Here is a 54,420-nt window from a genome sequence, read left to right on the forward strand (position 1 = left end):
GCTTCGCATTGAAATATGGATATCTCAAAAAAGAGATACCCACATTTCAACACGACATGAACATCAACAACAATGATTGGAAATCCCTAGTTTTGAATACTACGAAGACAGGGTAGCTTTCATAGCCAAGCGGTAAAAATCAAAGGATACTTTCCATTTATAACAACATTTCACAACGATCTTACACAAACCAGCCGCAATGTCTTGAACTGTACGCTTAGAACATCGTAGCTCCAAAATGCTGTCTTACCATACGTTCTGCCCGTTACCCGTAGAAATTGGTGGCGAAGATCCGGTATTTAAAAAGGCCCACCACCACGGCCCCGCCCAGGCTATTTCCCAAGAGGGCCAGGCCTAAAAAGCGAAGGTAGTCCAAAAACGAAATGCTATCTGAATACAACAGGGCGCCAAAGGCCTCAATATTGCCCACAATACTGTGGTGAAACCCACCAAAACCAATGACCCCGGTAATGATCACCACCACGGTGAGCCGGGTAAGGGAATTGCTGGTACTGTTCAATAACCAAGTCAACAATCCCATGAGCCAACCGGCGGCAATGGCGCTGAGCAAAATGACCCAGGCGGCGTAATCCACAATATGGGTGCCCACCTTGGCCATGGTCTCCGTGGTAAAGAGGCCCAAGGCAGGCGCTAGGGCGGCAATGAAAAAACTGAAAAGAATACCTCCCAAAAGATTGCCGGAAATGACCACGCCCCACACCCGAAACATTTGCGCCAAACTGCGCTGGCCGTTGAGCACGGGAAGGGCCAGCAAAGAGGTTTGCTCCGTGAAGAGTGCAGATTTACCCAAGACCACCAAAATAAAGCCAATGGGGTACACCAGGGAGAACCATTTGTACACCACGCCTTCGGGGTAGGTGCCCATCAGTAACTCGTACAGGGTACAGATCATAACATAGCTGAATCCTATCTCCAACCCGGCAATGAGGGCGCTGAGAAAGGTAGATTTGCTTTTTAGCTTAAAAATCTCCTCACCCTCATGGATCACCCGGCTCAGGATGTCACTGTGCTTTTTGCCGGCCTCCACCTCAGAGCTCTTTTGTTCCAATTCTATTTGGTGGTCTTTCTGTTCCTTGTTTTTCATTTTATTGTTTTTGAATGGTCGTCATTGTAGCGATCCATTTTATGGGGTGTTTTTTGGTGATATCCTTGTTTTTGGCGGCCGTATCGCCTAGTATAACTCTTGTTCCATACTACTTCACCGTTAGGGCCATTAGGGCTTAGGGTTGGGAAGGGGCTTCTTTTTGGTGCGTCCTTAAGTCCCGTTTTGGATATTCGCCCAGCATAATGCCCTGGCTCCTGGCCTTCCCGAAATAGGTAATGGCCCAGTTCCAGCCCGTTTTAAGTTTGTTGCGGTAATTCAACAACAAAAACAGGTGCACAAACAACCAAGCGGCCCAGGCAAACCATCCTGTAATGGAAGTTTTTGGCCAATGCATATCGGCCACGGCCTTGCTGCGCCCTATGATGGCCATGGTGCCCTTGTCTTTGTAGGTGCGGATCTTTGGGGGCCGATCATCCAAAATGGCCATAATGTTCTTGGCCAAGTGCCTGCCCTGTTGTTGTGCCACGCTGGCCAATTGGGGGTGGCCCTCCGGGAAATCCGGATCGCTGGTCTGCAGACAGGCATCGCCAATGGCATAGATGTTTTTGGTATGGGCCACCTTATAGTGGGCATCTACCTGCAAGCGGTTGCCCTCGGTATAACTGTTTTCCGGCAGTCCTTGGAATTGGTGCGCGATGACCCCTGCCGTCCAAATCAGGGTTTTGGTGGGCAGGCGGTCACCGTCCTCAAAATGCACCACATCGTTGCGGTAGTCGGTCACCATTTTGTTCAATTGCACCCGAATGCCCAGGGCCTTCAATTGTTCCAAGGCATAATTTCGGGAACGTTCCCGAAAAGGGGGCAAAACGCTGTCCCCACCATCCACCAGAAAAATGTTCAGACTCTTATGGTCCAACTCCGGGTAAATGTCCTGCATGATACGATTGCGCATTTCGGCCAAGATGCCGGCAATCTCCACGCCGGAAGGGCCTGCCCCTGAAATGACGATGTTGCGCATCTTTTTGCGCTCGTCCTCGTCTTCCGTGTTCACGTACCGTTCCGCTTCCCTTAAAAGGTAGTTGCGGAGTTGGGTGGCCTCTTCCACGGACTTCATGGGCAGGGCGTACTTTCTTATGTTTTCCATACCAAAGTAATTGCTCTGCGTGCCCGTGGCCATGACCAGATAGTCATAAGTTAGGGTGCCGGTGGAGAGTACCACCGCATTGGCATCGGGGAGCACCCGCTCCAGGGTGCCCATTTTAAACTGAAGGTTTTTCCTGCCCTTGAAAAGGGTACGGAAAGGAATGCAGATGCTGGACACATCCAGCAGTCCTGCGGCCACTTGGTAGAGCAGTGGCGTAAAGAAATTGTAGTTGTTTTTGTCCACCAAGGTCACTTGGATGCCGGTAACGCCTTGCAGTTGTTTGGCCAGGTGTATGCCGGCAAAGCCACCCCCAATGATCACCATTCTCTTTTCCCGCATGTTTTTGCTTAAATGTAAACGGACGGCGGCGTTCTTGCGGTCCCGATGCGTTCGTATGTTGCCGCATTCACTTTTTGGTTCCCGGCAAAGGATGTTGGTCAATGAACAGAAGTTCAATGGAATTTAAGCGTCGGGAATGTCTGAGGTAAGTTCCATAAAGGGAATGTCCAGCAGGGGGAGTATAATGAAGATCAAGATCACCACAAGGAGAAGCACGATCAGCACCAAATATTGCTTTCTAATTTTATTAAATTTCATCTCTTGCTATTTATTTGTCTTTTAAGGTCAGACCTGCCCGTTCCGTTTCAGGCGGGTGTAATTTGCCAATCAATATTTCGGTTGGTATCCAGCATGGTTAAGGCTCATTTCATGCGATAATAATGATGGTTTTTCAATGGTCACAACTAACCTCTGTGGTTTTATGCCCCGGGGTGACCATTCTTTTTAACCATGGACGTTCCCTTTTACCCGCTTTGGGCAAGATAGGGCGGCACAACTGGGATTCTTGGCCCGTTCCAATTTAAAATTGTCCATAAAGTAAAGCAAAAACACCTGTGCTGTCCCTTGTCTGCACACAAGTGCATCAGTGCCATGGCCTTGTGGTTTAGCCGTAGTTTTTACAGCGATACCACACCCTTCTTCCTCCTTTGGATGCTAGCTTTGACAATGAACAAAAAAATAAAAACTATGACTTTCAATAAGTATGGGGAGTATAGAACTTCCAAGAAAAAAGACAACATCAATGAACGCGGTAGGCGCTACAGCCCTAATTGGACCAAAGCGATTGCCTTTCTCTTCATTTGCGCAATGGGATTGTTTTCTGCCCAAGCACAAATGGAAAAAGGAGATTTTCTTTTGGGAGCGGATATTGGCAGTGGCATTATCACCAAGGGCAGTAGCGGACTCTTCGGGTTCGATTTTGGCCTTAACGAAGGTGCCGGTTACAATATTGGCATAAGCCCCAGGGCGGGGTACTTTGTGTCTGATAAGGTGCTAGTGGGCGCCGCAGTGAACTTGGGCTTTACCAAGTCGCCAGAAGTAAACGGGGCTGCCGCAGAAACCACGGTGTATGGGGTTCAGGGACTTTTGAGATACTATCTTCGGGATTCCGATCTGGGCCCGGACGAACTGCCCAGAAGCGGCATGTTCTTCTTTGAGACCAATGCGGGCATTGCCGGTTTTAACGTGAGCGGTGGAAACTCCACCAACGGGCTGGCCTTGGGCATTGGCCCCGGATACGCCCTGTTTGTAAGTGACAACGTGGCCTTGGAGCTCACCGGGAAGTACAACGGATTGGCAGGCGGTGGAAATACCGATTTTCAGCACGCCTTGGGCCTTAACCTAGGGGTACAGATTTATTTGGACAAGTCCCGGGCCAAAAACACCATTACCAATTAAGTTGGTGCTGTCATCCCAACGATGTGGAACAGAACAGCAATGGCCCACCACCGAAAGGTTTGTGGGCCATTTTTAGGTGAAGTATTTGGATAAAAAAGCGGCGTACCCCTTGGATTGGGCCGTATTGAATTCCACGTTCCCCACCATATCGGATATGAGGGGTTCCGGAACATGGGGGAAGGTAGGCCCAAACCACTCCAGGCCAAAGCTGTACCAAGTCTCATCGTTTATAGTGACCACCGCATACTCCAACTGGCAGCCAGAAGATAATTGGGCGGACGAGTGCAGCAGGGTATCGCCATTCTCGGGGCCCAACCATAAGCGCCAGCGCTGTTTCTTTACCTTGGTCCAGCCTTCCGGTTCTTGGTAGGCGATGGTGTCACTGAAACCATTTTTTTCCAAGGGCAGGGACCATTTCACATAATTTTCAAAACAACCCCAAACCCTGTTGGCCAGGCGGCCCTTGGCCCGGTTGCCCTTTAGTTGTTTTACTTCCACCCTTTGGTCCCGAAGCTTTATGCCCAGATTGGCGTGGCCTGTGTTAAGGTAGGTATGGGTTTCCCACGCAGGGGCATTTTGGTGCCTGGAACGGAACCAGTGTGCCAAGTGCTCCCTGTTTTCGGTAAAGAACCATCGTATTTCCCGGGTGCTTTGCATGTTGTTTTTTTCAATGTTGTAATTGTCCTTTCCACGGCTTCCATTGGTATAATTAGGTCAGTTGATTCTTGCCGCTTAAATCCTATGGGTCTGGGAACGCGGCAACACCAAGTTTATTCCGCTTCGTTTTCCAAGCGTTTCAAATGGGCCTTCATTTCCTCGATTTCCCTTTTCTGGGCCTCGATGATCTCGGTGGCCAATTTGCGTACCTCTTCATCTTCCAGTTGGGCTCGGGTACTGGTAAGGATGGCAATGGAATGATGGGGGATCATCGCCTGCATCCAACGCACATCGCCAATGGGCTTTTGCTGCCTTACCAGGTAGGTGGCCAGCACCATCACCAGAACGCTCACGATAACAATGGCCATGTTCTTTTCCCTGTTCTTGTACATCTTGCGCATATAAAAGAACATGACCAGTGCCATGGCCGCCACGCCAAGGCAGGTCATGTACAGTCTCGTCCAGCTAAAATATACGTGCTCCCACACATAGCTGTTAAAATACATGGTGGTGTACATGGCAGCGCCAGAGGTGAGGAGCATCAGCAAAAATGTTGTGTAAGCGTTTTTCATCTTATGGTATTCTTTGTTTCTCGTTGGCAATAGGCCACTATTCGCCATTTCGCTTTTCCATAATAATGTAAATGGCCCAAGGTGGTGGATGCTTTCACACAAATAACGGATGATAATGATTTTAGCCTTATCGCCAAATATGGGATACCATCCATAATTAATGGGTTACCGCTACCGGGATGGTGCCGCTTTTTTTACTTTGGGGCAATACGAAATGTTGAACCCTAAAAATGAAACAAATGAAATTGGAACAAAAGAAAGTCGCGATTCTGGCCACGGACGGATTTGAAAAATCAGAACTGTTCGAACCCTTGGAGGCCCTGAGGAAGGAAGGGGCCACCGTGCACATCATCAGCAACAAAAGCGGTGAGATCAAAAGTTGGGACAAAACGGACTGGGGAGACGCTGTCCAGGTGGACAAAAAGCTTTCCGATGCCCAAATGGCAGATTATAACAGTCTGGTGCTCCCGGGTGGCGTATTGAACCCGGACACCTTGCGCACCGATAAGGATGCGCTGCAGTTTATACGGGAATTCTTTGATGCCGGGAAGCCGGTGGCCGCCATTTGCCATGCGCCGTGGTTGTTGATCAGTGCCGGGGTCATTGAAGGGAGAAAGGTTACCTCTTACAAGAGCATTAAGGACGATGTGGTCAATGCTGGAGCCCAATGGGTAGATCAAGAGGTGGTGGTGGACCAAGGATTGGTGACCAGCCGCAACCCTGACGATCTCCCAGCTTTTTGCAGCAAGGTGATCGAGGAGACCCGCGAGGGCAAGCATGCCGAGCAGCACGCGTAGCCGGGAATAACAGGTTCCGAAAGGACTGAAGACAGCTTGGAGTCGGGAGGGCCTTGGTCACTCCCGATCCTGTTTTTCAATTTTGAAATGTATAAAAACGATTACGCTATGATCGCAAATTATGAAAGTTGCATAACCGCTTGCCAACAGTGCTGGATCGATTGCCAAAACTGCTTGGTACAGATGGCAGGTAAGGACAGCACCAACGATTGCCCGCAATGTTGTCTGCAATGCGTGGAGGCCTGTTTGGCCTGTATAAAGCTGATGATCGCAGACAGCAAGCACGCTCCCGAATATTGTAGGCTCTGCGCCGAAATCTGTGAATGGTGCGCCGAGCAGTGCGAGCAACATGACCACGAGCACTGCCAAACCTGTGCCGCCTCTTGCCGGGCCTGTGCCGAGGAATGCAGGAAACACGCCGCCTAGTGCCCTTTCCTGACGAAAAACTTTGGTCTAGCAAAAAAACCACCGCTGTTTAGAACAAGATGTAAAACCATAAAACAATGACAATGGAAAAAATAGATTACGATAAAAAGAAAGAAGCCCTAAAAAGAATCCGGGAACTCATTATAAGTCCCAGTGTGCTCATGATGGCCACTAAGCTCACCAAAATCCCCTTTTCCGTATGCCCCATGACCTTACAGGAAATGGACGGGCAGGGAGATCTGTGGTTCTTTTCGGGCAAGGATACCGATCATTTCAGGGACATTGAAGAGGACAACAGGGTACAGCTCATCTATACGGACAAGGCGCATGACACCTATCTGTCCATCTTTGGCAATGCCATCCATATCGTGGACCACCAAAAACGGGATGCGCTCTGGAGCGAGCGCCTCAATACATGGTTCAAGGGCAAGGACGATCCCAATCTGGCCTTGTTGAACGTTAATATGGAAAATGCCTATTATTGGGAAAACAAGAGCAATTCCCTGGTATCCTTTTTTGATGGTGAGCTGCCCATTGGGGGCAACATAGACCATAAGGGCAGCAAGGGAAATGTGAACCTACAGCAGCATTGAGCAGCGATAGGAATGTACATTCCTTAGGCCAGCAGAGCGCCCTTTCTCGATACTTACAGCACACCGTTTGGACCCCTTCCAAACGGTGTTATTTTTTCAGGGCACTTTCATATCGTACGATCTTAAGGCCATGGATCGGCCTTTTGTGCTCCTCCAAGAATCCGGCACCCCATTGTTAAGGCGCACTGACCCCATCACATTTGTGGGCATCGGTCGCTTCTGTTGCAAGGCTGTCCAGTTCCTGGGCGGTGAGGTAATATTTTTCCAACCGTTTCCTATAGGCGTCAGACAGGTTGGGTATGCTTTGGATATAATTTTTCGTTTCCTTGAGATAGTGCCCCATACCGTGCAGCACGGCCCAGCGATCGGCTTTTTTCTCTGTGGAGACAATGTGCTTTTTAGAGAAAAGGTAGCTAAGGCCATAGCCCAGCATCGACCAGTTGCCGTGTTGCTCATAGTCCAAAATATGGCCCAGCTCATGGCCCAGCCAACCTACCAAAACCTCTTCGGGAGCTTCGGCCACCGGCCAAGCTCTTCCGCCCATGGCAAAATGGCGGCTCACGAAAATGGTGTATTGCCGCAGTTCTCTCCTTCTGAACAAACTTCCAAAGGTGGGGCGCGCCTGCATGGTGGCCTTTTTAAGTCCGTTTTTTAATTTCAACTGAATACGGGCGTTTGCCAATTCCGGATAGTGTTCCAGGGCGGTCGCAAAAGCTTCAACCAGGGGTTTTGGTAAGGGTTTCTGGGCCAAGGCCACGGTCAGGTGCAGCAATAACGTAAAAAACAGTATTGTCCTAAAGCGTCCAAAAAGTGGTTTCTCGTTTTTTCCTTCATTCCATTTCATGCTTCTTCCTCAACTTTCCCCTATTTTTTGCAAAAGATGTGCCACGTTGTTCCCCTTACCAGTGCGTCCTCCAGGGATTGGGGCGCGGAGCGCTCCCAATCAAACCATATGCTTTCATACCGTGCCTTCCCTTGCGGCACCGGACAGGTGGGTTGGGAAAAGATTATCATCCTTTAAGAAAAACCTCACATTTTGTGGCACGGGCTTTGTTTAGCGTACAAAGCTCAAAACAAGGGGCCCTCAAGGCCTTTTACGTAGCACAACACTGATATGTTCAATATAATCCTTAAAAAATGAAAATGCAAAAAACAACGAGTACCATGTACTTATTTTCGGCCCTGGTGGCCTTGGTGGTCAGTATGGCGGTCATTGGCGGCCAACGACTTTTAAGCTCTGAAAAGGCGGAGACGGCGGTAGTGCACACCGTGCCCGGTGTGGCGGCCCAAAACGTTTTGTACACAAAAGATGCCCAGGGGAACCTTACCCCCTTGGATTTTACCGATACCTCGGAAAAGGTGTTGGATGCCGTGGTGCACATCAAAGCCACACAGGGTGCCCCTGCCGCGGATCGGGCAAACCCCAGGGAACTGCCGGATCCCTTTAGGCAGTTTTTTGGCGATCGCTTCCGGATGCCGGAGGGGAATCCGCCCCAGGGTCCAAGGGTGGGCACCGGTTCGGGGGTCATAATCCACGAGAAAGGCTTTATCGTGACCAACAACCACGTGATAGACAATGCCACGGAACTGGAGGTGACCTTGCACAACAACGAGACCTATGCAGCCACGGTGATCGGCACGGATCCCACCACCGATCTGGCCTTGATCCAAATCAAGGCCGAGGGGCTCAAGACGATGTCCTTGGTAAACTCGGACGATGTGAAGGTGGGCGAGTGGGTCTTGGCCATTGGCAACCCCTTTAGCCTTACCTCTACCGTCACTGCGGGAATCGTGAGCGCCAAGGCCCGCAACATCAACATTAACAAAGAGCAGTTTGCGGTAGAGAGCTTTATCCAGACGGATGCCGCCATAAATCCGGGAAACAGTGGCGGGGCCCTGGTAAACCTTGAGGGGAACCTTGTGGGCATAAACACGGCCATTGCCAGCCGCACCGGTAGTTATACCGGCTATGGCTTTGCGGTGCCCAGCAACATTGTGACCAAGGTGGTGGAGGATCTTTTGAAATATGGAGGGGTACAGCGCGGTATGCTGGGCGTGTCCATCCGCACCATGGACGGCAATCTGGCCAAAGAAAAGTACATGCCTTTTGTAAAAGGGGTCTGGATCGAAGATGTGGCCCAAAACAGTGCCGCGGACAAGGCCGGGATGAAAGCTGGAGATGTTCTGGTGCAGATAGATGGAAAAAACGTTGCCACATCACCCCAGCTGCAGGAAATCGTGGCCCAGCACCGACCCGGGGATGTCCTGGCCACCGTGGTGGACCGAAATGGCAAGAAAATCACCTTGGAGATTGTTTTGGAGAATGCCCAAGGCAGCACCGATATGGTTGAGAAAGAATATGGGGAGGTACTACGTTCCCTTGGTGCCACTTTAAAAACGGTGGATGAGGCTACCGCCAAGAAACTGAACCTTGATGGAGGCGTGGAGGTGACCGATCTTGTAGCCGGCCAACTTAGGCAGCAGACCCAGATGGCCCCGGGCTTTATCATTACCCATGCAGACGGTGAGGAGGTGCACAGTGCCCAAGCCCTTATCAAATTGTTGGAATCCAAGAAGGGCGGATTGCTCTTGGAAGGGGTGTATCCCGATCGGCCCGGGAAAAAATATTATGCCTTGGGCTTGGAATAGAAATGGTTACCTCTTGTTTGTTTGATGTTCAGTATTCCCCGTGGAGCAATCTGCGGGGAATTGGTGTATGGGGTTGGGTGCCAATGGGGAAATCCTTCCAATAAACCGAAGGAACCAATAAAAATCCCACCATCGTTTTGATGGTGGGATTTTTTTAATCAAGGTCTGGACATTGGTGGTGTCCAAGAAATCGTTTAGTCAATCAACATATAATCCTTGTTTGGGGTAACCAAGGCATTTACAATATGAATGACGCCGTTTGATCCTTCAATATTGGGTTCAACGATCTTGGCACCGCCCACATAGACATTGTCAAAAACATCCTTGGATACGGTGATTTCGTCGGGAGAGGGATCCGTAATGACTTGGTCATCCTTAAATTCCCTTTTCATGTACTTGTTGGGCAACGCGTGGTACTTGACAAAAGTGATCAATTCACTTTGATTTTTTGGATCCGTCAGTTCCATGTACCGCTCAATGGACATGTCCTTGAAGGCATCATTGGTGGGGATGAACAGGGTATGGTCATCCGTCATCAACATGGAGGGTGCCAATCCGGACAAGGTTACCATATTTACAAAGGTGGATAGATTTTTGTCCATCGAGGCCAACTCCAGGGTGGTGTACATTTTAGTGTTGTCCACCATGCTAAAGGGGTCATTGCCGTCCCATTGGGCCGTGGCCGTGTTACTGAACAAGAACATTGCAAGTACTGTTGCAAACAGGTTCGTTATCAATTTTTTCATATCGTGATATTTTTAATAAGGTTAAACAATTTCCCTACTCTAGGGAAATACCATCATGAGTGCTTAAACGGGCACTGATGACTACACCTCAAAAATAGCCAGTGTAGCCCACTTGGCTTAACGTAATTACGTGCATCCTGAACGCTATTCATAACTTCTTTTTTTTAGCCCAGCTCAAGGACGGTTCCAGCCCGTCCCGGGCCCAAAGGTGGTATTTTCTCCGTGGGTTCAGGGGCAGCCTTTTGCCCAATTTTTAGAAAGGCGGCTGCATGCTCTTTGGTTTTGGCCGCACCGCCAAGTTTCATTTCGCGGCACTGCCTTCCCTAGCTTTGGCTTCGTAATCGGTATATCCTTTTGGACCCGGGGTGTAAAAAGTGGAGGCATCCCAATCGGTGAGCGGTACGTGGTGCTCAAAGCGTTCCACGAGATCCGGGTTGCTTATGAACAATTTGCCAAAAGCCACTAAGTCCGCATCGCCGCGCTCCAGCACGGCATTGCCTTTTTCTTGGTCAAAATGGGCATTGATCATTAAAGTGCCCTTGTAAATGGGCCGGTACCTTCGGGCAACTTCGGTTTCGGCGTGGGGGTTGTCACTTACGTCGTTAAAGGGTTCGGAAAGGTGCAGGTAGGCCAGATCATAGTCGTTTAGCCGGTGCACCAGATAATCAAAAGTGGGCAGGGAGTCGGCGTCCAGGGTCATCCCAAAAATGCCGTGCAGGGAGGGGTTAAGACGAAGACCTATTTTCTGTTCCGGAATGCTCTTTTTCATCGTATCCAGGATTTGGAACAGGATACGGGTCTTGTTTTCGTGGCTTCCGCCATAGGCATCGGTTCGGTGGTTACTGGTACTGCTAAAAAATTGGTGCAGCAGATACCCGTTGCTGGAATGGATCTCCACGCCATCAAAACCCGCGTCAAGGGCGTTTTCCGCGGCCTGAGCAAAATCGTTAACGGTACGGTCTATATCCTGTTGGGACATGGCCCGCGGGGTCACCGTTTCCTTTTCGCCCTCGGGGGTGAACACGGTGGCATACGGATTGATCGCCGAAGGAGCCAAGGGTGGTTTCCCCTGGTGAAAATCGGGATGCGAAATACGGCCCACGTGCCATAACTGGGCAAAGATGCGCCCGCCGCCGGCGTGAACCTTTTCGGTGACCAAGCGCCAACCGGTCAATTGCTCCATCGTGTGTATTCCAGGAGTGTTCACATAGCCCACGGCCTCCTCGGAAATCTGGGTTCCCTCGCTTATGATGAGGCCGGCGGAGCTACGTTGAGCATAATATTTGGCGTGCAGGTCTTCCGTGGGCCGGTTGGCCTCATTGGTGGCCCTGTTGCGGGTCATGGGCGCCATGACCACCCGGTTGGGCAAGCGCAAATTGTTGGAAGTATAGGGAAGCAATAGGGGTTGTGTCTTTTTCATTTAAGATTAATTTTTTAGTGCTATGTTTTAGTTTGATATTACATTTCAAGGAAGATACATCGCTTGAAGGACATAGCCCAAGCTATGGATTTTCCGATGATGATGGTTTAACATTCGATTTGTAAGAATGCCTTTTTTGGGCCCAAATCAATTTGTCCCTGGCAAGGACCATTATCCAAAGGCCGAGGCCACTGAGCCGCCATCCACACGGTAGTTGCTGCCATTGACAAAACTGGCCCGCTCCGAGCACAGAAAAGCGATCACGGCAGCCACTTCTTCCGGACGCCCTCGGCGCTCCATTTCAATATGGGGCCTCTTGTGCTCTGCAAACCAAGCGGCCGCCTCTTTTTGAGACATGTCCTTCTCTTGGGCCAGCTCCTTCATCATGGCATCGGTCATGGGTGTTTTTATAAAGGCGGGAGATACACAGTTAAAGAGGATTTGTTCTTCCGAATAGGAACGCGAAAGGCATTTGGACAGATTGATGATGGCGGCTTTGCAGGCATTGTACGGGCTTTCGTCCACATAGGGTTGAAAGGCATTTTCGGACGCTACCATGACCATGCGTCCCCAGCCATTGTCCAACATTTGGGGCACAAAGGCCCGGGCAATGCGCACGGCACCCATAAGATCTACCGCAATGGTTTCCTCCCAATCTTGGTCCGTAAGGGAGAGAAAGTCACCAGCCGCCCCACGGGCCCCAGCGCTGTTCACCACAATATGGGCCCCGCCATGATGCTCCAGCACGGTATCTGCCAAGGCTTTTACCGCTTTATTGTCCGTAATGTCGGCGGTGTGCCCGTGTACATTGTTAAAAATCTTGGTATGTTTTTTTAGTTCGTTCATGGCTTTGTTCAAACTATCTTCATCCTTGTCCGTGAGCACCAAATTGGCGCCCTCTTGGGCCAATATCTTTGCGGTGGCCTTACCGATCCCCGAATCTGCCCCGGTGATCACTGCTGTTTTTCCGTTAATTCCTAAATCCATAGTCGTTTTCTTTTTATTAAATGTGTGTTTAACATCTCGTGTTGCACAGTCATATCTGGGTGTATCTTCAATAAGGTGCCCTTAATCTGGGTTAAATTCACGGCACTACATCTGCCACCGCCATATTCCTGACGGGGCCAAGATCTATAATGATGGGGACAAACAGTGCCGTGGTGCAGATAATTATGGCCGTTATTGCTTCACGCCCAGATGCTGCACCAAACCAGGCATTACGACTGTACTTTATGGCAAAACCGGTGACTGTGCCCCCTTTCTCCCGATCATCCTGGCAATGGCCGTTCCTCTAGCCAAACCGTCCTGATTTTATGGGATTGTGCATCCAGGTTGCCAAAGTCCCATTTACAACATGGGTCAACCCCCATCGATTGATCTTGTGTTCGCCTCCATCGTGGAAACGGATCCTCCGATAGCCAATGGGTCCGTTTCCCTTGGCATTGCGATAAAGATTTGCCGTTTACGGGCAAGCGCCCATCAGGGCAATCCTTAATATGGCCCCGGGAATACCTTGAAGTGCACAACATTGCTATGTTGCCACATCTGGGTTCACCTAAAATAAAGACGTTATGATCGTTAGGAACACAAATCAGGGTTGGCACGTGGTGTACCAAGCGGCCCACGGTCTTTTGGCCGGAACCATTGCACACCATCTAAAAAGGGAGATGCGCCCCAAGGCTTGGATGGAGACCTGGGTGGCGGTCACGGAACACGATGACCACCAGCTGGATTTTAACGAGAAGGACTATTTGAGCCAGTTGGGCACCCCCATTGATTTTATGGAAAACCAAGTGCCCAAGGAAAAAGCGGTGGAACGTGCCCGGCGGATCTACCATAGGTCACGGGCCAAATCTGCCTGGACGGCCTTAATGGTGTACCTGCACCTGGACTTTCTGTACGGCGATATGGATCACCAAGGAATGCGAAGTTTTTTGGACTCGTTAAAAGAAACGGTGCATCCGGTGTGTGATTTGTACGGCGCCTCCCCGGAGGAGGCCAAGGCCGCTTACCAATTGGTGCGCTTTTGCGATCGGCTCTCCCTCATCCTGTGCCAGGAACAGGTGCCGGGAAGGGGCCGAGCGCTGGAAATAAACGCTGCCCTCTCCAAGAAGACCAGCATTGTCATGGAACTGGAGAACGGCGATCTCACGGTGGCCCCTTGGTGTTTTGAGCGGGACCGCGTGGAGCTCTCGGTAGAATTTCGGGTGCTTCGGCAAGCAACATTTGAAGGCAACAAGGCCCTGCAAAAAGCTTTGGGGGCCGCAAAAGTGGAACGAAAACACTGGGCCCTTCAAAAAGCGGATTAAGGTTGGGCCATACAAAAAAAACACTGCCGGGGCCAGGGGCGTAGCCCAGTACCTTAGGGAAAAGCACCGAAGAGCGCCCATTGAATATTACAGAGAGTTCAAATATGGCTATTTCCCATACGAAGCCTCGGACAACAAAATGGCGAAGCCGCTTTACGACCACAAAAGCAATTTATGTAGAGAATATGAAATCTAACTAAAACAAGAGCAATATGCCAACAGAAAAAGAAACGATTTATCAAGATTTTTATGATGCGGTGAACATGACCCCTTCCGAATTGGAAGATTGGTTGGACACGGACAAGGCGAAAGAGGTGGGCCAAGATAGTGGCGACGGGGAGTCCATAGGCCATAAGAGTGGCAAGCGCATCATCCAGATCAAGAAGAAGAAAAAGGAACAGCTGGATCAAGAGGACTATGACCACATGAAAAAGGTGGTGGGCTACGTGAATCGGCACCGTGCACAGGGCCCGGAAAAAGACATAAAGACATCCAATTGGCGCTATAGCCTAAAAAATTGGGGGCACGATCCCTGCAAAAAGATGGCCTGTGACTAATGGCCCCATCGCCGAGACATTAAACATAAGGACCCCTTAAATAAAAAAAAATGGAAGAATGGTTCAGTATTTCCACAACCTCATTTGTGGCCATAGGATTAACGGCAATGGGCATTTATGTGGCCGTGGTGATTTTTACCCGTGTGGGCGGCAAACGAAGCTTTTCCAAAATGAGCAGTTTTGATTTTGCGGTAACGGTGGCCATTGGTTCCATGATTGCCAACACGGTACTGAGCAAGTCCACCAGTCTTTGGGAGGGCGCCGCGGGCATTGCGTTCCTGTACCTCATTCAATTGGGAACGGCTTTTCTAAGGCGGTATGCGCTTGTAGAGAAATTGACGGACAACCAACCCCTTCTGCTCATGTCGGGGAAGACAATTCTTTACGAAAACCTTAAAAAGGCCCGGGTCACGGAGAGCGACCTGCGCTCCAAACTCCGGGAGGCCAACGTGCTTCACTTGGGACAGGTACGGGCCGTTGTTTTTGAGAGCACTGGAGACATAGCCGTGTTGCACACCCAAGACCAGGACCAAGAGGTGGCCGCATATCTACTCCAGGGTGTACAGGAAAAATAAATATTTTATTTGCGCTGATGGTCCCAGGTAAACCCGAATGATGCGTTGAAAATGACATTACGGTTTCCATACCCAATGACATTTATCGCCGGGCCCATGTTGGCCGAAGCACCTTGGCGATGGCCACACCTCAACCGGATAAGTCCTGGTTTTATGGGATGGTGCACCCCTATGGCGGATCATCTTGGTATAAAATGTTTCAGGGAAAGTTCTCGCGCCCATGCCGCGGTTCACGGCTCTGGATGTCCAAGGAATGGTTTTCGGCGATTAGCGTTAAACAATGTTTGGTTAGGACAAAGGGAAGAGCCGCAAATTTTCGTCCTTGGCCAAGAACCTTTAAAATTTTCTACGATGATACCTACAAACCGTACCCTGATATTTTTTGGGGCCCTGCTCTTTACGCTGTCCCAAGCGCAAGCGCAAGACCTTCCCGTTTTTTCCAATTCGGATCAATTTAGTGCAGCCCAAGTGGGCCAACAGGAGCGCAAGCTCAGTACCTTTATGATGTTGGTGGCCCTATCCGGGCTGGGCACCTCCACCGAGCTCTCAGCCCCGCACACCCTGTTCATACCCACCAATGACGCTATGGATCAAATGCCACAAGAGCAGTATCTATACCTCATTTATCCCAACAACAGAAAGGCGCTGATCGATTTTGTGAATTTTCATTATCTGCCCACTGTAATGTCCGTTACCGATTTGGGGCGGGAAGAGGAAGTACTTACCAAAAACGGTAAAACCTTGCCGGTAACCCAAAGTGACGCCGGCAACTCCCCGAGGTTTGGTGGCGCAACGATCATTGCCTCGGATATAGAGGCCAATGATGGCATCATTCACGTGGTAGACCGGGTACTTACGCCCAACAACGGATGGTCCTTTACCGACAGATAAGGTAAAGCGATCCATTTCATCCAAATGATGCCTTAAATATTGCGTTGGGGCTATAAGCCCTTTTCATACGAACCGCTGCGCACACATTGGCGCAAGGGCCGTGGCGACGGCCATGCTTCCATGGTCAAAATTTTGGCCAAATGGAACTGTACACGCATTTGGCTAGAGTCCAATACATCAACCGGGTGCAACATTTTCAATGGTGGCTCCCTATATCTTGCTTGGGGGGCTTTGGTAGGGGGGTAAGAAAGGACCATGGCCTACAGCAATCTAGGCTCCGCAAATAGGGCGTAGAGCAGCGCCAAAAAGGTTGCGGCGGCCAGGGCAATGAACACCCAGCGCACAAACGGATTGGCCCTTTTCTCTTTCCTGTACTGGTCATTGCGCATTTTGTTTTTTTGATTTGGTTCCATCGTTTTTCTTTGATCGTGCTCTTCGTTTTCCATACTATCCATTTTGTGGGAATAACCTTCCCGTTCATTGTTTTTGTTTGATGAGCGCATGCCCCAAAAGCCAGCACCAAACCAAGAGGAGCAGGGCCACGCCTCGCTCATAAATTCCTTGACAGGCCTGGGGCACCAGGAACACTCCCGGGCAGGCCAGTAAAAAAAGGGCGCCCAACACCATACTGGGTCGCGCCCATGACCAATGTCTTTGTTGTGCCGCGTGGCCCAAGAGCATGGCGCTGGCCGTGAACAAAAGTCCTATTCCCGCGGCAAAAGCACGGTGCACCGTGGTTCCCGGCTGGCCAATATGGCTGTTAAAAATAGCAAGGGAAGCAATGGCCAGCGCCGTGGTGCCCAGAGAAAAAATGCCCCACCGTAGGTAGGTTCCCTGTTTCATGTTCAGGTACAGGCCCAGCGCTGCCATCAGCATGCCCAAGGCCAGTAGCACCAGTCCCGTGTCTTGGATATAGGCATAGGGTCCCTGCGCCAATTGACTGATGGTTTGCCTAATGGGATCATGTCCCTAATACACCAAAATGCCAACGGCATCGCTCACCAAGGCCAAAATTGCCCCAACGATCAATGCCCATCCACCTGTTGCGATATGGCCCCTGTAATAGTGCACGCCACAAATAAAAGGGAACAAAGCGATAGACCTTAGCCGAAAACATTAATTTTTTGGCGTGAAACTGGGCGGAGCAGTCCTTTTGGTGAAATGGTTTAAAAATGGTTGGGCGGCCAAAATCAATGCCCGATATCACTGAAGATATCGGGCATTGGCCTGCGCTTCCCATAGCGTTCCCTTATTTTTGGGTAAGTGTCGGATAATCGTCAAAAATATCATCCACAAAATCGGCCACCTCTTCTGTGGGCCTGCTTTGGTAGGTATAAAAATCATCCACAGATCCGGTCCACACAATGTTTCGGGTATCCTTGTCCACCAAGCTCACCACCATATCGGCATCGGTATAGCGTTCCAGGGTAAGGTCATAGTCAATGATGTCATTGTAGCTGTCATAGCCGTAGTAATAATTGTCATTGTAATAATTGTTTACCGGCAGGGCAGTGGTATAGGGATAGTAGGCGTAATTATAATCGTAATACAGGTCACGATCCACATTTACATCGGTTTCCCTATCGTAATTGGTATTGATCACCACCAAAAGATCGGGATCTTGGCGGTTCATGGTGTACCCAGCTTCCTGCATGTTCCGGTTCATGGCCGCTATGATGTCTTCGCCCACATTTTCGGACTGATTGGTTTTGTCCAAGGATGATATGCTGCTGTTGGGCAGGTAGGCGTAGGTCTCATAAGCCGATAAATTTTTGTCCGTCTTTACCGTGGAAGATATTTTGGGGCCACAGCTCCAGAGGACGGCCAGGGCCAAAAGGCCCAAAAATTGCGATGTCATATTTTTCAAAATCATAGTTCTTGTTTTTAAGGATTATTAATTGCAGATAAGATAACACGGTGATGCTCTTTTTCTTTGTGATATCCAGTTCATTTTGAACGGAATGCGGTTGATAAAAAAATGGTCATTGCTCCGATCGGGAGCAGTGACCATTCTCAAGGCTTCGGGTTGGTACATCTCAATCGTTCACCATGGCCCGTTGCTGATTGTCTTGGTAGCGCTTGGGGCTGCAGTTGTACTTGTCCTTAAAGATTTTGGAGAAGTAGCTTCGGCTGGTGAGGCCCACACTATACACAATTTCCGTGATGTTCAGGTCTGTGGTCTTTATGAGTTTCTCGGCATATTCCACCCTAATTTTCCTTATGTAGTTCGTGACCGTCATCCCGTGCAAAAACTTAAAGCCTTCCTGTAATTTGGCCGGAGAAAGGCCGGATTTTTTACCCAGCATCTGTATGGAGAAGCGTTGGTCCGGAAAGTTTTTGATGAAATGTGAAAGCTCCCTGATCATGTCCAGTTCATCATGGGTAAGGGTGCCCAGACGACCGGCATTCTCGCGGTCTTCTTGGTGTTGTTCTATTTCCAGCGCCAAGAGAATGTGCAAAATACCCTTGACCAAAAGGTTGCGCACCAGCCCTGTTTGCTGTATGGTCTGTAGGGCATAGAGCTGCTCCGATATCTTTAGGTTGTAGGATCCAATGTAGTGGAAAGTCTCAGTTGGGGCCTTGGGCATAAAGTGGTGCACCAAACGCTCGCGCAGGATATCTGAACTGGAATCCTGCGTGGGGCCGCCCGCTGTGGCCACCGTGATGACCGTGCCGCGCACGGCGTTGTCCTTTCTAAAGCTAAGGACGGAACCATGTCCCGTGGAACTGCTGAAGATACCGGTCTGAAACTGTTGCAAGAGGCGTTTTTTCCCGCCCACGTCAAAACTGTGCTGTAGTTGGCCCTTTGCGCAATACAGGAAGTAAATGGGCTTGGTGGCCCCACCGTACCTAATGATCGCCGTGTCTTGGGAAAAGGTAATGTCATACTCCACAAAGACAAAATTGTTTTTTAGGTTTACGCCCTTGATCTGTCCGCGGGCCCGGTCATTGTCCACGCTCAAACAAAATTCGTCCGGGTCCTGTTCCAGGGTACCGCCCAAGTGTTTTTGGAGTTGGGCAAAGATGTGCCTTATGTTCGGTGATGTAAGATCAATAGTGTTCATCGTTTCAATTTTTTAATGGTGTTCGTTGTCTAATTACGGCGCGGTCCAAACCATAGGGCCAAGAAAAGGGAAATGCGGTTGTCGTTTACTCCATTTGTTCTTGGTTGGTCATGCCCATGATAAAGTTTCGGGGCCGATTTTCTTTCTGGTCTTTTTGCTCTTTCTGGCTCTTGGGTATGGCTCGTTTCTTAAAATCGTCTAGAAAAAGGTCCAATATTTTTTTCACGGTACGCTCTGTTTTACAGTTTGCACAAATTTGAAGAAATTGAAGAGAGCGTGTGTTATACAATTTTTGGAAAAGATGGTACAATTTTAGGATGCCCCTCTTTTTTTGCATTTACCAATGGGGTATTACAAACGTTCCACGCTATTTTTTACACATCGGTGATAGAAAAGAGTAATATGTACATCCTGTGCAAGGGGTACCGTTTGGGCCGGTCTATGGTAACCGAAGGAGATAGATTCGGTATTCTTTGGGCTGTCTTTGCCGTGCCGGCTAGGGGGCATCGTTTTTATAAGTGCTTGTTTTGGGAACTCGGGGAGCAAGGGGCATTAGTGGCATACGCCCAATTGGACCTGTTTAGCGAATAAATTTCTCGTTGTCCGTGGTGGCCTGGGTGGTGGGCTCCTCGTGGGACATTGTTTTTTTCAGTCCCGCAGAATCCACGCCAAAAAAGCGGAGTATTTGGGACCGGTTGGCCAGTTGGGCCGTTTTGCCGTTGTGCACCACAATGGGCCGTTGCAACAGTTCTGGATGTTCGTTAATGAGCTTTAACCAATCTTCCGTGGAAAATTTGCTGGTGTCCCCAAAGTCGGGCACATCGGGATGGGAGGCCGCGAAAAGGGCTCCCAAGGGCACCTGTAGGTCTTCGGCCAAGGAGGTCCAGACCGTGTCTGCCAGCGGACTTTTGTTAATGTTCAGGGCAATCGTTTTTTTCTTGCTGCCCTGGAGATAGCCCAAAATCTGTTGGCCCAAATGGGAATCCGAACTATAGATAAAGGTCATTTGATGTTTGCTGGTTGCCAGAATGCTCATATGTTCTCGTTTTGTGGCGCCTGGTTCAGAACCACTGGTTCCAAACCATACCGCCCAATTGATGAGGGGAGTTTACCCCTTTTTTTGAACTTTTCTTGATGGAATACCTTCGGGGGTTGCCCCAATGGAACAACCTTGCCTGCCACCGGGAAGGAACCCCCTAGCTTATGAAGGTGAACCAAGCGCAAAAGCGTTCTTTGCCGGGCCACGGCCCCTATGAAGCGCCGCCACGAGCCGGGTAATCCTTGTCCTTAACATAATCCACGGCTTCCAATATCTCTTTCCACTGCGGCCTGGCAAAAGGCATGGTCTGTATGCTGCTCGCATAAAGGGTTTGATCGGGACGTATAAGGAACAATCCCGGTTCAGAGAATGTTTTGGGCTCATCTTCGGAGATGCCTTTGGAAAGGAACAGTCCCCATTCCTTGGCGGTTTCCGGTTTTAGCCCATAGCCAATGGGCAGCTCTGGAATGTTCCATTTCTCGCCCGCTTCCTTGGCCTTGGCTTCGCCATCACAGCTAATGGCAATGAGGTTTACCCCTCGTTCACTGAAAGCTTTCAGATGCTTGGCCAAGCCCTCTAAATGTTTTTTGCAGATGGGACAGTGCAGGCCACGGTAAAAGGTGATCAGGGTAAAAGTTTCGCTGCGCTGTGCTTCCAGGCTCCATTGGGTGTCATTGATCAAAGGCACTTCCAGATGGGGCACTTTCTTCTTGGGTACTAACATGTTTTTCAAGTTTTTCGTTGGGTTAATGATGAAGTTTTACGAGTTCACGATAAAAGCATGGATCACCCCTGGCAACCACGCCAGTAGGGTAAGCAAGAGGCTTATGAAAAAGGTACTGCCCAGCCCGTGCTGTAAGAAAACGGCCAAGGGCGGCAAGAGTATGTTCAGAATTATGGTGAGTATAGACATGATCAAAGGTTTTAATGTGTTATGAAAACGGCCGTTGGCCAGCAAAAAAAAAGATGGTTCCGGCTTAAAAGATATACCGGAACCATCCAAACCAACCAACCAACTTAAATTGTTATCTTTTGTAGATTACGGTAGGACTTTCCAGCGAACCCCTCAGTTCATCGGTACTGTTAAGATAGTCATATCGGGTATTGAACACGCGGTCTGGCCTAGAGCCCACTATATAATATCTTACATCCAGGTCCGGTGCATTCAAAGTAATTTGATCTGATACCCGCATGGTCTGGTCGCCTATGCTCTGGTCCGTGGCCTCCAATTGGGCTATGACGTGCAAATGGTTGCCCGCCGCCCAAATTTCCTGAATCTCAAGTTCGTGCTCCATATCGGTCACTTCGGCCTCTACCATTAAGGTCCGTTCTTTCTTTTGATCTCCATTGGGCATGTCCACGTCCACATAGGGTATCTCTACCTCTTCCTCTTCCATGACCACCACTACTTTGGGTATCTCTACCATTTCGGTCCGGGTCCCTACCTCCACGTCGGCCCAGTTTACTTCGTATACGGGCAGTTCGCCAGAGTCTGCGGTAACATCCACATCCACTTCGGGCAGCTCGCCCTTGTCTTCTTTTTTTAAGTTGCAGGAAACCATCAATGCTCCCGCCATTATGAACAGTGCTATTCTTTTCATCAATTTCGATTTAAATTATTGTTCGTTGTATGTTGATAGTCAACATCTTCAATGCAAATGTAAGTGATGGCCCCTTAGTTGCGGTGCTGTAATAAAGGTATGATTAACGTTATGCCGTGAGGGTGCACAAAAAAGGGCTGGTGCCACCATTTTCACAGTTTTTCTTTGGAAGTCCCATATTCATCCTTGTAGATTTTTATGATGATCAGGAACAGGCTCACCAGCAAGGGACCAAAGATGAGGCCTATAAACCCAAAGAGCGGTACGCCCACCAATACCCCGGTAAGGGTGATGAGGGGATGTACATCTTCCAAACGTTTTAGGAAGTACAGTCTAAAGATATTGTCGGTGGCCCCGATGGCCAAGGTGCCGTAGATGAGAATGCCCCAAGCTTGGAACGTATCTCCATTGCCAAGGGCCAGGATAAAGACGGGAATGGTGCCCAAGGCGCTGCCCACAAAGGGCACCATGGATCCTATGGTCACAATGGCCGCCCAAAAGAAGGGATCGGCTATGCCAAAAATAAAAAAACCAATAAGGGCCACCACGCCCTGCGCCAAGGCCACGGACGGAATGCCCAGGGCATTGGCCAGTACCTTGCTGCGTGTTTCCCGCCCCAAGGTTTGCAGGTTTTTATCCTTTAGGGGAACGTATTCAAAGAGGGAGGTCACCATTTCCTTGCGGTTCATCAACATAAAATAGAGCAGAAAATACATAAGGGTTATGCTCAGCATGACATTGAAGGTGCTGCCGGCAAAGCTCTGCAAACTATTGGTGAGCCAAGAGGAAATACTGCTCGTGTCCACATCCGTTATGGTGAGTTCGTAGCCAATGAAGGTTTCCAGTTGGGTTAGCTGTCCTTCCAAAGCCTTTAAGAAGCGTTCGGAGTTGTTTACCACAAAACTTACCTTGGAGCCCATAAGGAAGCCGAGGCCCACCAGCGGCAACAGGATGCCGACAAAAGAGGCGAACATCAATGAACCGGCAGCAAGAGGCTTGGACCAGCCTTTGTTCGTCAACTTGCCCATCGCTTTTTGCAATATCACATATAAGGTTATGGCGCCCAAAACGCCACCGAGGTAGATGACCATTTCCTGTAGAATCAAGCTGCCCATCATAATAATGAGCAAGAGCACAAAGAGCTGTCTGATAATGCTGGGCGGAATTTTTTTCATGATCATTTGGTATTAGGGTTGTCACCATTATGCATGGGCAGTGCTAAGGTGCAATCTTATATTTTAAGGGCACCCACGAGCCTTGTTCATTAACGTTGCGTTTTGCGCACGTAAAAGATTTCGAACCCTGCTTGTTTTGCCAGTCTTATTGGGTGAGTCCGCCCAAGAAAAATAGGATCACGGCTAAGAGGATCAGGAATAGGGTCACGAGACCAATAAGCGCCCAAGGAAACCTTTTTTTTGGCACCTCAGTGGTTTGGTTGTGCACGCCGTCACCGTTTTTTTGCTTTGTTTCCATCGGGGCGCTCTCGCTGGCTTTGAGCGGGCCCTTGTCTGTTTTGTTCTTCATGGCTTGTTTTTTTATGTGTTGCTGTTCGCGTTCTATGGATATTCTTCTCTTGGGGTCACTGCCCTTTTATCTTGGCCTGTTCATTCACGACCGCTTTTTTATTGGGTTCCACGCCATGGCCAAAGGTCTCGGCGTAACTGTAGGTGAACTCTGCCCCAAAAAAGAGGATGAGGCAGGAGTAGGACACCCAAAGGAGCACCAAAACAATGGTCCCGGCCGCTCCGTAGGTAGAGCCCGGTTCGGCCTGGCCAAAATAGAAGCCCAAGGCACTTTTGCCCACTACGAACAGTACCGCAGTGAGCACGGCACCAATACGTACCGAACGCCATTTGATCTTGGCATCTGGCAGGTATTTGAACATGAGGCCAAACAAAACGGAAATGATGCCAATGGACAACAGAAAATCCAGCCCATAGGCCAAATACAGTAAGATGTTGGGCAGGGCGTCCCGTATAAAGTCACTTAAAATGGAAATCGCCGCCGTGACCATAAAACTGATCAGCAAAAGAAAACCAATGGCCAGGATAAAGGCAAAACTTAGAACGCGGTCCACCACAATTTTTTTTATGGGAGCCTTGGGGTCGGGGGCTATGCGCCATACGGTGTTCAGCGATATTTTCAGATGGTAAAAGACGCCCGTGGCGGCAAAGAGCAGTACGCCCAGGCCAATAATGGTGCTCAGGGTGTTTTTGCCACTTCCTTGGGTCTCCGCGATCATGCCCTGAATGGATGCGGCCGCGTCCTGCCCCAGCGCCGTGGAAATCTCTTGGGTGAGTTTTCCCTGAACAATGTCCTGGCCCCAAACCGCCCCCACCAAATTAATGATGATGACCAACAGAGCGGGGAGGGAGAGCACGGCATAATAGGCCACCACGGCACTGGCACGGAAAGGCTCGTGCGCCATCCATGAGGTATAGGTGTCCTTTAACAGTCCCGGCAATTTTTTAAGGGAAAACGTTTGCTGTTGGGCTTTGCTCATACGATGCAATGCTTTCTGGATTTTCCGGATGAAGGTAAGGAGCGCAGCGGTTTGGCAATGACCGTAAAGCGTACATTGTTGATCCAATGCAGGGGCGTACAGCCTTATGGGCCAAGGCCCAAGTGGCAAACGCACGGGAACCAACGGCCCTCCTCTACGGAAGTTTGTGCCGAGGTGGTCTTTTTGATGCTATCGGTACTTCCTTTGACCCAATACGTAAGGAACGGGAAATTGCCCTATGAAGTTGTCCTTTTTGTTGTACCTTGATTTTGGATTTGGGATGATGTTGGCCCGCGGGGCCATACCCTTAAGAATTGAGCCTGATGAGCAAACCAACTTACCTTGTTTTTTTGGCCGATGACGATGCGGACGATCGGCAATTTCTAATAGACGCTTTTCAAGAGTTGCCCGATCGGGTCAAGGTGACCACCTTTGACAATGGCGTGGAGCTCATGGATGCCCTGCTGCACACCAAGCCTTTGCCCCAAATGGTGTTCTTAGATCTTTTTATGCCGTTGATGAACGGTGAGGAATGTCTTCATGACATTCGGAACGAAGCAGCGCTTGCCGCCATTCCCGTGGTCATATATTCCACCATGCTGGACCCTGATAAGGCTGCGGACCTTAAAGAACAAGGGGCCAATAAATACCTACAGAAACCCGCCTCGTTCGAGGCCCTGAAACAAGCACTCACTGTCTGCCTGGACTATATTGAACAAAGAGAACGCCACGGGAACGATCCCGGGGAGTACATCATAAAACAATGACCGCCACCAAGAAGCCACGAGATGCCTGAAAAAGACCAACAAAAACTTCATTTCCTAAAAGGTGGGGGAGAAATGGGAGCCATCATGCGGGCCAAGGACTGGAAGACGTCCCCGCTTGGGCCACCAGCCACCTGGCCCATGAGTCTCCGTTTTGCCGTGAGCACCATGCTACATACCGCCTTTCCCAATTTTATCTTCTGGGGCAAGGAACAGATCTGTCTGTACAATGATGCCTACCGTCCCAGTTTGGGGGAGAATGGCAAACATCCTGATATCTTGGGCATCCGGGGCAAAGATGCCTTCCCCGAAATATGGGACACCATTGGCCCCATGCTCCAGAATGTTAGACAAAATGGAGAGCCCACCTGGAGCGAAAATCAACTGATTCCTTTTTACAGGAACGGGCGGGTAGAGGACATATATTGGACCTTTAGCTACAGCCCCTTGTTTTTGGAGGATGGCACCATTGGCGGGGTGCTCACCACCTGTATGGAAACCACGGCCGCCGTGACCAATCTAAAGCGGGTGGAGGAAAGTGAGGATGCCCTGCAATTTGCCATAGATGCCGCCAATTTGGGCACTTGGGATTACGATCCCCTGAACAATCTGGTGAGATACAATGAGCGCCTAAAGAGTTGGTTTGGTTTGGAGGGAAAATCAGAAATGGGGCTGGAAGATACCACCATTGCCATAGACCCAAAGGACAGGCCCCGTGTGGAAAAAGCCATTGCGCGGGCCATGGATTCCAACACCACTGGGCAATATGACATTGGGTACCGCATTGAAAATAAAATCACGGGGCAGGAACGCTATGTTAGGGCCATGGGCCGGGCCTGGTTCAATGTAGAAGGGGTCTGCTACCGGTTCAATGGTACGCTTCAGGACAATACCGAACAGCAGCGGGCCCACGAGGAACGCCTAAAGCTGATCGCCTTGATAGAGACCAGCCAAGAGCTCATAGGATTCAGTAACATCCAGGGCCAAATAGAATATGCTAACCCCGCATCCCTTAAAATGTTGGGCTGGAAGAACATTCAAGGCAAGACAGTAAAGGATTGTGTTTATCCACCGGATATGGATAAGGCCCAAAAGGCCCTGGACGCAGTGATGAAGAAGGGTGCCCATACCATAGAACTGCGCTTGCACAACCAAAGGACAGGAGCCCCATTTTGGATTTTGTGGAATGCTTTTCTCATCAATGATCCGGAAGAAGGGGCACCCATAGGCTTGGGTACGGTGAGCATTGATATAGACCTGCAAAAGCAAAGGGAAAAAGAACTGGAACTCGCTTTTGCCCAATTGCAAGAGGAGAAAAACAATTTTATGGCCATGATCCAACAGGCCCCGGTGGGCATTGCGCTTTTCATTGGGAAGGAGCACGTGCTGGAGTCCATAAATGACCGGGCCGCCCTATTGCTCAACGGAGATCGGAACTTTTTGTTGGGCAGGCCTTTGCACAAAATCCTGCCCGAGCAGAACACAGGTCTGTTGGGCCTGCTGGATGAGGTCTTTGAAAAGGGCACCACGGCACAACAACAGGAAGTGCCCATTACTTTATTGCGCAACGGTAAAAAAGAAAAGGGCTACTTTAATATCGTGTTCCGCTCTTTTCGGGATGGGCAGGGCACTACCATTGGCACCATGGCCATTGCCAATGAGGTTACCCAGACCGTGCTCCTAAAGCAGATCTTGGGGGAAAATGAGAGAAAATTTAGAAAGATGGTGATGCAATCGCCCATTCCCATGGCCGTGTTCCGCGGCCCCGACCTCATTATTGAAATGGCCAACAAAGTAATGCTGGAAACCTTTTGGCACCGGGAAGAAAGCGAGGTGTCGGGCCGGGGGCTGGCCCAGGTCTTTCCGGAGGTCAAGGACCAGAAATATTGGCGGGCGCTGCAACAAGTCTTGGAAACGGGCAAGCCGTTGTCCGAAAAGGAATCCTTTGCCTATGTGGACCACCAAAGGGGTCGGGAGGAGTTTTATGTGGATTATGACTACGAGGCGCTCCATGACGCCGATGGGCATACCACCGGGGTCATGATCACGGTAAACAATGTAACCCAAAGTGTTAAGGCGCGTAAGAAACTGGAGCAATTTTCCAGTGCCCTGGAGCGCGAGGTGGAAAAACGTACCCATTTGTTGTCAAAGGCAAACGAGCGCTTGGCCATGGCCAACAAAAAACTGAAAGATTCCAATGCAGACCTGGAAAGCTTCGCCTATGTTTCCAGTCATGACTTGCAAGAGCCCTTGCGCAAAATTCAAATGTTCACGTCCCGTATCGCGGAACGGGACGCGGGTACCTTGAGCGAAAAAGGGCAGCGTGATTTTGACAAAATAGTCACGGCGGCCTCTAGAATGCGCGGTCTCATTGATGATCTCCTGGCCTTTTCAAGGGCCAATACCCAAGAATTAAAATTTGAACGCAAGCAACTGAGAACCTTATTGGGCCAAGTTCTGGAAGATATGGACGAGAAAATCGCCCGATCCGGGGCACGTATCCATATTGGGAAATTGGGGTCGCTCCCCGTCATTCCCTACCAATTAAGGCAAGTCTTTCAAAATTTATTGGATAATGCCATCAAGTTTGCGAAAGCGAATGAGGAACCACTGATCCGTATTGAGGCCAGAAAACTGCCCGGAGATGAAAAGGAGCGGTTGGGGCTCTTGCCCCAGCAGTCTTACCTACATCTGCAGTTCCGGGACAACGGCATTGGCTTTGAGCCGCATTATGAGGAAAAAGTGTTCGATGTTTTTCAGCGGCTTCACGGAAAAACGGAATACCAAGGCACGGGTATCGGGCTGGCCATAGTCAAGAAAATCATGCAGAACCACAATGGTGCCATTAGGGCCCAATCCACAAAAGGGGAGGGCACCACCTTCCATCTGTACCTGCCAAAGGATTGAAGAATTTTTTGGGCTCAAAAAAGCCTACTTGCCCCCTCTTTACAAAGAGCGCTTATGGCAGCACCAAGGTTGCGAGTCCCTTTGTTGGGCAGCGAGATTGGCCTTGGCCAAAACAAAAATGGGGCGGGCAACGCAGCGCGCCGAATATGGGTTTTTAAATATGCCCTACGGCGGGGAGGCCGCCGGGAAGTCATCCAAGGTGGCTGCGATGTATTCCGTAAGGGGCACGGCAGACGCCCTGCCCGCTTTGGGTGCCTTTGCCTTTCCCCTCCACAGGGTCTTCTTGGTGCTGCGGTCTATCGCCTCAATGACAATGCCGGCCCTCTTGTTGTCCAGATGCTTGATTTCAAAGCCCATTAAATCATTGAAGCGGGCATGGTCCCAATAGTAGTAGGGATCGTATTGCGCGGTAATGGCATCTGCCCCGTCCGGCTTTTCCGGATGGGCGTACACCGGCTCTTTGTAAACCGCCCCGTCATTGGCGTAGTGGGCGTTGATCACCATAAGAAGATCCGGGGCATCCCTGTCCACTTTGTACCCCAAGGACCGTAGTTTTTTGTTCATGGCCCTAAGAAGGTTTTTGGAGACCATACCGTTCTGCCCGGCGTTGGGGGAGCTTATCTCAAAATTGGTGTTGGGCAGATAGGCATAGGTTCGGTGCCGTTCCCAGCTGGGTGCCAACGTTTCGGTCGTAATGATGGGCTTGGGCCCACACCCCAACAAAAGGCAGCCAAGGGCGCCCATAAAAATGATGAAAGAAGATTTTTGCATGGTCATTTCTCTAAGTTTTATTGTTCTGCCTTTACGGTATCCCTCTTTTTGGAGGGCCTTGCTTCCGCCTCAACCTTGTGCAGCACATTTAAGATGTGCCCCAACCCATGAGCGCGCCCGGGCACTGACAGTAGGACCGAAGACGCCCCATTCCGTCCCCATTATCCTTGATAGGCCAGACGACGTTCTTCCCGCTCGGTGGGATATTCCTCAAAAATCAAATCAATGTAAGACACCAATTCCGGTACCGCGTTGCGATCGTAAAATGAGTCGGTGGCTTTGCCCTCCCAAAGGATTTTCTTGCCACGCCGTTCAATGACCAAGACGCTTAGACTCCCTTTTACTTTTTCGGTGGGCAGTCCTGCATAGTTATGGATAGCGTTCATTTGGGCATACCCTGCATAAGCGTAAGGCGCATAAAACGGGTTTACCGGAAGTGGGGCGCTGTAGGGAAAGGTGGCATAGGCAGGGGGCGGAGTCTCTTCCACCACGCGGATCATGACCAGTAGATCGGGATTGTTGCGATCCAAGATATAGCCGGCCCGTTTCATATTGTCGTGGACGGCCCTAATGATGGGTTCGGAGACCTCTTGGAGCTCTTTTCCCGGCCGGGAGGGCAGGTTGATGCTGTCGCCCGGCAAAAAGGCAAAAGAGGTGTATTCGGAAAGGTCTTTGTCCGTCTTCTTGGTCACGGCCACCTTCTTCTTTCTTAAAAACAGTAAAACGGCCACGATCATTAGGACCAATATGCCAAGCAGTATGTATATCATCATTTTTTGGTTTTAGGGTATGTTTAATTTTGGGGCCATACGTTCATCCCCATCCGTAACCCGGGTGTGGGCCATACGTTGGGCCCTACCATTTTAGTTATCGGGAAGGAATCTTATGATTTTATGTTCCCTAGGCATTGGCGCCCCCAAACTCTCCGAACGCGAAGAAAAGAACAACGGTGATCACGGCCAGAATTAAAATGAGCATGCCAACAATGGTGATCAGAGTGCTCTTTTTTTGTGTTTTTTGCCTGCGGGCAGATTTCAGGTCTTTGTTTCGTGTTTCCATAAGCATACTTTTCTCCCGGGAAGGTAGGGGTTCTTTATGGCCCACCTTGACGGTATTGCCCACAATGGGTGCTTCATAAGGGCCATTTTCTGAAGTTGTTTTTTTAAATGAAAAGAATATGGGCAAAGCCAAAGTGACATCCGTCCCATTCTTGGCGAGAAGCGAACCAGCCGCACATTGGCGCCATCTTAAGCATGCTTTTCTTCGCCGGCCGTTTCGGGACCTGTTATGGAGGGTACTTCTTCCGGCATCAAATCTTTGGTATGGGAGAGGGCGCTGGCGCTGTCCCTAAAATAACAAGTGGCCAGGCCTAGGTCGGAGAGCTTGTTCAACTTGGCCTGTACCTTTGTTTTTTTGTTGGAGGTGGTTTGGCGGATGTAAACGGCCAGCACGTTTTCTGGAAACATCTGGCAGATTTTTAGATAAATGTCCGGGTCTTTCTGGCTATCGTCCCCTAAAAGAACAAAACGCAGTTCGGGATAGAATTCCAAAAGGTGCTTTATTTTGTGGAATTTGTGGTCGTGGCTGCCGCCACCGGTGAACAGGAAGTCGGCCAGTCCCCGTTTTATGTCCTTCAGTTTCAACACGGCCTTGGGCAGCCCGTGCTTGTGCGTAAAATGCGTTATAAAGGGGTAGAGGTTCCATTCACTGCTGCTCACGTAAAAGAAGGCATTGGTCTGTGTGGCGCTCTTTTTGCCCATGGTGGAAAGGAATTGATAATGTGTCACCACATCGCCAAAGACCTTTCGTTTATTGATGTTCCGGGTAAGCAGCAGGTATATCTTCTTGAAAAAGGTATCTGAGTGGGAGACCAAAAAAGTGTCGTCTATATCCGAGATAAAGCCAAATTCACCGGGATAGGGCTTTATGAACTCGCCCTGCGCCCGTTGCACCACCTTATGGTATTGTGCCCGGATTTGGTACGAATGCCATCCAGGTTCGATGGAAACGGTATAGGGGATGATAAACTGGAAAAATCCGTCCTTCATGCTGCGGGTGGTAAACGTTTGGTTGCGAAATCTTAGGGACACCTCCGCATGGGCCAAGGTCTTTACCCGGAACAGTTTGATCATGTTCAAGGCAAACTTTAATTTTTTAGCGTTCAAGGGAAAGTCGCTCGGAGCCTTATCTTTAAAGATATGGCCAGACACAACGATCTGGGCCGTGTTGGCGTACCCCCGGTACAGTGATATTTTGATTTCCATATGGGAAAAAACTATTTTTTGATTGAAAAAAACGGTCCTAAACCTTAAAAAAATGACCCTGAAGAAAAAAATGGTGTTGGCCGTGGTCAATCCGGTTTCCGGCAATGTGGACAAAGCGCCCCTGGTGCAAGAGCTCAGGCGCTCGCTTCCGGCGCAGCATGATTTGGAGCTCTTTGAGACCACGGGGAAAGGGGACGGCGCTTTGTTGCGGAAACGAGTGAACCAACTGTCTCCGGATAGGGTACTGGTCATTGGGGGGGACGGTACCCTTCATTTGGCGGCCACCGTGGTGCGCCACCGCCAGGTGGTCATGGGCCTTGTACCCGCCGGCTCCACCAATGGTTTTGCCCACGAGCTTGGCCTACCCGCCCAGCCCGGAGATGCCCTAAAAGTGGCCCTCGGTGAAAACCTTATGGAGGTCGATGCCCTAATGGTAAATGCCCATCTGGTATTGCATACCGCCGATCTGGGCCTCAATGCCGAGCTGGTACAACGATATGACGATGGCTCTGTACGCGGCCGGTTGGGTTATTTGCTGCAGAGTGTGCCCACCCTTCTGGAAACCCAGGCCCCCTATAAATTTCAAATAGCGGCCCATGGAAGGGTAGTGGAACGGGAGGGCATCATGATCGTATGCACCCATTGCCGGCATTTTGGTACCGGCGTGGAGATCAATCCAAAAGGTGTCATCAACGATGGTTTTTTTGAGCTGTTGCTGTTCAAAAAATTGAATATGGTGCAAATTATCTCCACCCTTTTGGGCAACATCCCCATGGACCATGACTTTGTGGAACGTATTCGCGCCAAGGAGGCCATTGTTGGCGTAAACGAAAAAGTGGCGCTGCAAACCGATGGGGAACCTAGGGAGCCTACCGCCAAAATTAACGTCAAGAGCTTGGAAAGGGCCTTTACCTTTGCCGTAGGTGGGCAAGACGGCCTGGCAGGGAACGGGCAATGATGCCATGGCAAGTGGCTTCACTGGCAGGCATCCAGCCTCTTAGGGGCCAGGTTGCCCATTGGGACCAGATGGGGCTTTGTGCTTCAAGGCCAAAAAAATAGTCGTTTAGCGCACGATGGTGCCCGCGAGCCATTTTTGCATCAATCCGGGATTGTGGGTGATCGGCACCAGGTGATAGGTGGAAAACTTGTTTAGGATGGCCGCTTTTTCCAGCGGTTCGGACACGACGGAAACGGGCCACAGGTAATTGGAATGGATCAAGGAAAGCTGTCCTTTTTCCTTCAGTAAAAAACCCACATGGCCTTTATCGAACCCAATAAAGTAAAGCCCCTCTTCGGCGTAGGCGTCCAGGGCATCCATCGCTTCTTGTGCGGTTTGGGCCGTAATTGTGGTAATGGCGCTGCCGCTGCTGATCATCTGGGCCTCGTCCAAGGGCCCTTTTTGCGCCATGTGATAACGATTTAGGTTGAGCCCCATGTCCCTTAAGGTCGTGGACACAAAGTAGCCACAGGCAATACTGCCTTTCTTGGGTACCGCGGTATGTCCATTGAAGGTCCATTCGGTTCCGTACCAATGCGGAAAAATCCGGTTCACCAAATGCGCCGTGAACCGTTGGCCCACCTGATGGGATTCCAAGGTCCGGTGCCCTGCAACCGTTTTTAGGTGATGGGCCAGTTCCTTGCCCGCCTTCTTTTCGTCATCATAGCTGCCAAGGGAACGTTCGGTGTTTCCATCTTCTTCCACCTTTAATTCTTCTTTCACCCCCAATACTTCAGATGCGGACACGGTGCCCATCACTGAAACGGGAGGGGTGGCCATTGCCCTTTCAGAAGCGATGGGCAACGATTGCTGAAAAAGGCCAAAGATGGCAAAAAGGGGAAACATTAAAATAAACATCATACTACATTCGGTTTTCGCGTTCACTAGGGCAACGTAAAAAGGGCATCGTAATTTTATGGTTTATGTTAAATTCACCAATGCCTCGTTCTTTTTTTTCTTGAGGCGAAACTGTCCGTTCTCCAGACACAAATCAGAATACACCGGTCTTGACTCCTTTTTTTGCCTTACCACGGTCCGGCCGCGTTTGGCCGCCCTCATTGGGGAAAACTACACCTCCAGATTCACGCCCCACCACACGGCGTAGTCCCTCGGGGTCAGTGTGCGGTTGCTCTGATAGCCTTGGTCCGCAATCTTTATACCAATGATCTGGCCTTGGGTGTCCCATACGTAGCCCAAGAAAATAAAGCTGTGCCCAAATGGATCTAAATTGGGGTCATCGCTGCCGCGCACCACTTTTTTATAGTCCTTTTTGTGTCGCCACACCTGCATGGGAGATCCGGGACGCAGTTCCCCTTTCCAAATCTCCCTGCCGGAAACCAGTTTGCCCATGCCGGCCTGGGCCAGGGCGCCCGCACTGCCCTTTCCGCGGTACTTTTTGGGCAAGCTTCGCCAACCTTTGTGGGTGCCGGAGGTGGTGGCGTAGAGATGGTCAAAAACTTGTTCTGGATTGTAATGGGCGGTGGCAATACTATCTGGAAGGGCCTCGTAAATGCTCTTATGGTACACATCCTCATAGGCTTGCAAAATCCTGGACTTACTTGCGGTAAGGCAATGCCCACCGGGATTTTTGTTTTTACTGTTCACGTAATTGTCCACAAGGCGCTGGGCCATGGGGTACTGGGGCCGTAGCTTGGCGGCAGGGCCTGCAAACCGCACCGTGTCCGTGATGGCCGGGCCTGTCGTATCCATCAATACCACCTTCTTCTTTATGGGCTTGGGGATGCTGCTGTGTTCCACGGTTACCGTATTGGCCAAGGTATCCGTGTACAATATCGTTTTGGTATCCAGTTCCTTGGTGCTGCCGCAACTCCCAAAAAGGAAAATAGTGGCGAGAGCGCCCCACAAAAACCCATATGTCCCGTTAAGGGGCAATGCCTGGGAACTAGGGCTGTTCTTGGCGCTAATATTGGGGGAACAAAATCTTGTCCACCCCGTGGACCACCCCATTTTCCGCTTTTTCATTGGCTAAATTTATCTTGCTCCGTTCTCCGCGCTCATCGGTAATATACAATTGATCGCCCAATAGGGTCAAGGCCAAATATCCGCCTTGTAGGGTTCTTAGGCGTAGAACGCCCTCATTCAATCTAATGGTGCTCACCAGCGTGGCGCGGTCATACACTTCGGGCACCAAATGGTAGGAAAGGATTTCCTGCATCTCCGCCGCGCCGGCGGGGGTCTTCAATTGTGCCAAGGCAGCATCATCCAATTGATCGAAAGCATCGTTTCCCGGGGCAAAAATAGTCACGGCATCCACACTGTCCAACCGTTGGGCCATTTCCGTGCTGTACAGCGCCTTCACAAAGGCGTCATAAAACCGGGCATGCTGCATAATGTCCAATACGGAACGCGCATCGTTAAAGGTGAAATCAGGCGGAAGGTCTCGCCGCTCCTCCTCAAGTATGGGCGTATTTTCGGGGATGTCATAAGAGGTGTTCCCGGGTTCCTGAGCCACAAGGTGAAACGTGATCATCAGATGCGCAAGGCAAAGCCAAGTTATCGATTTCTTCATTTTGTTCTTTTTTATTTGTCTAAGTTTAAGTGTTGTGCCTTGGTTTCCTTGACGGAGATGTGTTTTTTATTGATGGGATAAGAGACTGTGCGCCCACAGGACATGTGCTGCCGGGAGCACTTTTTAAGGTACCTTGTTTTTAGTTTGGATAAACACCAGACACCCCATACGTTTAAAATGTGGGAAGCAAGCGCGCTTCAGGTATGGATTTTAAAAGGAACACCGCAGGTATTGGTTCCGTTGGAAAAGGGACGTAAACTTTTATAGAGCAAGGTTTTAAGCTGGTTGTAAGAATTTGGCTTTTGCAGGTAACCATTGGCACCCAGGGTCTTGAACGCTTCCACTTCACGGGGAACAAAGGAGGTGGAATAAATGATCACCGGCAGGTCTTGGACACGTTCGGTGCCCCTTATTTTTTTAAGGCATTCCCGTCCGCACATCAACGGCATGTTAATGTCCAAATAGACCACATTGGGCAATGGGTTTTCCTTGATCATCAGTTGTGCCATTAAATGAATGCCATCGTCAAAATGGTGCACGGCACTGCGCAAGGGAAGTTCTTGCAGGGCATCCACAAAGAATTGGCGATCGTCCGCATCGTCATCGGCCAAATAAATGTGCACTGGTCTTTTTAAGTCGGTTCCTTTCACGTGTTGCTGGTGCTACTTCCCACTTGCCTAAACAAGTGAACCCGTTGAGATAAAAGTCATAAAAATGAACAGTGACGCAAAATAATTTGGTGGTTTGCGGCAACAAAGGTTTGGATACAGTTCATTTTTGGCGTTTTGTGCCCTTTTTCAACATCAGTATGGGAATTGATGTCTGGAATAAATATCCAGAAAAATTTTTGGGCGAGAAATTTTTTGGGCATAGGCTGGGTTTACGTTCGTTGCCCCGAACTTTGGGTCTTGCCCTGCCATGGAAATTTCCCTTCCAATTCCACTTGTAGGGACAAGCTCAAAAAGGTCCTTATGAGCACTATGAGCCCCAATACGGCAACGGATCGCAGGGTAGGGGCGGTAACCACGGTGGCCATAATGTCTGCGGCGATCAAGACCTCCAGCCCCAATAAGATGGATTTCCCCACGCGCTGCCTCAGCGCAGAATATCCCAGATCCTTTGTCTTGCTCCCTTGCACCAAAAAGACGCCCAGGCTGTAAACCGTACCCAGAAAGATGACCAGGACCCCAATGCTTTCCGTTGTTTTGGCCACGTAATCTATGTATTGCGACATCCATTCCATATGAAGTTCTTTATGTTATCCAACAGCCTTTGACCGTATAATGGGACACCGTAGGTGCCAGGCGCCGGGATATTGCGGTATGCAAGGCATTGCGCTTGCTGCCCTTATTGCTGTTCCTGATCTTCCTCTGGATCGACCAAAGGATGGTCGGACACGCCCAAACCCACGATCTTAATGATGTTGGCCACGGTATTGTAGAGCATGAGCACCACCACGATCAAAGCGGCGGAAAGCAAACTGGAAAGGGCCAGGGACAGGTAGTAAATAATACTGTACCACTGGGTGGGAACCCCCTCTGCTTCCACAATGGGCAGGTTAAAAAGGAGGAAGGACATTACGGCCGCAATGAATACGCCCGTATCCAACTTGGCAATCTGCAGCACATGTTTGTAGTGGTCCTTTTTCAATTGGGACTCCGATCCACTGCTTATGCCCAGCAAGGTAAGTAGCAGCGCCAATATGGTGGCGGAGGCCAGGGCAATGGTATTGCAGAGCGTGTTAAGGCCGGAGAGGGAGTTTTTTATGAGCACCTTAGCCTCATGGCCACTGAGCTCGCCCAACATGATGGACCCCACCAAGAGTATGAGCAGGGAAAGGAGGCCACCAATGGTTGCCCTTTTGGTATATGCGCTAAGTTGTAGGTTCATACGCTCGGTGTTGTTCAAGCTTGCCTGCCCTTGGTTAGGCTTCTTGTCCTTAATGTTTTGGATGGTGCACACTGGCCAGCGGCACAAAATGGTTTATGCCAAGATATATGGCCAGCAGCATTTGGCGGTGCCCTAATGAAGAAAAAAAGAACGTAAAATTGGGGATGGAATGTTTTAGCATCAACCCTACATCCAATAAAATACAGGGAACTACGGGACTGTGGGTATCTTGCAGTACAATTTGTGCAATATGGACAAGAGCAATCAAAAAGATCACCCCGGTTCTGTTGATTTGATCAACGCTAAAAAATCAATTATTCGCTATTATCAGCTGGCCCTGTTAAAAATCAATGACGCACGACTTTCCAAGTGGATGAGGGAGCGCAAATGGGAACATGAAGAAGAGGTTTCCCGCCTTGGGCGCCATTTTCCTGAAGAGTGCTTAGCTCCCCGTACCAATCGTTTAAATGGGCGCACCGAAACCCAAGGGACCATTTCCATTCCGCTGTACTTTAAGCTGGACAATGAGCGCGAACTGCTGGATGAGGCCATACGGAGGGAAGGCGTGTTGAGGGACCGGTACAAAGCGGTGCGCAATCAATCCCTCGCTGCCCAGCCCTTGGAGGCCCTATTGCGGTTGCAAATGAACCGTTTGGCGCTTCGCGTTGCGGAGGCGGAAACGTTTTTTCCTCCATTTGTGGCACCATCTTCCCCACCCGAGCAGAACGATAAAACCTTAAATGGTTCACAAACAGCATGACCAATGAAGAACAAAGCCACATACAATAGAGAAGTTCGGACCCTTTTGGCCAAGACCATCCATCTGGCCCAGGTCTATGCGGAGGCCTGTGACATTTTGGACCGGGTTAAGATCTGTGCCCTTTTGAACGAAAGTGCCTCAGAAAACCTGGACATGGCCGCGCAGTTGTCCCAGCTGCTGCACCCAGAACTTCCCCAGGGCCGTTTGGGTACGGCACAGCAGCTGCAATTACAAAAGCGCCCCATCATTTTTTCGGGCGTGGATTATGACCTGACCTGTAAAGAAATGGTGGACAAAATAAGAAAGCTTCAAGATGAACTGGTTGCCAGCTATGAATCGCTGAGGAAAAACACTGCGGACGTACGCCATGAACAATTGTTTACGGACCATTGCCGCGTGTACAAGAAAAGAAAGGACAAGTTGGATTTTTATATGGGGCAGGAAGTCTTCTATGTGGGCCCGATGTCTGCCATGGATTGAAAGAAGAAAAGAATTGGCACCACATTAAAACAATGGGGCGGTAGCTGCACTTGGGACCGTAATATGGAGCACGTTGTCCTCAAAGGTAATCAGGGTCTTGCCCAGATCATAGCGCTTGGGCACTTTAAAAGCTCGTTCAAAAACCTTGTTTCTAGAGATTTGTTCCTCTTTCGTCCGGCTCGTATGGAGTCTTTCTGAAGGTTTCCGCCAAACTTGTACAATGACACGGTTTTCCCTGAAGTTTACGTTAAGATCATTGCGGTCCCATTGGGGTGCCCTGACCTTTATGATAAAGTGGGTCCCAGGTTTGGCCTCGGTGATCACGGGCAGGGCACTGCCTGCAGATACTACATTTCCCTGCTTGGGCCAATGACCATCAATAAAATAATGGTCTGATCGTAGGCTCTCTTTATCTTTAATGGCGTTGGTATTGTAAATAGGTTTCATCTGTTGCTATTTATTTGTTTTTTAAAGTGAGACCTGCCCGTTCCGTTTCAGGCGGGTGTAATTCTCCATTATATATTTCGGTTGATATCCAGCATGGTTATGGCTCATTTCATAGTTTCTTTTTATGTGTTCCATTTTTATGAACCTCTATGTTCCCTGCGCTAAATTTCAAGGAGTTATATTCCTTAACCCCGATCCGTTTGTATGCCCACGTTTGCCTTAGGGCGCTATGGGCACGGTTCTTTTTTCTTGGCGTTTGGCAATCCGCATTAACTGCCTCGCCAGCTTTTTGGGTTTCTCCAAGGGAATGAGGTGACCGCACTTGCCCATGGCCACCATGGCCGGTCTGTTCAGATAAGGCAATACCCGTTCGTATATATGTTTCTCGGGAATTACGGGATCGGCCTTGGCGTAAATTACCGTGGCGGCCACATCCAAATCGCTGATGCGATCGGCAATGTCATGCTGCATGCCTTCATTGAGCCACCATGTCCAGGTGGCGGGGTCTACCAAGAGTTGCGATCGTACCGCCAGGTGCAATTTTTTCTTGCCCAATCTTTTGTGGGTTGCCCTTTGAACGGTTTTTAGGGCTTCCGCCCTGTTGGGGTGCCTTAACATCCGCTGCCTTTCCGCAACTTCCATCGCTTCCGTGGTGGGTGGGGACGGGGCTATGAGCACCAAGTGTCTTGGAGGATTGGAAACCATGAGCTTGGCGGCATACAGAACCAATTTCCCGCCCATGGAATGGCCGCACAAAATATAGTCTTCCAGTTGCAGCGCTTCAATGCGGGCATTGATATATTTGGCAAAGTCGTAAATGGAAGTTCGGGGCATGGCATCGGTTTTGCCAAACCCTGGCAGGTTCAAGAAAACACAACGGTAGCGCTTTTCCAAACTTTTGGCCATCCAGCGCCAGCTTTCGGCGTATCCTCCAAAATAATGTACAAAAACAAAGGTTGTTTTGGGTTGGTGCCCTTGTTCTTTCCTCTTTTTCATGCCACAATGGTATTGGATGTGCTTTCGTTTTCCTTTTTTAAGGCTTCCACTGCCTTGATGTGCTCGTTGATCACTTGGTGCAAGTGCTTGGGCAAGGAAGCATTTGCCAGAATAAAGATTGCTTCTGAGCGCATCATCGCATCGGCCAGCTGCATTTTTTGTGCAATGGCATCCCTTTGGCTGGCATCCAAAAGCTTTTGGGATGTGAACCAAAATACCACGGCCTTGCACCGTTCCGAAGGGTAGTAGGGCAGTTCATCTCCACAATCCATTAAAAAAGTGAGCATTTGCGCCTGAAACCGGTTCAATATCTGCAATCGTTCTTGGGCCATTTGTAGGGTTTTGGCCTCGTGAGTACGTAGCACAAACTCCTCCAAGGTTTGCTTGGCCACCTTAACCTTGTTCAGGTAAATATAGATTTTACGGCATGTCTTATAGTCCAAGGGCATGATATGGGGTTATGGGTCATGTTCTGTTTTTAAGGAACGGTGGCCGTTCTGGGAGCAATGCCTAGGGCTTCCCACCCACGGGACAGGTTCTTATTTCAATTCCCCTGAGCGATACATAGTGATTTAGGGCAATTACGGCCCTATGCAAAAGGGCAACGGGCCAAGGATTTATCGTACCACAGAAAAGTAATTTCAGAATTGGTACAATATCCCTTCCAAGGTATGTTCCGCATCACTGTTCAAGGTAAACAAAATTCCACATACCCGTACAACCCCTACTTTTTAACGTCCCTTTTCCTACCGATAGGGCTCTTTATGAAGATGGCGGCCCTTTTTTCACTTTTACGGTAGGAATACACGCTCCGTGGACAGCATATCCATTCCTTGTTCTTTTTAAAGGCAAAACTTAATGCTTTAGCGCTGCACCATACGGTTGTCTGGCCTTATACTTAGGGGTGTTTAACCTTTTGGGAGGCACTGTAGGCCCAAAGTTGCGGAGCTCCCAACAACATACCCGAGAATGATGAAAAAAGATGAATTGATGGGAAAGGAACTGGCCAATCTGTATGCGATGGCAAAACAAGTGAACCAATTCTTTGCAGATCGTACCATCTCCTTCCTGTCGGACTACAGCCATGGCCTATTGAGCCAATACCGGGCCGTGAGCAGAAACAATGAAAACCAAGTCTTGGAGAGCCTTAGGCGGTTGGAAATAAACCCCGGCAACACGGTGGACTCCGTGGTGCGGGAAATATTGGAGAATCTGAACGATATTCTTTCCAAAAAGGATTTGGAAGACGATGTCCGGGAAATGGCATTTGTCATGTCCCTAAACCGTTTGGTGCACTACCACATGGCCAGTATGGCCAATCTGGAGTACGGCACCGAAGCGTTGTAACAGGAATGCGATGTTTTGGGGCAGCAACGGCCCTAATCATCGGCATCGGTATTAATGATCAAGAACTTAAAACAAGAACAATATGAAACCCACCATTATTTTGGGAGCAGCGTCTGCCCTAATGCGAAGTAAAAGAGCAAAACTCTTGTTTTTGGGGTTGCAGTTTGGTTATCTCACCTACAGATTGGTGAAGGAAAAGCGCCAAAAAGATATGGCGACCGAACATTCCCATTGAGCTTGGATTGTCCATTGAACATTTGGGAACGGCGGTGAATTCCGTTAAACACCATCGCTGGGACAAGTTTTTCCCGATCACCTTGGCGGTGGCGGTCAGTGTTTTTGGTTCATTGCGCTTTGCGCCCTAAAAAGGAACGTGCGAAATCATCATCCGGTAAAAACGGCCGCCCTGTGTATTGCGCAAAGAATTTATTGGATACGGAAACCGTTAGCGGCGCATTGTGACTACCTTTTCCCAAAGTGTTCAAATACGTTGAGCACATTCATTTAAAACCTGATTATTATGTTAAAGTGGACGATGATATTTGTAGTGCTGGCCATTGTTGCGGCCATATTCGGTTTTGGGGGCATTGCCGCCGGAGCTGCGGGAATTGCCAAAATCCTGTTTTTTATTTTCTTGGCACTGATCGTTATTTCCTTGATTACCGGAAGGACAAACAAGGTGTAGGTGCAAAATTGTAGTGCTTAAAAATGGCCCTGATCAAATGGTTGGGGCCATTCTACGGTCAAGGTAAAATTAAGGTGCTCCAAATGGAATATATCAAACCCCAGGCAGGTTAAGAAAAGATAGAATTTACAGGCCGTCTTTATTTTTGTATGCCGTTTGCACGGGTTCCATTCTTGAGGAGTTTCTCGTATTTATGGAAGAAATTTGAAACTGTAATCTCATTGGAATGACACAGCGACCTCACATAAGAAACACTAAAAAATGTGGGCAAAAATCTACCGAGGGGCATATCCATATACCAAGGAAAAAGGAACGCGGTGCAGACTCGAATAAGGCTGAAGAGGCAGACGCGCTGCGGCGTGGTGCCGATCTTTATGTTCCGCTGCGGCCCAAGAAAAGCTTTTTGTCTGCCTACGACCCTTTGGAAAGTATGCCGTGAGCACCCCTTACGGCCCATTTAATATGGTTCTGCCATTGTATTTGTGGGTGAACCCCTTGATTTATAATTTGACTTAGGACCAGAAGACGTAAGACCTAGGATTTTATACTTGTAGTTCTTTGAATGATAGGGGCTTACTTTGTGGGTGCTTGTGATCGGACCTATTTTTTGGTCTTACGTTATAGAGTACTAAGTCTGGCCAAAACCATTTTCGTTTCCACAACATTCGTGGTAGAACCATGAATATGGGTGGGGGCACGGGAAATTGACCGATGGTGGACAAATTTTTCACAAGGGTTACCTTCCGGAACATCCCTCCTGTTTCAATACCGATTTTAAGGACCTATCTGCTTGTCCAGATACCCAAACAGAAGATTCACCAACACTACGGAGGCGGTCAAAAGCACCAGTTCCCAATACATCTTAAATGCGGCAAGAGCACCCAGTGCAGCGCTGCACCAAACGGTGGCAGCGGTGGTGAGCCCCTTGACGCTGTTCTCCTTTTGCAAGATGACCCCGGCCCCCAAGAAACCAATTCCGGTGACCACTTGCCCCAAAACCCGGGTAATGTCCACATCGTCCATTCCCTTGAACTTTAGGGAAATCAAAATAAAGACCGCTGCACCCAGGGCCACTAGGGCATTTGTTTTTAGACCGGCACTTTTGCCCTTGAGTTCCCGTTCCAGGCCTATCAAGAGACCGCCAATCATCGCTGCCAACAGGGGTATGGCAAAATCTATCAGTAGTTGCGCGTTCATTGGTCAATGTAACAGATTCTTGTCTTGTTCCAAAAATGGTTACGATTCTTTTTTGTGTTCCTGTTTTCTTACGGCCTTGCCCCGCGTAGGGCATCCAGGGCCATCCACTGATGCCCAATCCCAGGGACGGACAAAAATGCCCCAATGGATTCCTCTTTTGGCCGATGGACTTAAGACATTTATTTTGGCACCAGAAATGGAATCTTTGCTGGCCCAAGGGCCGGGATGCACCTGATCAATACGCCCCCGCATACATTTTGGTATAATCCTTTCTTTTATAGAGGGCGCTGTTATTCGCTTCGCGCTCTTCATCGCTAAAGCGCAATTGGCTGTCCTTGTGGTAAGACTCCAGCACTTGGGTCTCGTAATGCCGATCGATCATGCTTCCCGGTGCCACGCGTTTCGTTCCAGAGAAAATGTGGTGATCTAGCATTGGGGTGTTCACAATTTCCTCTTCCAGATTCAAGCTGACCATTCCCACCGGTACAATGAGATGGTTTTCACCCTCTTTGTTGAGAAAGCCGTGCGCCCCTTCATTTGCCGGGCTCTGATAGGTTTTATGATTGGTCCGTAGGATGGATTCATCCACTTCCACATCCAAGTACACCACCCTTTGGTCCTGTTTACTTACCAAGAGATTGGCCACGGTACCTATGTACACGCCATCCTTGTCTTTTAGGGGCCAGCCCCGCACATCTTTATCGCTGTCCGATACCTCGTAGTCCGATACCTCATTGAGATAATACAGGTTCCGGTCGTTATTGTTCGTCTTGCTCATAGGATTATATTTAAGGTTCTGGATTCATTTTTGTCAAAGCGTCCGCCGCCTCCCTGAAGTACGTGTTCACCTTTTCCTTTTGGTCCAGGGTGAGCACGGCGGGATCAATGTCTTGGGCCGCCCTGCGCACATCATCTATATCCTGGGAAAGGTCGGGAAACTTTTGGCGCTGTATTCCGGCCATCACCTGAGTGATGGAGAGATAGGCTTTTTTTATCTTATCGGCATGATCACCGTCCAAGGGATCCTTGGTGATCTCCCGTGCCCGTTGCACGGCCATTTCCAGTTCGCTGTCCACATCCACCCCTGTCACTATGGCCCGTTCAATGGTGGCGTTGATCAATCTCAACAGGGCCTCACTGGTATATTCATGGTCCAGTCCCATTTTTTCCGTGTTTCCTATAAAGGCGGTAAAGGCCTGTAATTGGGCATCTGGGTCTGCCAAAACATTGGTTCTGAAATCGTTGGCGGCTGCCCCGTTGGGAGTGTTGTCCCCGTTTTCCACTGTTGGGGCGCCGAGCTCTGTCTCCACCACCGAACCTTCTTTTGGTTCAGGGGCCCCGTCCGTATCGGCCATAAAAAACCAGGCCAATAGGCCCACGGCCACCAAGGCCCCCACGATCCAGCCCCAGGGCGTTTTCTTTTTTTTGATTCTGATCTCTGCCATAAGGTTTACATTTTGCGTTAGTACATCTTTTGGTCACGTGCGCATTGCTTGGTTCAAGATGTGCGCGCTTCCTTTGGAAAGGTAGGGGCACTTGGGAAAAGTTCTTGGCGGTATCGTGAAAAAACTGGATGCTAAACCTCGGACCTCAACAAGAAAGGCTCCATAGGACCTGAATGGCAAGATGTTACCGGACAAACAAGGGATGTGGCGGCAGACCAATGGCGGTGTTGCACTTGGGCAACCGTTGGAGAATATCATTACCGACACTATGGGATGTGGGTTAAAACAAAAAATATTGCGGCCACTGCTACGTAAGTGTTACCGCTCCGAGCGCAGCGCGCCCATCTGGAAAGGGTATTCGGGAAACGGCGGCTGCATTGAATTTCCACTGCATAAATACCAGTATTCATTGCACGTATGTTGAATTTAGCTGAACATTTCCACAGCCGGGCGGTTGCGTCCATAAGGGGTCAAGAAAGCCGGCTACGGTTGGGACAAACTTTACAGTTTCAGCAAAAAACTGTGTCTGTCCAGTTGGGAGGTGGCATACTGATAGCAGGTTTTCATGGCCCGGTCAATGACACTTCTCAAGGTTTGGAAATTATTGGGTTTTTGTATGTAGATGTTGGCCCCCGCCAACAGGGTATCTTCCATATCCTTTTCAGCGGAGGAGGTGGAATAGATGGCCACGAAAATATCGTTGTATTTGCTATGTTGTTTCAAATAGCGCAAGCACTCCAAGCCATTTTTAATGGGCATGTTAAGGTCCAGAAAAACAATTTCCGGAAGCTGCTCAGGATTGTTTTCCAAGTGGTCTATGAATTCCTGGCCGTTATGGCACATCTGGAGCTCGGATTTTACCTCCAAGGTCTCAAATGCCTCACTGAAGAGAAACCTGTCATCTTCATCGTCATCAACCAGCATCACCCTAAAAAAATGTTTTTTCATAATCCCCCGTTTATTTAAACATTTCCTGGCCCTGTACCATTACCAACTTATGTTTCCTACTATGCTTATTTCACTCAGTACCTCAGCGATTTTGAATTTATAAAAAGGCCCAAATCTTTCAACCTTTGCCTATTTGGAGGAAAAGTAATACAATCATTGCGAATTGACAACATCAAAATTAACATAAAAAGGGACAAACTTTTGTAGAATAAGGCATTCTGGCCCCTTTTTGAAGATTTTAAGCGGATGGCATCTGGTTTTGCGCTAAAAAACCACGATGGAACGCTGCTTTTTGACCACTGGAAGGGGAGCGTACAAAAAATGCTGTTTCTTGCTCATCCCTGGTTTTTTCTCTTGAAGGCCAAGGGGCTCTCCCCAAATCTTTGTTTGAACATCTTGTTAAAGTAACTGCCGTTGGCAAACCCAAGGGTTTGGGCCACTTCGGAGATGTTCAAGTGGCGCTGCAACAACAATTCCCTGCTTTTTTCCAATCTTAGATCATTTATATATTTAACAACCGTGGTAGCGAACATGGAACGGAACAGAAATTGAAGCTTTTTTGGGGAAAGTCCCACCCGTTTGGACAGCTGCTGTACGCTATGTTTTTGGCCAAGATGGCCATGGATATGTTCCACCGCATGTTGCAATTTTTTTAAGTCCTGGGCGTACAGCGGTAATTTTGGTTCAGGGTCGAGGTGGTTGCGATGCTCTTCCAACTGCGCCGCCAAAAGGGCCAGAATGGCGCTTTCCGCTTGTATGCTTCCCATGGCGGTGTGCGCATCCAGCCCCCGCAGGGATGTGATTATGTCCATGGCCTTGAAACTGGGTTGCCCTACATAATGCAGCCGTTGATCTGCATTTCTGGCAGACAGGGCAGCCACCATTTGCCCGCCCAGCTCTTGGAGGTAACTTCCGATGCGCCCACTCGCTGACCGGTGGTTTACGTTGATGGCCACAAACCGCAGGTGCACATCTTTGGGAAATGCCACTTGGGTGATGCCGTTTTCCGGGACCTCACTGATAATGTTCTGGTTGGGCCGTATGGTATGATGATGCTCTTCGTGCTGTTGTTTATGGAGGAAGTGGCCGGCAAGGACGTAGATGAAATAGAGATGCCGATGTTCCGTTTCCCGAATCTCGTAACCGATCTCCTCATTAAATTGAATGTCGTAGCAAAGACATGAGATTTCGGGAAATTCCAGGGCCAAAATTCTGCCTTTGCCAAGGGAATTGTTCAAAAGCATTTCGGCAGAGCGCATCCCGGTGCTCAGCTTGCCTTGCAAAACATCGCAAATGGTGTTCAAGGTCTGGAGGGCACTGGTCTTGTTGATCTGTATGGATGCCATGGTCACCGAAAGGCCGGGCCATGATGGATGATACCTTGCCCGCTGTGTTAACGAATTTGTTCTAAAAGTAGCGGATTTTTACCAATAAAATCGATAGGTTTACTTTTAAAAAGGAGTGATATGATGAGGTAAGGCTAAGGGCGGGGGCGCAAGCACAAAAGAATGCACGTTAAAATTTTTACCCTGCCTTGCTGGGAAATAAGTGCTATGCACAGGGTATTAACGTCTTAGATTCGGTGAATTGGAATCTGGGTCCGTACAGCTCTGGTTTTGGGCCGGTACGTTTTTGTATGGATGATCACGAAAGCACGAGGTATGGCTTGGAGCACAAGGCCAGGGGCCGCGGTTTCCGGCCTGTCACTTTTGGTCACGGTAGGTTTCCCACTGCTTCGCGGTCAAGAATAACTTGTAAACGGAATCTTTTTGTTTGTCCACCGTTTTTTGGGCCCTGCCCGGGGTGCCCGCGCCCGCCCGGGACGCCAATTTGTTCAGGGCGTTCTGTATTTCCCGCTCTTGTTCTGGGCTAAGGTTCAGGGCATCCTTCCTTGTTGCCAATGAGGGCTTGCCCTGCGGCCGTGAGTCCGTAGTTTCGTTAAGGATGTTCATATTGCCCCCCGTGGTGCCATTTCCCGTTATGTTCGGAATGTGCTTGCGCCTAGCGTGCGCGGGCGCCATATCTTCATCAACAGTTCCTTCCTTTGATCCACGGTTTTTCACTTCCGGTACAGTCTCTTTTGAAGACGATGCCCGATTCCCTTTTTTATCGCCCGATTGGCATGCGCCCAGCAGGGATATGACCATCAAGAGGGGCAGTAGCTGTGAGAGCTGGTGGGCAAGATTATGGATTTTAAAATTCATATCAAATCAAAATTTAACGTGCTTTTCAAATGTTTTTTTGAGGTCAGTAGATGGTTGCCTATTTTAGATCGAGTTGATAGCCAAAATGTCAGGCTGGGCGCCCGCCTGAATTGTAGTCGAGACAGCCGGTCGAAGCCCCCTTTGTCTGGCCAATGGTTCTCGACTGTCTGCCCGTTCGGTAGGCGGGCGCTTGAACTGACAACCGAAAAAACCATTCATCATATAGGAATCAAACAATTACCCTGTTCAATTAATCCGTATTGATCTACTCACCTCTATTTTTTTCCTTTGTGGGGGAGCCCTGCGTGCTGCGATACCATCATTTTTTGGTGCGATCGGTATTTTGGGCCTTATGCTTTTCACCGGGTGGTCCAGGGGTTGAAAAGGGTTAGAAGTTGGGGAAAAGTACCTTGTCAATGCCGTGTACCACGCCTTTTTGGGCTTGCATGTTGGGCATCTCAATGTAGGCCGGCGCTTCCATCTCATCCCTGAGCATTAACCGATTGTCTTTTAAAACAATATGGATACGGGTGCCTTGTAGGGTTTCCAAGGCAAGCGAACCGTTGTTTTCCCTTACTTTTTCAAGAAGGGTCGCCGTATCGTACGTACCTTTCAGCACATGATATTTCAGGAGGTCCGTTAGTTCGGCCTTTCCTTGGGGCTTCATCAGATCCCGCACCTTTTCCTCCGGGAGGGCACCGAAGGCGGCATTGGTTGGGGCAAACAACGTAAGGGCACCCATATCTTGCAAGGGCGCCACCAGTTGGGTGGATTTTAGGCCCTTCTCCAGTGTTGAAAGAGCCACTTGGGACATGACCACATCCACCACGTTCTTCATATCTGATGTTGTATCCGGCGCATTTGGGGCGCTCAGGGACAAAGACTCCTGTACCTCGTTGGCCACGGTAGGGGTATTTTCTTTTTTTTGCTCGCCGCAGCCCAAAGTGAGCACCACGGCAAAAAGGGCCATTTGTTTCAGGTGTTTTTGAGAAAGTGTTTTCATTTTAGCACGTGTTTTCATTTTTTGGATTTTTTTGGTTCCAAAAAATAAGTAGGAAAGATGGTTTTTTTGGGTGCGATGCCTCTTTTTATTGACGCTATGCCTGTGCCACAATGCTATGGAACAAATGGATCGGTGTGGCCACGGGTTTCCAGTGATTGCGTTAGCGATAGAACGATTACGGGCGTTGCCCATTCTTTTTGAGAGGTATCTTGTTCGCATCGATAAAAAAAAGGAAGGATGGCCAAAAGACAGTTGAAACGACACTTGGGGTTTTGGGACGTGCTCATGTTCGGGGTGGGCGGCATAGTTGGGGCCGGTATCTATGCCATAATCGGTCAGGCGGCCGGCCTTGGCGGCAATATGCTCTGGCTGAGTTTTGCCCTGGCCTCCGGGACGGCCATGCTCACCGCCCTTTCCTATGCAGAGTTTGTGAGCCACTTTCCCGATGCCGGTGGCAGTTATGAGTACATTAAAAAGGGCATTGGTCCCAAAACGGCCCTGTTCATGTCCATTTTTATGACCTTTACGGGCATTGTGGCGGCAGCGGCCATTGCCATAAGCTTTTCAGAATATTTTGGTAGGCTATTGCCCTGGCCCCGGTGGAGCACCATGATAGGGGTCATTCTGGTGATGGCGGCGTTCAACATCTTTGGTTCCAAGCACAGTTCGCGCTACAATGCGGTGGCCACGATAATCACCATTCTGGGTTTGCTCGTGGTCATAGGTTTCAGTGTGCCCGCTTGGGGCAACGAAGATCTGCTGCAATTGCCGCAACAGGGGTGGGGCGGCATTTTTGCCGGCGCTGCCCTTATCTTTTTCAGTTATGTGGGCTTTGAGGATTTGGTAAAATTGGCAGAGGAGACAAAAGAGCCCAAAAAGAACATGCCACGGGCCATTTTGTACAGTGGCGGCATCGTAATGGTCTTTTATGTGCTCATTGCCGTTGGTGCGGTAAGTGTCATGGGCAGCGATGGTCTTTCGCGTGCCAATGGGCCCCTATCGGCCGTTCTGGAGTCCCAATGGGGCGCCATTGGTGGCACGGTGCTGGCCGTGGTGGCCCTTTTTGCCACCAGCAAGACCATCTTGAGCAATATTCTGGGAACGTCCAGACTGTTGTACGATGTGGCCCGGGACAGTGAAATACCCTGGCTGCGAAAGTTTACCACCATTTCGGGTATTGGAAATGCGCCCAATTGGGCCATTTTGGCCATAACCGTGGTTACCATTCTGTTTGGGCTCATTGGCGATCTAAAAGTGGTGGCCTCCATCAGCAACATCTTTATCTTCATTGTTTTTGGAATGGTCAATGCCGCCCTATTGCGCTTTCGGTACAAGAATCCCCGTACCGGGCAAAAAGACAAGGTGTTTCGCATTGCCCCCAATTATAGGAACCTTCCCCTGCCCACGGTGCTGGCCTTGGCAACCATTATCTTTTTGTTCTTTTTTAATGTCATTAATCTTTTGGAGAGCGGTTGAAGGAATCCTAGGTTCGCCAAGGATACGTTGCTGGGGTACCGAAACATGCCTTGGCCCGGCCAAACCACATCTTTGGTGTGGCAGAACCGGGCCATTGAGCTCCATGATCCGCAAGGGACATGCCCAATACGGACTGTTTTGTGGCCCGCTAGGGCAACAGTACGCGGTCCACTCCGTGCACCACGCCATTGTTGGCCTGCAGGTTGGCCAAATCCAATATCACTTCTGCATTGGAGTTCCCCGCTCCATCGGTAATGCCCACCAAGCTTCCTATGCGCTGAAAGCTGAGCACGTTGCCTTCCAAGGTGGCCGGCGAATCCATTCCATTGGTAATGGCGTCATAAACCAGGTTGTTGTTGGGGATCACGTGGTGGCGCAGCACGGCCGTAAGGTTATCTCCCGTGGGCGCCCCGTCCAAGAGGGCAAATGCATCGTTCACCGGCGCAAAAACGGTAAAGGGTGCTGTATCGCCGCCAACGGGTGTGGCCAAGATGGCATCAAAATCTGGCTGGCCATCGGCATCAAGTTGGTCTTCCAGAACCTCGAACAAGGGGTCGGCTTCAATGAAATCGGCCACGGTGGGCAGGGATACCACCTCATCCACCAAATGAATGTATCCGTTGCTGGCCTCGATATTGGCAGCGCCTCCAATGATCTCAGATTCCCCGTTGAACACGGCTCCATCTTCCTGGTTGTAGAACAGGGCCATTTTTCCGTCGTCCGGGGCGGCATCGGCAGTGGCCATGGTGCTGTAATAGCCGGTGTCCGCGTTGCTCAGCAAAATGCCCTCCACCACGTGGTTTAACAGTACCTGGCGCAACAATTCCTTGGGCACATCGTCCAAGGTGCCAAAACCATTTTCCATCAAAAAATCATCAAAGGCATCATTGGTGGGGGCCAAAACGGTATAGACGTCATCTCCCGCTAAGATGCCCACCAACTCTGCTTTTTGCAAGGCTTGCACCAAACTGCTCAAGTTGGCATCGTTCTGGGCTATTTGCACAATGTTCCTGGTGCTGTCCGGCGGTACAATGACCACATCGTCATCATCGTCACATGCCAAAAAGAAGAGCAATGACAGCAAGGCGGTAAACAAGGCAATTGTTTTAAAATTCTGTGTTTTCATCATTTCATTATTAAGATTATACATTACAATTTCCCACCAATGGGAGGGAGGGAAGATAGAAAACGGACCAAGGGGACTTTGTGGTATCCATTGCATTATTGCCGTTAAAATCAGAACAGCAGGGCTGCCCGTGTACGCTGTTTTGAATGACCGGATGTCATTTTTACCTTTGGCGAGGGCAAGGAGGCGGCATCGTCCAGGGGCAATGTGCCAAAGTCCAACGGGGAAAACCCACTACCCTTGGGACGCCATCATTCTGGTTTCCAAAATGCGCATGAATTGGGAGGGGGTAAGCCCCGTTTCTTTTTTGAACTGTCTTGAAAGGTGGGAAACATTGCTAAAGCCCAACCTGTAGGCAATTTCCGTGAGGTTGTATTTTCCACTGACCATAAATTTTTTGGCAAGATCGATCCGTTTCAAAATCACAAAATGTTCAATGGTGCTGTGGTTGTTGTTCCTAAAGGTCTGGCTAAGGTGGGCATAGGAGTAGCCCAAAGTTTGGGCGAGGTGCTCACTTAAAGTGCCGGAATCCGCTGCGTTTTCTTTGGATAGGTAGGCATTGACCTCGGTTTTGATGTTGTCCACCAGGGATTTGGTATGGCTGTTCACCAATTGCAGGCCATAAGGTGCCAGCTCGTTCTCCAGCGCCAATTTTTCACTGAGGCGCAAGGGTTTTTGTAAAATTAGGGTCGATGTGCCTTTTAGTTCATAAGAAATACCGCTTTTTTTCATAAGGTCATCCACCACTTTTCCAAGCAGTGCCTCTACATTGTATATCAGCGAAAGTTTCATATCAACATCCAATACCCTAAAGAACGATGTTTTCATATCCTTACCTTGCCGTAATCCATATAAATGCGACCCGTATGGCACGCCGGGAGCAACACCCTTGTGCCCATGCCCACTTTAGGTCCGTCCCGGACAAGATCTTGTTTCGTGCGGTCCGGGCCGCAGCAGGGTATGGTGGCCATACGGTGCGTTGCACCCCCGTATCCGTTTTGTGCAGTAAGGGCAAGTAGGGCACCCGGTACCCAAAGGGAAAAGGAGACAGGAATTCCGTTAATTATGTTGTCTTTAGAGCATACCATTGTGCGCAATGATATTAGCTTAAGGTCATTAAACGTAATTGCCATGAACCTACAACAACGAACAAGACATTTATACGAGCTCAGCCAAATCTTTAGCCTTGGCATGCACCATTACATCAATGTGGCCCACTGGAGCACCAAACCTGTGCTGATTCATTTTTTTGAACAGCGCGCCCACGAGCGCATGGCATTTGTGGACGAACTGCAACAGCGTTTACGCGCTATGGAAGCCGCCCCGGCCCAGGAGGGCATTGGGGAAATGTTACGGAATTGGCAGGAGTACTGTGGTTTTCATAGTCTGGAACAAACTTTCTTTATCACCAACGATGTGGGTTTTTTGGATAACAAGGCACTGGAATACATGCACATTTTGTTGAAGCGTGACCTCTCCGAAGATACACACAGCCTGCTCATGAGCCAGTTAATGCGCATGGAAACGGGCATTTTGGCCTTTGAGCAGATACGGCATCATTTGAGGGACTAAGGGATATTGGCCCTGGAAAGGCCTTAAGCTTGCCAATTGGTGGCACATTCTTGCCCAACGGTGGCATCATCCCAGCATCGCTTTGATGTCGCTTCCCCAGGTAGGGTAGGCAAATATCATTTTCTTTAATTCTTCTGTGGTCATTTTGGCGTTGACGGCCATGGTCCATAGATTAATGGTCTCCGCGGCTTCATTTCCCAAGAGCTGGGCCCCGACCACGGTATCCGTTTCTTCATCCACCAAGACTTTATAGGCATAGGCTTTCCCCTGGATGCGCTTATTGTTGTACCATTGGGGCACAGAGTCTTGCAAAACTTTGAGTTTGGGGAATTGTTTCCGGGCCTTTTTTTCCCGGGGCCCCACCATGGCCAGTTGTGGCAGGGTAAAGACCACCGTGGGAATGTGCGGATAGGACACGTTATGGTTGCCATCCAAAATGTTTTTCAAGACAATCTGCGCTTCAAAACCCGCCAGGGGCGATAAGGGTTTGGCCGATCGGGACACGTCTCCGCAGGCAAAAACGCGGGGGTTACTGGTGCTGCGCAAATGGGTGTCCACTTCAATGCCTTGTTCCGTGTGGCTCACCTTGCCCTTGTTCAATTGCAATTGTTTTAAGGCCGGCACCCTGCCCGTTGTGTTGAACACCATATTGGTCTGCAGCGTTTTATTTCCTTCGGAGGTGGTATAATGGACGGTAAGCCGTTCTCCTTTTTTTTTCACGGTTTTGATTTTGGCCCCGAAGACAAAGGAGATGCCCAAGGCGCCACTGGCCTCCACAAGCTCGTTCACCAAACGGGTGTCATAATGTTTCAGTGGTCTTTTTCCATGATCTAAAATACTCACCCTACTTCCTGCCCTGGCCGCCATATGGGCAAATTCCATGGCAATGTAGCCCGCGCCCAAGAAAGTGATATGTTCCGGAAGTTGGGAGAGGTTTAAAAAGTCGTCACTGTTTTTTAGGTGTTTTTTTCCTTCAATGGACAGTTTGCGCGGTACAAGGCCCGTGGCAATCACAACATTGCGGGCCTTGATGTGTTTCCCATTCATTTGCAGGGTGTTTTCGTCCACAAAGCAGGGCGAGCCCCGGAACAGGGCAATGCCCTTTTCATTAAGATCGTCTTCTGTTTGTTGGGGAATGGGATCGGTAAAGGTTCGCTTAAACTCCTGAAGTTGGCCCCAGTGCAACTTAGGCCTTTTGGCAACGCCCTTTTGGTGCAAATTGGCGCTCTGTTCCCAGACCTCGGTGGGCCCCATTAAGGCCTTTTTGGGGTCACAGCCCCGGTTGGCGCAGGTACCGCCCAATTCCCGCTTTTCTGCCAGGGCCACGGAAAGTCCTTCCTTGGCGCAAGCTTCGGCCACGGTCTTTCCGGCAATGCCACTGCCAATGACAAATACATCATACGTTTCTGTTTGCATACTTTCTTTATTTCTGCCAGTGAACAGAGCTGCATCTTTCAATGAAAACCACCTCGCTGTACCGGGTCTCTGTCCCGTTGGCGTGGGCCATATTCTGTTTGGATTATATAGGGGAGCTGTTCCTCTACGAACAAGAATCGGGGACCCTATCATGCTCAGATTCCATCATCAAAAATCAAAGGTTCTTTTGTGACGGATCCCCTTACTACCGGCCCATCGGTCATTAAAAACGAAAATACCGAGGGTTGGGTAGCGGTATTGGTGCAAAGCAATAAATAATTGACCATATCCGCCTTGGTTCTCTGTGCTACCGCTGTTAAAGGGGTTATTTGCACTAAAAGAAATGTAAAATGGTGCCATTGGTTTAGGGCACGGTGCAAAACAAGCCGGTTCAAGGGCGCTCGTCGGGATGCCAAGACGGGCAGTAAAACGTGAGGAAAAACCCAAGAACCAGTGAGATGTGGTTTTAGGACTATCATGGGCGTTAATTAAGGGAAATTTGGAATGTTCGCACAAAGTTTAGGGCGGTATAAAAAATGGTTGAGATATGGAAGGGACAGCGGTAGCTTCAAGTCTTTTTTTTGTCGCTCAACTTCATCTTTAGCTTAGGTCAATGGTAATATTTTGGTGTCAAGGTAAATATGACCTGGATAGGCGTAACGTGTTGGACCGTCTTTCTCCCAAAGGAATCCCAAACCAGCGGAAAAGGGATGGTTGAGCATATAGGCAAAATAATTTTGGGAGGCAATTTCCATAGCGGTGGTACTACGATTATCTACCACGGCGAATCCGAGAGGCTCTTGACCGCTGCTTGTTTTTGATTGTATGCCCTTAAACCTTTTGAGCTC

At 49.5% G+C, this 54,420-nt stretch carries 63 protein-coding genes; 19 read left to right on the top strand and 44 right to left on the bottom strand.

All coding sequences use genetic code 11. The features are described 5' to 3' along the window. Positions 1-265 precede the first annotated feature (265 nt). The 3 genes from ACKWCC_RS15995 to ACKWCC_RS16005 all read right to left on the bottom strand — a co-directional run bounded on the left by ACKWCC_RS15995 (position 266) and on the right by ACKWCC_RS16005 (position 2,807). Positions 266-1,105: a formate/nitrite transporter family protein gene (locus ACKWCC_RS15995; RefSeq protein WP_413996969.1), complete on the bottom strand. Its 840-nt coding sequence runs from the start codon at positions 1,103-1,105 to the stop codon at positions 266-268. 136 nt (positions 1,106-1,241) lie between these two features. Next, positions 1,242-2,549 carry an NAD(P)/FAD-dependent oxidoreductase gene (locus tag ACKWCC_RS16000; RefSeq protein ID WP_413996970.1) on the bottom strand — a complete coding sequence of 436 codons (1,308 nt, stop codon included), beginning with the start codon at positions 2,547-2,549 and terminating at the stop codon, positions 1,242-1,244. 123 nt (positions 2,550-2,672) lie between these two features. After that, positions 2,673-2,807 carry a hypothetical protein gene (locus ACKWCC_RS16005; protein WP_413996971.1) on the bottom strand — a complete coding sequence of 45 codons (135 nt, stop codon included), beginning with the start codon at positions 2,805-2,807 and terminating at the stop codon, positions 2,673-2,675. A 429-nt stretch (positions 2,808-3,236) separates the two neighbouring features. Here ACKWCC_RS16005 and ACKWCC_RS16010 point away from each other — a divergent pair, with 429 nt between their 5' ends. Then, the gene (locus ACKWCC_RS16010) at positions 3,237-3,947 is read left to right on the top strand and encodes a hypothetical protein (protein ID WP_413996972.1); all 711 of its coding nucleotides are present in this window, start codon (positions 3,237-3,239) and stop codon (positions 3,945-3,947) included. Between the two features lie 72 nt (positions 3,948-4,019). On the opposite strand, the gene ACKWCC_RS16015 is transcribed toward ACKWCC_RS16010, so the two are convergent. Both ACKWCC_RS16015 and ACKWCC_RS16020 read right to left on the bottom strand, forming a co-directional pair. Continuing rightward, positions 4,020-4,604 carry a hypothetical protein gene (locus tag ACKWCC_RS16015; RefSeq protein WP_413996973.1) on the bottom strand — a complete coding sequence of 195 codons (585 nt, stop codon included), beginning with the start codon at positions 4,602-4,604 and terminating at the stop codon, positions 4,020-4,022. Between the two features lie 113 nt (positions 4,605-4,717). Continuing rightward, complete coding sequence (locus ACKWCC_RS16020) at positions 4,718-5,176, bottom strand: DUF305 domain-containing protein (RefSeq protein WP_413996974.1); 459 nt, start codon at positions 5,174-5,176, stop codon at positions 4,718-4,720. A gap of 239 nt (positions 5,177-5,415) precedes the next feature. Between ACKWCC_RS16020 and ACKWCC_RS16025 the strand changes: the two genes are divergently transcribed. The 3 genes from ACKWCC_RS16025 (at position 5,416) to ACKWCC_RS16035 (ending at position 6,992) form a co-directional block, all read left to right on the top strand. Next, a complete protein-coding gene (locus ACKWCC_RS16025; protein ID WP_413996975.1) occupies positions 5,416-5,973 on the top strand; it encodes a type 1 glutamine amidotransferase domain-containing protein in 558 nt (185 codons plus the stop codon). Positions 5,974-6,081: 108 nt separating this feature from the next. Beyond that, positions 6,082-6,399, top strand: coding sequence for a four-helix bundle copper-binding protein (locus tag ACKWCC_RS16030; RefSeq protein ID WP_413996976.1), 318 nt, complete (start codon positions 6,082-6,084; stop codon positions 6,397-6,399). An 83-nt stretch (positions 6,400-6,482) separates the two neighbouring features. After that, on the top strand, positions 6,483-6,992 hold the full coding sequence (locus ACKWCC_RS16035) for a pyridoxamine 5'-phosphate oxidase family protein (protein ID WP_413996977.1): 510 nt from the start codon (positions 6,483-6,485) through the stop codon (positions 6,990-6,992). A 175-nt stretch (positions 6,993-7,167) separates the two neighbouring features. Here ACKWCC_RS16035 and ACKWCC_RS16040 read toward each other — a convergent pair whose 3' ends face one another. Beyond that, the gene (locus ACKWCC_RS16040; protein ID WP_413996978.1) at positions 7,168-7,836 is read right to left on the bottom strand and encodes a hypothetical protein; all 669 of its coding nucleotides are present in this window, start codon (positions 7,834-7,836) and stop codon (positions 7,168-7,170) included. Between the two features lie 320 nt (positions 7,837-8,156). Between ACKWCC_RS16040 and ACKWCC_RS16045 the strand changes: the two genes are divergently transcribed. Continuing rightward, complete coding sequence (locus tag ACKWCC_RS16045) at positions 8,157-9,641, top strand: Do family serine endopeptidase (protein WP_413996979.1); 1,485 nt, start codon at positions 8,157-8,159, stop codon at positions 9,639-9,641. A 194-nt stretch (positions 9,642-9,835) separates the two neighbouring features. On the opposite strand, the gene ACKWCC_RS16050 is transcribed toward ACKWCC_RS16045, so the two are convergent. From ACKWCC_RS16050 to ACKWCC_RS16060, 3 genes are all read right to left on the bottom strand, one after another. Beyond that, the gene (locus ACKWCC_RS16050; RefSeq protein ID WP_413996980.1) at positions 9,836-10,387 is read right to left on the bottom strand and encodes a fasciclin domain-containing protein; all 552 of its coding nucleotides are present in this window, start codon (positions 10,385-10,387) and stop codon (positions 9,836-9,838) included. A gap of 301 nt (positions 10,388-10,688) precedes the next feature. Next, on the bottom strand, positions 10,689-11,807 hold the full coding sequence (locus ACKWCC_RS16055; protein WP_413996981.1) for an alkene reductase: 1,119 nt from the start codon (positions 11,805-11,807) through the stop codon (positions 10,689-10,691). A 171-nt stretch (positions 11,808-11,978) separates the two neighbouring features. After that, positions 11,979-12,794, bottom strand: coding sequence for an SDR family NAD(P)-dependent oxidoreductase (locus tag ACKWCC_RS16060; RefSeq protein ID WP_413996982.1), 816 nt, complete (start codon positions 12,792-12,794; stop codon positions 11,979-11,981). Positions 12,795-13,378: 584 nt separating this feature from the next. Between ACKWCC_RS16060 and ACKWCC_RS16065 the strand changes: the two genes are divergently transcribed. The 4 genes from ACKWCC_RS16065 to ACKWCC_RS16080 all read left to right on the top strand — a co-directional run bounded on the left by ACKWCC_RS16065 (position 13,379) and on the right by ACKWCC_RS16080 (position 16,139). After that, on the top strand, positions 13,379-14,116 hold the full coding sequence (locus ACKWCC_RS16065; RefSeq protein ID WP_413996983.1) for a DUF3891 family protein: 738 nt from the start codon (positions 13,379-13,381) through the stop codon (positions 14,114-14,116). Between the two features lie 212 nt (positions 14,117-14,328). After that, a complete protein-coding gene (locus ACKWCC_RS16070) occupies positions 14,329-14,673 on the top strand; it encodes a DUF3140 domain-containing protein (RefSeq protein ID WP_413996984.1) in 345 nt (114 codons plus the stop codon). Positions 14,674-14,723: 50 nt separating this feature from the next. Further along, positions 14,724-15,248 carry a DUF421 domain-containing protein gene (locus ACKWCC_RS16075; RefSeq protein ID WP_413996985.1) on the top strand — a complete coding sequence of 175 codons (525 nt, stop codon included), beginning with the start codon at positions 14,724-14,726 and terminating at the stop codon, positions 15,246-15,248. A 351-nt stretch (positions 15,249-15,599) separates the two neighbouring features. Next, complete coding sequence (locus tag ACKWCC_RS16080; RefSeq protein ID WP_413996986.1) at positions 15,600-16,139, top strand: fasciclin domain-containing protein; 540 nt, start codon at positions 15,600-15,602, stop codon at positions 16,137-16,139. A gap of 260 nt (positions 16,140-16,399) precedes the next feature. Here ACKWCC_RS16080 and ACKWCC_RS16085 read toward each other — a convergent pair whose 3' ends face one another. The 12 genes from ACKWCC_RS16085 to ACKWCC_RS16140 form a co-directional block, all read right to left on the bottom strand. Then, positions 16,400-16,585 (bottom strand): hypothetical protein, encoded by a 186-nt coding sequence (locus ACKWCC_RS16085; protein ID WP_413996987.1) that lies wholly within the window; start codon positions 16,583-16,585, stop codon positions 16,400-16,402. Positions 16,586-16,616: 31 nt separating this feature from the next. Beyond that, positions 16,617-17,096, bottom strand: coding sequence for a DUF998 domain-containing protein (locus tag ACKWCC_RS16090; RefSeq protein WP_413997032.1), 480 nt, complete (start codon positions 17,094-17,096; stop codon positions 16,617-16,619). Between the two features lie 292 nt (positions 17,097-17,388). Next, positions 17,389-18,012 carry a DUF4136 domain-containing protein gene (locus ACKWCC_RS16095; RefSeq protein ID WP_413996988.1) on the bottom strand — a complete coding sequence of 208 codons (624 nt, stop codon included), beginning with the start codon at positions 18,010-18,012 and terminating at the stop codon, positions 17,389-17,391. Between the two features lie 163 nt (positions 18,013-18,175). Next, positions 18,176-19,204 carry a helix-turn-helix domain-containing protein gene (locus tag ACKWCC_RS16100; RefSeq protein WP_413996989.1) on the bottom strand — a complete coding sequence of 343 codons (1,029 nt, stop codon included), beginning with the start codon at positions 19,202-19,204 and terminating at the stop codon, positions 18,176-18,178. Positions 19,205-19,289: 85 nt separating this feature from the next. Continuing rightward, positions 19,290-19,430: a hypothetical protein gene (locus ACKWCC_RS16105; protein ID WP_413996990.1), complete on the bottom strand. Its 141-nt coding sequence runs from the start codon at positions 19,428-19,430 to the stop codon at positions 19,290-19,292. Positions 19,431-19,784: 354 nt separating this feature from the next. Further along, on the bottom strand, positions 19,785-20,240 hold the full coding sequence (locus ACKWCC_RS16110; protein ID WP_413996991.1) for an arsenate reductase family protein: 456 nt from the start codon (positions 20,238-20,240) through the stop codon (positions 19,785-19,787). 214 nt (positions 20,241-20,454) lie between these two features. Continuing rightward, the gene (locus tag ACKWCC_RS16115) at positions 20,455-20,967 is read right to left on the bottom strand and encodes a peroxiredoxin-like family protein (RefSeq protein WP_413996992.1); all 513 of its coding nucleotides are present in this window, start codon (positions 20,965-20,967) and stop codon (positions 20,455-20,457) included. 36 nt (positions 20,968-21,003) lie between these two features. Continuing rightward, a complete protein-coding gene (locus tag ACKWCC_RS16120; RefSeq protein WP_413996993.1) occupies positions 21,004-21,156 on the bottom strand; it encodes a YqaE/Pmp3 family membrane protein in 153 nt (50 codons plus the stop codon). A 112-nt stretch (positions 21,157-21,268) separates the two neighbouring features. After that, positions 21,269-21,844, bottom strand: a complete 576-nt coding sequence (locus tag ACKWCC_RS16125) for a hypothetical protein (RefSeq protein WP_413996994.1) — start codon at positions 21,842-21,844, stop codon at positions 21,269-21,271. Between the two features lie 152 nt (positions 21,845-21,996). Beyond that, positions 21,997-23,025, bottom strand: a complete 1,029-nt coding sequence (locus ACKWCC_RS16130) for an AI-2E family transporter (RefSeq protein ID WP_413996995.1) — start codon at positions 23,023-23,025, stop codon at positions 21,997-21,999. Positions 23,026-23,164: 139 nt separating this feature from the next. Next, the gene (locus ACKWCC_RS16135) at positions 23,165-23,368 is read right to left on the bottom strand and encodes a hypothetical protein (protein WP_413996996.1); all 204 of its coding nucleotides are present in this window, start codon (positions 23,366-23,368) and stop codon (positions 23,165-23,167) included. A 55-nt stretch (positions 23,369-23,423) separates the two neighbouring features. Then, on the bottom strand, positions 23,424-24,347 hold the full coding sequence (locus ACKWCC_RS16140; RefSeq protein WP_413996997.1) for a YihY/virulence factor BrkB family protein: 924 nt from the start codon (positions 24,345-24,347) through the stop codon (positions 23,424-23,426). Positions 24,348-24,670: 323 nt separating this feature from the next. On the opposite strand from ACKWCC_RS16140, the gene ACKWCC_RS16145 reads away from it, so the two are divergent. Together ACKWCC_RS16145 and ACKWCC_RS16150 are read left to right on the top strand one after the other, a co-directional pair. Continuing rightward, positions 24,671-25,114: a response regulator gene (locus ACKWCC_RS16145; RefSeq protein ID WP_413996998.1), complete on the top strand. Its 444-nt coding sequence runs from the start codon at positions 24,671-24,673 to the stop codon at positions 25,112-25,114. A gap of 21 nt (positions 25,115-25,135) precedes the next feature. Further along, positions 25,136-28,018, top strand: coding sequence for a PAS domain-containing sensor histidine kinase (locus ACKWCC_RS16150; RefSeq protein ID WP_413996999.1), 2,883 nt, complete (start codon positions 25,136-25,138; stop codon positions 28,016-28,018). A 165-nt stretch (positions 28,019-28,183) separates the two neighbouring features. Here the strand turns inward: ACKWCC_RS16150 and ACKWCC_RS16155 are convergent, their stop codons facing one another. From ACKWCC_RS16155 to ACKWCC_RS16170, 4 genes are all read right to left on the bottom strand, one after another. Further along, positions 28,184-28,789, bottom strand: a complete 606-nt coding sequence (locus ACKWCC_RS16155; RefSeq protein WP_413997000.1) for a DUF4136 domain-containing protein — start codon at positions 28,787-28,789, stop codon at positions 28,184-28,186. 161 nt (positions 28,790-28,950) lie between these two features. Further along, positions 28,951-29,559 (bottom strand): DUF4136 domain-containing protein, encoded by a 609-nt coding sequence (locus tag ACKWCC_RS16160; protein ID WP_413997001.1) that lies wholly within the window; start codon positions 29,557-29,559, stop codon positions 28,951-28,953. A 130-nt stretch (positions 29,560-29,689) separates the two neighbouring features. Beyond that, positions 29,690-29,848, bottom strand: a complete 159-nt coding sequence (locus tag ACKWCC_RS16165) for a hypothetical protein (RefSeq protein WP_413997002.1) — start codon at positions 29,846-29,848, stop codon at positions 29,690-29,692. A 188-nt stretch (positions 29,849-30,036) separates the two neighbouring features. Further along, on the bottom strand, positions 30,037-31,053 hold the full coding sequence (locus tag ACKWCC_RS16170) for an App1 family protein (protein WP_413997003.1): 1,017 nt from the start codon (positions 31,051-31,053) through the stop codon (positions 30,037-30,039). A 52-nt stretch (positions 31,054-31,105) separates the two neighbouring features. On the opposite strand from ACKWCC_RS16170, the gene ACKWCC_RS16175 reads away from it, so the two are divergent. Beyond that, positions 31,106-32,011, top strand: coding sequence for a diacylglycerol/lipid kinase family protein (locus ACKWCC_RS16175; protein ID WP_413997004.1), 906 nt, complete (start codon positions 31,106-31,108; stop codon positions 32,009-32,011). Between the two features lie 105 nt (positions 32,012-32,116). On the opposite strand, the gene ACKWCC_RS16180 is transcribed toward ACKWCC_RS16175, so the two are convergent. From ACKWCC_RS16180 to ACKWCC_RS16205, 6 genes are all read right to left on the bottom strand, one after another. After that, positions 32,117-32,911 carry a hypothetical protein gene (locus ACKWCC_RS16180; RefSeq protein WP_413997005.1) on the bottom strand — a complete coding sequence of 265 codons (795 nt, stop codon included), beginning with the start codon at positions 32,909-32,911 and terminating at the stop codon, positions 32,117-32,119. Positions 32,912-33,118: 207 nt separating this feature from the next. Further along, positions 33,119-34,033 (bottom strand): hypothetical protein, encoded by a 915-nt coding sequence (locus tag ACKWCC_RS16185; RefSeq protein WP_413997006.1) that lies wholly within the window; start codon positions 34,031-34,033, stop codon positions 33,119-33,121. After that, positions 33,972-34,580, bottom strand: coding sequence for a fasciclin domain-containing protein (locus ACKWCC_RS16190; protein ID WP_413997007.1), 609 nt, complete (start codon positions 34,578-34,580; stop codon positions 33,972-33,974). The genes ACKWCC_RS16185 and ACKWCC_RS16190 overlap by 62 nt, the downstream gene beginning before the upstream one ends. 197 nt (positions 34,581-34,777) lie before the next feature. Then, positions 34,778-35,203, bottom strand: a complete 426-nt coding sequence (locus ACKWCC_RS16195) for a response regulator (RefSeq protein ID WP_413997008.1) — start codon at positions 35,201-35,203, stop codon at positions 34,778-34,780. Between the two features lie 257 nt (positions 35,204-35,460). Then, the gene (locus ACKWCC_RS16200; RefSeq protein ID WP_413997009.1) at positions 35,461-35,823 is read right to left on the bottom strand and encodes a DUF1622 domain-containing protein; all 363 of its coding nucleotides are present in this window, start codon (positions 35,821-35,823) and stop codon (positions 35,461-35,463) included. Between the two features lie 104 nt (positions 35,824-35,927). Further along, entirely contained in the window at positions 35,928-36,470 is a 543-nt protein-coding gene (locus ACKWCC_RS16205; protein ID WP_413997010.1) for a hypothetical protein, read from the bottom strand. A 250-nt stretch (positions 36,471-36,720) separates the two neighbouring features. Between ACKWCC_RS16205 and ACKWCC_RS16210 the strand changes: the two genes are divergently transcribed. Together ACKWCC_RS16210 and ACKWCC_RS16215 are read left to right on the top strand one after the other, a co-directional pair. Continuing rightward, positions 36,721-37,230 carry a hypothetical protein gene (locus ACKWCC_RS16210; protein ID WP_413997011.1) on the top strand — a complete coding sequence of 170 codons (510 nt, stop codon included), beginning with the start codon at positions 36,721-36,723 and terminating at the stop codon, positions 37,228-37,230. Between the two features lie 3 nt (positions 37,231-37,233). After that, positions 37,234-37,710: a hypothetical protein gene (locus tag ACKWCC_RS16215; RefSeq protein WP_413997012.1), complete on the top strand. Its 477-nt coding sequence runs from the start codon at positions 37,234-37,236 to the stop codon at positions 37,708-37,710. A 24-nt stretch (positions 37,711-37,734) separates the two neighbouring features. Here the strand turns inward: ACKWCC_RS16215 and ACKWCC_RS16220 are convergent, their stop codons facing one another. The 3 genes from ACKWCC_RS16220 to ACKWCC_RS16230 form a co-directional block, all read right to left on the bottom strand. Next, positions 37,735-38,157, bottom strand: coding sequence for an Hsp20/alpha crystallin family protein (locus ACKWCC_RS16220; RefSeq protein ID WP_413997013.1), 423 nt, complete (start codon positions 38,155-38,157; stop codon positions 37,735-37,737). A 219-nt stretch (positions 38,158-38,376) separates the two neighbouring features. After that, the gene (locus ACKWCC_RS16225) at positions 38,377-39,153 is read right to left on the bottom strand and encodes an alpha/beta fold hydrolase (RefSeq protein WP_413997014.1); all 777 of its coding nucleotides are present in this window, start codon (positions 39,151-39,153) and stop codon (positions 38,377-38,379) included. Then, entirely contained in the window at positions 39,150-39,602 is a 453-nt protein-coding gene (locus ACKWCC_RS16230) for a hypothetical protein (RefSeq protein WP_413997015.1), read from the bottom strand. Before ACKWCC_RS16230 ends, ACKWCC_RS16225 begins: the two co-directional genes overlap by 4 nt. 523 nt (positions 39,603-40,125) lie before the next feature. On the opposite strand from ACKWCC_RS16230, the gene ACKWCC_RS16235 reads away from it, so the two are divergent. The 3 genes from ACKWCC_RS16235 to ACKWCC_RS16245 all read left to right on the top strand — a co-directional run bounded on the left by ACKWCC_RS16235 (position 40,126) and on the right by ACKWCC_RS16245 (position 41,185). Continuing rightward, positions 40,126-40,500: a hypothetical protein gene (locus ACKWCC_RS16235; protein ID WP_413997016.1), complete on the top strand. Its 375-nt coding sequence runs from the start codon at positions 40,126-40,128 to the stop codon at positions 40,498-40,500. Between the two features lie 82 nt (positions 40,501-40,582). Continuing rightward, on the top strand, positions 40,583-40,735 hold the full coding sequence (locus ACKWCC_RS16240) for a hypothetical protein (RefSeq protein ID WP_413997017.1): 153 nt from the start codon (positions 40,583-40,585) through the stop codon (positions 40,733-40,735). A gap of 285 nt (positions 40,736-41,020) precedes the next feature. After that, positions 41,021-41,185, top strand: coding sequence for a DUF1328 family protein (locus ACKWCC_RS16245; protein ID WP_413997018.1), 165 nt, complete (start codon positions 41,021-41,023; stop codon positions 41,183-41,185). A 774-nt stretch (positions 41,186-41,959) separates the two neighbouring features. Here ACKWCC_RS16245 and ACKWCC_RS16250 read toward each other — a convergent pair. The 7 genes from ACKWCC_RS16250 to ACKWCC_RS16280 form a co-directional block, all read right to left on the bottom strand. Then, entirely contained in the window at positions 41,960-42,382 is a 423-nt protein-coding gene (locus ACKWCC_RS16250; RefSeq protein ID WP_413997019.1) for an MgtC/SapB family protein, read from the bottom strand. A gap of 235 nt (positions 42,383-42,617) precedes the next feature. Beyond that, entirely contained in the window at positions 42,618-43,160 is a 543-nt protein-coding gene (locus tag ACKWCC_RS16255; RefSeq protein WP_413997020.1) for a PRC-barrel domain-containing protein, read from the bottom strand. A gap of 10 nt (positions 43,161-43,170) precedes the next feature. Beyond that, entirely contained in the window at positions 43,171-43,827 is a 657-nt protein-coding gene (locus tag ACKWCC_RS16260) for a hypothetical protein (RefSeq protein ID WP_413997021.1), read from the bottom strand. Between the two features lie 501 nt (positions 43,828-44,328). Further along, entirely contained in the window at positions 44,329-44,775 is a 447-nt protein-coding gene (locus ACKWCC_RS16265) for a response regulator (RefSeq protein WP_413997022.1), read from the bottom strand. Between the two features lie 335 nt (positions 44,776-45,110). Beyond that, a complete protein-coding gene (locus ACKWCC_RS16270) occupies positions 45,111-46,121 on the bottom strand; it encodes a helix-turn-helix transcriptional regulator (RefSeq protein ID WP_413997023.1) in 1,011 nt (336 codons plus the stop codon). Between the two features lie 357 nt (positions 46,122-46,478). Beyond that, positions 46,479-46,979, bottom strand: a complete 501-nt coding sequence (locus ACKWCC_RS16275) for a hypothetical protein (RefSeq protein ID WP_413997024.1) — start codon at positions 46,977-46,979, stop codon at positions 46,479-46,481. 388 nt (positions 46,980-47,367) lie between these two features. Then, positions 47,368-47,982, bottom strand: coding sequence for a fasciclin domain-containing protein (locus tag ACKWCC_RS16280; protein WP_413997025.1), 615 nt, complete (start codon positions 47,980-47,982; stop codon positions 47,368-47,370). Positions 47,983-48,219: 237 nt separating this feature from the next. Between ACKWCC_RS16280 and ACKWCC_RS16285 the strand changes: the two genes are divergently transcribed. Next, complete coding sequence (locus tag ACKWCC_RS16285) at positions 48,220-49,458, top strand: APC family permease (protein ID WP_413997026.1); 1,239 nt, start codon at positions 48,220-48,222, stop codon at positions 49,456-49,458. Between the two features lie 148 nt (positions 49,459-49,606). Here the strand turns inward: ACKWCC_RS16285 and ACKWCC_RS16290 are convergent, their stop codons facing one another. Both ACKWCC_RS16290 and ACKWCC_RS16295 read right to left on the bottom strand, forming a co-directional pair. Continuing rightward, positions 49,607-50,584, bottom strand: a complete 978-nt coding sequence (locus ACKWCC_RS16290) for a fasciclin domain-containing protein (protein WP_413997027.1) — start codon at positions 50,582-50,584, stop codon at positions 49,607-49,609. A 234-nt stretch (positions 50,585-50,818) separates the two neighbouring features. After that, positions 50,819-51,412: an AraC family transcriptional regulator gene (locus ACKWCC_RS16295; RefSeq protein WP_413997028.1), complete on the bottom strand. Its 594-nt coding sequence runs from the start codon at positions 51,410-51,412 to the stop codon at positions 50,819-50,821. 303 nt (positions 51,413-51,715) lie between these two features. Between ACKWCC_RS16295 and ACKWCC_RS16300 the strand changes: the two genes are divergently transcribed. Next, entirely contained in the window at positions 51,716-52,156 is a 441-nt protein-coding gene (locus ACKWCC_RS16300; RefSeq protein WP_413997029.1) for a hypothetical protein, read from the top strand. A gap of 66 nt (positions 52,157-52,222) precedes the next feature. Here the strand turns inward: ACKWCC_RS16300 and ACKWCC_RS16305 are convergent, their stop codons facing one another. Further along, entirely contained in the window at positions 52,223-53,572 is a 1,350-nt protein-coding gene (locus ACKWCC_RS16305) for a dihydrolipoyl dehydrogenase family protein (RefSeq protein WP_413997030.1), read from the bottom strand. Positions 53,573-54,420: the final 848 nt, after the last annotated feature.

The sequence above is a fragment of the Maribacter aquimarinus genome, assembly GCF_047345505.1.
Classification (GTDB): domain Bacteria; phylum Bacteroidota; class Bacteroidia; order Flavobacteriales; family Flavobacteriaceae; genus Maribacter.

Coding starts and splice junctions, on each gene's coding strand:
- ACKWCC_RS16165 (WP_413997002.1), bottom strand. CDS start 29,848: ATGGAAACACGAAACAAAGACCTGAAATCTGCCCGCAGGCAAAAAACA.
- ACKWCC_RS16070 (WP_413996984.1), top strand. CDS start 14,329: ATGCCAACAGAAAAAGAAACGATTTATCAAGATTTTTATGATGCGGTG.
- ACKWCC_RS16095 (WP_413996988.1), bottom strand. CDS start 18,012: ATGATTTTGAAAAATATGACATCGCAATTTTTGGGCCTTTTGGCCCTG.
- ACKWCC_RS16225 (WP_413997014.1), bottom strand. CDS start 39,153: ATGAAAAAGAGGAAAGAACAAGGGCACCAACCCAAAACAACCTTTGTT.
- ACKWCC_RS16280 (WP_413997025.1), bottom strand. CDS start 47,982: ATGAAAACACTTTCTCAAAAACACCTGAAACAAATGGCCCTTTTTGCC.
- ACKWCC_RS16240 (WP_413997017.1), top strand. CDS start 40,583: ATGAAACCCACCATTATTTTGGGAGCAGCGTCTGCCCTAATGCGAAGT.
- ACKWCC_RS16265 (WP_413997022.1), bottom strand. CDS start 44,775: ATGAAAAAACATTTTTTTAGGGTGATGCTGGTTGATGACGATGAAGAT.
- ACKWCC_RS16295 (WP_413997028.1), bottom strand. CDS start 51,412: ATGAAAACATCGTTCTTTAGGGTATTGGATGTTGATATGAAACTTTCG.
- ACKWCC_RS16065 (WP_413996983.1), top strand. CDS start 13,379: ATGATCGTTAGGAACACAAATCAGGGTTGGCACGTGGTGTACCAAGCG.
- ACKWCC_RS15995 (WP_413996969.1), bottom strand. CDS start 1,105: ATGAAAAACAAGGAACAGAAAGACCACCAAATAGAATTGGAACAAAAG.
- ACKWCC_RS16290 (WP_413997027.1), bottom strand. CDS start 50,584: ATGAAAACACAGAATTTTAAAACAATTGCCTTGTTTACCGCCTTGCTG.
- ACKWCC_RS16210 (WP_413997011.1), top strand. CDS start 36,721: ATGGACAAGAGCAATCAAAAAGATCACCCCGGTTCTGTTGATTTGATC.
- ACKWCC_RS16255 (WP_413997020.1), bottom strand. CDS start 43,160: ATGAGCAAGACGAACAATAACGACCGGAACCTGTATTATCTCAATGAG.
- ACKWCC_RS16245 (WP_413997018.1), top strand. CDS start 41,021: ATGTTAAAGTGGACGATGATATTTGTAGTGCTGGCCATTGTTGCGGCC.
- ACKWCC_RS16025 (WP_413996975.1), top strand. CDS start 5,416: ATGAAATTGGAACAAAAGAAAGTCGCGATTCTGGCCACGGACGGATTT.
- ACKWCC_RS16180 (WP_413997005.1), bottom strand. CDS start 32,911: ATGATGTTTATTTTAATGTTTCCCCTTTTTGCCATCTTTGGCCTTTTT.
- ACKWCC_RS16300 (WP_413997029.1), top strand. CDS start 51,716: ATGAACCTACAACAACGAACAAGACATTTATACGAGCTCAGCCAAATC.
- ACKWCC_RS16120 (WP_413996993.1), bottom strand. CDS start 21,156: ATGTCTATACTCACCATAATTCTGAACATACTCTTGCCGCCCTTGGCC.
- ACKWCC_RS16125 (WP_413996994.1), bottom strand. CDS start 21,844: ATGAAAAGAATAGCACTGTTCATAATGGCGGGAGCATTGATGGTTTCC.
- ACKWCC_RS16305 (WP_413997030.1), bottom strand. CDS start 53,572: ATGCAAACAGAAACGTATGATGTATTTGTCATTGGCAGTGGCATTGCC.
- ACKWCC_RS16285 (WP_413997026.1), top strand. CDS start 48,220: ATGGCCAAAAGACAGTTGAAACGACACTTGGGGTTTTGGGACGTGCTC.
- ACKWCC_RS16260 (WP_413997021.1), bottom strand. CDS start 43,827: ATGGCAGAGATCAGAATCAAAAAAAAGAAAACGCCCTGGGGCTGGATC.
- ACKWCC_RS16185 (WP_413997006.1), bottom strand. CDS start 34,033: ATGAAAAAGCGGAAAATGGGGTGGTCCACGGGGTGGACAAGATTTTGT.
- ACKWCC_RS16230 (WP_413997015.1), bottom strand. CDS start 39,602: ATGCCCTTGGACTATAAGACATGCCGTAAAATCTATATTTACCTGAAC.
- ACKWCC_RS16160 (WP_413997001.1), bottom strand. CDS start 29,559: ATGATATACATACTGCTTGGCATATTGGTCCTAATGATCGTGGCCGTT.
- ACKWCC_RS16080 (WP_413996986.1), top strand. CDS start 15,600: ATGATACCTACAAACCGTACCCTGATATTTTTTGGGGCCCTGCTCTTT.
- ACKWCC_RS16275 (WP_413997024.1), bottom strand. CDS start 46,979: ATGAATTTTAAAATCCATAATCTTGCCCACCAGCTCTCACAGCTACTG.
- ACKWCC_RS16175 (WP_413997004.1), top strand. CDS start 31,106: ATGACCCTGAAGAAAAAAATGGTGTTGGCCGTGGTCAATCCGGTTTCC.
- ACKWCC_RS16130 (WP_413996995.1), bottom strand. CDS start 23,025: ATGATCATGAAAAAAATTCCGCCCAGCATTATCAGACAGCTCTTTGTG.
- ACKWCC_RS16110 (WP_413996991.1), bottom strand. CDS start 20,240: ATGAGCATTCTGGCAACCAGCAAACATCAAATGACCTTTATCTATAGT.
- ACKWCC_RS16055 (WP_413996981.1), bottom strand. CDS start 11,807: ATGAAAAAGACACAACCCCTATTGCTTCCCTATACTTCCAACAATTTG.
- ACKWCC_RS16045 (WP_413996979.1), top strand. CDS start 8,157: ATGTACTTATTTTCGGCCCTGGTGGCCTTGGTGGTCAGTATGGCGGTC.
- ACKWCC_RS16190 (WP_413997007.1), bottom strand. CDS start 34,580: ATGAAGAAATCGATAACTTGGCTTTGCCTTGCGCATCTGATGATCACG.
- ACKWCC_RS16215 (WP_413997012.1), top strand. CDS start 37,234: ATGAAGAACAAAGCCACATACAATAGAGAAGTTCGGACCCTTTTGGCC.
- ACKWCC_RS16075 (WP_413996985.1), top strand. CDS start 14,724: ATGGAAGAATGGTTCAGTATTTCCACAACCTCATTTGTGGCCATAGGA.
- ACKWCC_RS16115 (WP_413996992.1), bottom strand. CDS start 20,967: ATGTTAGTACCCAAGAAGAAAGTGCCCCATCTGGAAGTGCCTTTGATC.
- ACKWCC_RS16155 (WP_413997000.1), bottom strand. CDS start 28,789: ATGCAAAAATCTTCTTTCATCATTTTTATGGGCGCCCTTGGCTGCCTT.
- ACKWCC_RS16085 (WP_413996987.1), bottom strand. CDS start 16,585: ATGGAAAACGAAGAGCACGATCAAAGAAAAACGATGGAACCAAATCAA.
- ACKWCC_RS16270 (WP_413997023.1), bottom strand. CDS start 46,121: ATGGCATCCATACAGATCAACAAGACCAGTGCCCTCCAGACCTTGAAC.
- ACKWCC_RS16035 (WP_413996977.1), top strand. CDS start 6,483: ATGGAAAAAATAGATTACGATAAAAAGAAAGAAGCCCTAAAAAGAATC.
- ACKWCC_RS16020 (WP_413996974.1), bottom strand. CDS start 5,176: ATGAAAAACGCTTACACAACATTTTTGCTGATGCTCCTCACCTCTGGC.
- ACKWCC_RS16005 (WP_413996971.1), bottom strand. CDS start 2,807: ATGAAATTTAATAAAATTAGAAAGCAATATTTGGTGCTGATCGTGCTT.
- ACKWCC_RS16000 (WP_413996970.1), bottom strand. CDS start 2,549: ATGCGGGAAAAGAGAATGGTGATCATTGGGGGTGGCTTTGCCGGCATA.
- ACKWCC_RS16235 (WP_413997016.1), top strand. CDS start 40,126: ATGAAAAAAGATGAATTGATGGGAAAGGAACTGGCCAATCTGTATGCG.
- ACKWCC_RS16040 (WP_413996978.1), bottom strand. CDS start 7,836: ATGAAATGGAATGAAGGAAAAAACGAGAAACCACTTTTTGGACGCTTT.
- ACKWCC_RS16150 (WP_413996999.1), top strand. CDS start 25,136: ATGCCTGAAAAAGACCAACAAAAACTTCATTTCCTAAAAGGTGGGGGA.
- ACKWCC_RS16135 (WP_413996996.1), bottom strand. CDS start 23,368: ATGAAGAACAAAACAGACAAGGGCCCGCTCAAAGCCAGCGAGAGCGCC.
- ACKWCC_RS16170 (WP_413997003.1), bottom strand. CDS start 31,053: ATGGAAATCAAAATATCACTGTACCGGGGGTACGCCAACACGGCCCAG.
- ACKWCC_RS16030 (WP_413996976.1), top strand. CDS start 6,082: ATGATCGCAAATTATGAAAGTTGCATAACCGCTTGCCAACAGTGCTGG.
- ACKWCC_RS16205 (WP_413997010.1), bottom strand. CDS start 36,470: ATGAACCTACAACTTAGCGCATATACCAAAAGGGCAACCATTGGTGGC.
- ACKWCC_RS16060 (WP_413996982.1), bottom strand. CDS start 12,794: ATGGATTTAGGAATTAACGGAAAAACAGCAGTGATCACCGGGGCAGAT.
- ACKWCC_RS16015 (WP_413996973.1), bottom strand. CDS start 4,604: ATGCAAAGCACCCGGGAAATACGATGGTTCTTTACCGAAAACAGGGAG.
- ACKWCC_RS16050 (WP_413996980.1), bottom strand. CDS start 10,387: ATGAAAAAATTGATAACGAACCTGTTTGCAACAGTACTTGCAATGTTC.
- ACKWCC_RS16140 (WP_413996997.1), bottom strand. CDS start 24,347: ATGAGCAAAGCCCAACAGCAAACGTTTTCCCTTAAAAAATTGCCGGGA.
- ACKWCC_RS16010 (WP_413996972.1), top strand. CDS start 3,237: ATGACTTTCAATAAGTATGGGGAGTATAGAACTTCCAAGAAAAAAGAC.
- ACKWCC_RS16100 (WP_413996989.1), bottom strand. CDS start 19,204: ATGAACACTATTGATCTTACATCACCGAACATAAGGCACATCTTTGCC.
- ACKWCC_RS16250 (WP_413997019.1), bottom strand. CDS start 42,382: ATGAACGCGCAACTACTGATAGATTTTGCCATACCCCTGTTGGCAGCG.
- ACKWCC_RS16220 (WP_413997013.1), bottom strand. CDS start 38,157: ATGAAACCTATTTACAATACCAACGCCATTAAAGATAAAGAGAGCCTA.
- ACKWCC_RS16200 (WP_413997009.1), bottom strand. CDS start 35,823: ATGGAATGGATGTCGCAATACATAGATTACGTGGCCAAAACAACGGAA.
- ACKWCC_RS16145 (WP_413996998.1), top strand. CDS start 24,671: ATGAGCAAACCAACTTACCTTGTTTTTTTGGCCGATGACGATGCGGAC.